This window comes from Candidatus Paceibacterota bacterium (genome assembly GCA_041661265.1).
Classification (GTDB): domain Bacteria; phylum Patescibacteriota; class Minisyncoccia; order JAHIHE01; family JAGLIN01; genus JBAZUT01.
Genome location: JBAZUT010000012.1, coordinates 1 through 49,703, shown reverse-complemented (window position 1 = coordinate 49,703; position 49,703 = coordinate 1). Strand labels below are relative to the sequence as shown.

The following is a 49,703-nucleotide window of genomic DNA, read 5'->3' as shown; positions in this document are numbered from 1 at the left end:
AATCTGACCTGGTCCAGACCATCATCTCCTGGAAGACAGATGAACCATCCACCTCCCAGGTATTCTGGGAAGAGGGGATAACCGACAAGAAAGACCTCCCCAATTCCACCAATCAGGACAAGAACTACACCACCAACCACATCGTGGTCATAACCAGCTTCAAACCTTCCACCGTCTACAGGTTCAGGGTTCAGAGCCTGGACAGAGCAGAGAACATCGCCACCAGCAACGACTTCACCATCCTCATCCCCGAGAAGAAGAAATCCGTCGTCCAGATCATCATCCAGAACTTTGAGAGCACCTTCGGATGGGTGAAGAACATAGGGATGTAGGGTTGATAGTCGAAAGTCTCTAAAGTCAAAGGTCTGTAAAGTGGAAATGCGAGATGCTGTTGAAAAAGAGGAGGCGGAAATTAAACATTGGAAAATCTATCAGGAACATTCAGGAGGGTCTGGCTTTATTCAGATAAGGCCAGGCCTTCGGTTGTTTTTATTAGAAAATAAAATTTATTAATTAAAGCGATGAAGTTTTTCACGAGGAAAAAGCAGACTATCTTTGTATTATTATTTATATTTGGAACCGTCATTGAAGGCATTCCGGAGAATACTCATGGTGAAAATGCCAATAATATATTGATAAGCGAGATCCGGATATCGGGAGAGAACGCCAGCGATGAATTTATAGAATTATATAATCCCACCGGCGCCGGCATAGACCTGAAGGGATGGGACTTGAAAAAGACCGCGAAAACCGGAAGCATTGAGAATATTGTGACAAATATGGAAGGCATAATACCCGCATCAGGGTATTTTTTAATTGTTCCGAGAGCCAATTGCGGAGAAACGAAAACAGAAGCCTGTTATAAAGGGGCAGTTGAAAAAGATGCGGAATACACGACGAACAACTATCTTGCGAAGGATAATGCTTTGTCGCTCTATGACCAAAACGGGAATCTTGTGGACAAAGCCGGATGGGGAGCGTCTGTGGAATTTGAGGGAGAGGTTTTTCAGGACAATCCGCAAGACGGTCAGGGCCTGGAGAGGAGGATCGCGGGAGGTGTTATGCAGGATACCGGCAACAATAAGAACGATTTTATCTTAAAGAACGAGCCGATTCCGAAGAATACGAAGTCATTGCCGCAAGATCCTGTTAATGAGGAAACCGTCGGACAGGAAAGCCAAACCGGCGGCCAAAACCAGGAGAGTATGAATCAGGGAAGCGGCACTGGAGGCAGTATTTCGGGAAGCGGAACGACGTCATCATCATCTTCCGGTTCTTCTGCTCAAAGCTACATCACTAAGATTGTCATCACCGAATTTCTCCCGAACCCGGAAGATAGCGACAATGATAGTGAATTCATAGAAATATATAATGCCGGTTCCGGGGACGAAAACATAGGCGGATGGACAGTGGAGGATAAGATGGGGAAGACCGGATCCTATTCAATTCCCGAAAACGCTATTTTGAAGCCGGGAGAATACAGGGCGTTTTATAGCAGCGAGACCAGGATCGTTCTGAACAATCCCGGCGATGGGATCATTTTAAGAAATGAAAAAGGAGAGATTCGGGACGGAACTCCCATCAGCGATGCAGCAGGAGAGGATGTTGCTTATGCGCTTGATGGCGATGGACATTGGGTATGGACGCAAAAGCCGACTCCGGGAGCAAAAAATATAATAGAAGCGGAACAGGAAAAAACGTCGGCGGCAAAAAAGATTAGTGCGGGCAGTGTCAAAGAGGTAGACGCTTCGGAAGAAATAACCGGCTATGACTATTCGGACGGCATCATCATAACTGAGATGCTTCCGAATCCCGAAGGATCGGACAACAAATTGAACTATGAATGGATTGAGATATATAACGACTCGGACAAAGAAGTGGATCTTGCTGGCTGGATGGTTGATGATATCCGCGGAAAGGGAAGCATGCCTTATATTATCAAAGAGAGCAGAAGGATCAAATCGCATGAATACATGGTATTTTCAAAAGAGGAAACAAATGTGATCCTGAACAATACTGAAGATGAGGTCAGTATTATTTGGCCGGATGGAACCGTTGTGGACAGCATAAGTTACAAAAAACCCAAGGAAGGTTTTTCTTATGTCCTCTTTGACAGCGGGCAGTGGGATTGGAGTTCGAAACCGTCACCGGGGAAAGAAAATATTTTGGATGGAGAAATCCGTCCAGTCGGAAAAAGGGCGGAGGAAGCGTCCGAGGAGGATTATGCCGCAAAAGAAGATGATGTCCCGGCTCCGATAGATGAAACTGAATATCCTCCGGAAGCCGGAGCAGTGGAGTTCATCGAAATTGACATTGAAAGCGCCAGAAAGCTTCCGAGATTCAGCAATGTGAAGATCTCGGGAACAGTTTCTGTTCCTCCCGGAACATTTCAGGATAACCTGTTCTATATTTCCGGAAGTGGAATACAGATTTTCAGCTATAGCAAAATATTCGGAGGTATAAAGCTGGGAGACAAGGTTGAGCTTTTCGGAAGAATGTCCGAAGTGGGCGGGGAGAAGAGGCTGCTTGTGGAAAGCCCGGACTATATAAAGATCATAAGCCATGATAATCTGCTCGATCCGAAAATGATATCAACTGGAGAGGTCGGGGAAAAATATGAGGGATATCTGATTTTGATCGAAGGATCTGTCGGCACGGTCGATGGAAATATTTTTTATGTCGATGACGGCAGCGGCGACGCGAAAGTTTATCTTAAATCTGAAACAAATATAATGAAACCGGATCCGAAAGCGGGGGACATGGTGAATGTTACGGGGATCGTGAGCAGGACATCTTTGGGATATCGCGTTTTGCCGAGGTTCCAGAATGATGTGAAGATCGGAAAAACTTCGGGCGTTTCATCGTCAGAGAACGCAGTTAGGGATGTTGTTTCTCTGCAAAACAAGGGAAGGAAAAAAGATGGAATGCCTTTCTATTATTATGGATTTATGCTGGCGGCATTAGTTGTCTTGATAGACTGGGGAAGAATGAAAACAAAAAAATAGGCCCAGGCTGTCCGAGAACTCCACAAAATTGTATTTTGTCATTCCGGATCCGCCAGTCGGCGGAGATAGAATCCCGTTTTTAGCTAATATTGCGGGATGCCATCGGTCGCTCTCCCGATGCAGTATCGGGATCGCTTCCTTCAGCATGACAGTTTTTAGACGTTCTGAGTAATAAAAAAAATGGACATTGTTATGTCCGTTTTATAATGTCTTGTCTGTAGGAATTCAACTTCATAGCTATCAGCATGAAGACGATACTTAAGATGGCTCCTATGATTATCGCACCGAAAGTGATCATCGTCAGCTGATGAGCTATAGCCGTACCTATGACTATGGCTAAGGCTGTAATGGCCGGCATTTTATACAGATATTCCGGCCCCGTCAGTCCTGTGAAAACAAATGTCAGCACGAAGCTTTCGGCCAGAAATGCATAGCCATCCATTTTGTCTGAAGAAGTGGCCGCAAGGGCGACAATTATAAAAAATGTCAGGGAGAATAACATAAATTCCGCACGCTTCGCCAACTTTTTTATTTTTAATGTCAGGGAGAATAACATAAATTCCGCACGCTGCGCCGACTTGTTTATTTTTTTGGTTTTATCATCCAAGATTTCATCTCCTTTAGACAATATTATACACTTTAAAAGATCTGTCAACGAAAAAAAGTCTTTTTGCTTGGATCATGGATATTTTTCAAAAAATTGGCAAGGAGCAAATTTATTATTATATCACACTTCAAACAAATGTAAATATACTTTCAAACCGGGACCATTGACGGATCTTTTTTTAAAAAATATGATTAATATTGGTTTAAAAAATTACCATTTTGTATAGAGTTATAAAAAACCATTTAATTAACTTTAAAAAAGCAATCTTCGCGGTATCGGTGTATTCTGGATAGCTGATCTATGTGAATCTGCATTGAGGAGCATGATAGATTGATGCTTCAGGATACAGGATGTATTGGATCATTGCATCAGAAAGAAAAAATATGAAATTGCATGCGGAATCTCTGTTTATTACCCAGTCGATCATTCTGATCGGACTGCCTTATGCCATCTGGCGCATGAATAAGATAAAAAAGTATATGCCCCTGGTGGTAATCCAAATTCTGTTCGGTATTTTGCTCGGACCTTCGGTCTTGGGAAAACTATTCCCGTCGATGTTCGAGACCCTGTTTCCTGCAAGTTCTCTGGATATCATCAACGGGCTTGCCTGGATCGCGATCATTTTTTTCGTATTCATGACCGGAATGCATTTGGATCTGAACGAGATCAGGGGAAAGGGAAAGTCGTTTGCCGTGGTGAGCCTTTCCAGCATATTCGTGCCTTTTGTTGCGGCAACGCTGGTCGGACTTTTGATCGCAAGGAACTATCCTGTTTTCATCGGTACGCATGGAACGCCGACGACTTTTGCGTTGGCCTTGGGCATTGCTGCCGGCATTACAGCTCTTCCGGTCCTTGGCGCGATACTAATCGATATGAAATTAGTGCAGGATCCGATCGGAAAAACCGCTTTGGGATATGCAACTGTAAATGATGGCGCTCTTTGGATCCTTGTTTCCATTCTTCTGACTTTAGTGCAAGGAAATATGGATATTGCGAGTGTGGCCCGGACCATTCTTCTGGCCGGTGTTTATATCGCAGCACTTGCGCTGGTTGTGAGGCCCTTTTTATGTGGACTTTTGAAGCGCGGAATGCTGACCAATGAACCGGATAACGGGCAAATGGTGCTTCTTTCGTGTTTCCTGCTCCTGTCTTCTCTTATAACCGATCTTATCGGAATTCATTATGTTATGGGGGCGTTTGCCTTTGGCGCGATCATCCCGAAAGAGATGGCAGATTCCATACATCACAAAATTGATACTGTGATCTCTGTGGTCCTTCTTCCGTTCTTTTTCATTATTACGGGACTTAAGACCCAATTCGATGCGGGTGCGGCGGAGGTATGGATCCTATTTGCGATCATGACCGTCATATCCTCGAGCGGGAAAATATTTGGAACGGCTCTTCCTGCGAGAAGATACGGTTGCAGCTGGAAGGATGCTCTGACTCTCGGAGGGTTCATGCAGTGCAATGGCCTTATGGAGATCGTGGTGCTTTCTATGATGCTTCAGGCCGGCGTCATCAGTCCGATCGCATTTTCCGGAATGGTGTTTATGGCCATAGCGACGACTGCGCTGACAAAACCATCGGTTCTTTTGGTGGATAAAATGTCCGCTCGCCGCCGCATACGAAATAATATAAAACCTTGCGCTTCTGCAAACTTTTCCTGATCGCATGCATCCGGCAAGTATAGATGTCCGAAGGAGAAGATCTATGGGCATGGATCTTTTCCTCGGGGCATTTATACAAAATGCCTTGTTTAGCGATTAGCTAGAAAAAAAGAGGAAAGATAGAAAGAGAAAAGAGGAGAGAAATATGAACAAAAACAAAGAGGAATGTAAATTGAAAAATAGATCGGGAATTACAGGAAGTGTAAAATGAGTGTAGCATTTGAATTCGATTCTGCCGCAAGAATGCTTTTGCAAATAGCCATTCTTGTGAGCATCCCATGCTTAGTGTGGAAAATGAAATGGGTGAACAGGATCTTGCCCCTTGTGGTCGTGGAAATATTGGTAGGCGTCGCCCTTGGCCCTTCGATCCTGGGAAAGATCAACCCTGTCGTGTTCAATGGTCTTTTCCCGAAAGAGTCTCTTCCGGGAATGGAACTGGTGAGCCTGATGGCTGTTGTTTTCCTGGGACTCATGGTCGGGATGGAACTTGATGCCAAGCATTTCAAGGGAAAAGGAAAAGCATTCATCGCCGTGAGTCTATCAAGCATTTTGGTTCCTTTCGTGCTCGCCTTTGCGGTGAGCCTGTGGATCTTTGGGAAATATCCCGTTTTCGCAGGACCTAATGCGAATGTCTGGACATTTGCCCTGGCCATGGGAATCGCTTGCGGTGTGACAGCGCTTCCAGTGCTGTTCAAGACCCTGTTTGATCTGAAACTTCTTCATTCGCCTGTTGGAAAAGATTCTTTGGGTTTTGCGTCTGTGAACGATTTCGTTCTTTGGATCCTGGTCGCCATATTGGTGACAGTATCGAAGCCGAATGCCAGCTTTTCAAGCGTGGCCGCAATCCTTGTTCTGACAATAGCCTTTGCTGCCTTTCTTTTCAAAATAGTGAAGCCCCTGCTTAACCGTATGGTTGAAGGAGGGAAACTGCTTAAAATTGATGAGAAGAGCGGGAAAGCAACGGTGCCGAACGAGCAGATGATATGGATCATTTGTCCATTATTCGTTTCAGCGCTTATTACTCAGGTCATAGGAGTCCATTATCTTTTGGGAGCATTGCTCTATGGACTTGTGATCCCGAAGAAGATCACAACAGCTATTCATGAAAGAATAGACGCGGTCGTCTCGGAGGTTCTGCTTCCATTTTTCTTCATGCTGACAGGTCTCAAGACCCAGTTCGACATAGGATCAACGGAAGTTTGGATGCTATTCGGCGTTATGACCATAGTTTCAACAGTGGGAAAGATCGCGGGAACGACTCTTCCTGCAAGAGCGGTTGCGAACAACACCTGGAAAGATTCCATGATGCTCGGCGGTCTGATGAATTGCAAAGGACTTATGGAAGTTATTGTACTCAACATAGTACTTGCGGGAGGAATAATATCCTCCGTCGCCTTCTCGGCAATGATCATGATGGCCCTTGCGACTACTGCAATGACAAAGCCTCTTGTTCTCATGGTACAAAGTGCTTTCGATCGCTTCATGGAAACGCCGGCGAATATTCCTGAGCCAATTCCGGAAGAATAAAACAAAAATAATCTAAAAAAATATAGACCCGTTCGAACACGAGCCGGTCTTTTCTATGGAAAAAATGTTATTGCGAGGAGCTTTTAGTGGCGGCGCGGCAGTTCCAAGCCCAAGCAAATTATGCTATTTATTACATTGGTTGCCGTATTAATCCCGCGATTGCTTCGCTCCTTGCAGTCGCTCGCAATGACGGAATAATTGAGGAAATAAAAAAAATAGGGCATTGTTTTCCCTAAGTTTTGATCGGCTGCGTCCAGATCTCTATCTGGCCTTGCGCGTTTCTAAAAATATACTTTCCCGGTTCAACGCCCTGTGCGATCTCGCTTTTTTGTATTGGCATGATAATGGCAGGTTTTGCGATCTCTCCCGTTATCGTATCTGTTTTGAATACGATCAGATTTATTGTTTGCGGGTTGGCCGGATCTTGCGCTGTGGCATTGAGGTAATAGATCTGGTTTTTATCCAGGCCATAATTGATATCAATATCATCGCTGGTTCCCGTAATTAAGAGCAGGGCAACTCCCGCAAATACGATTGACAGGATCGCCATGCCGACAACAAGACCGTTCCTTGATTTCTCATCCTTAAATATTTCAGCCAGAAAGATTATTATGCCCAATATCGCCGTGGCTGCAACGAGCCAGAACAAAGTTTCTAATATCATATTTTCCTCCTCCGTCGGTTCTATTCATAGTTTGTAACTATCTCCGACAGAACCGGATATACTAGCATAAGCTCGCGTATTTGTCAATGTTCAGCCTGATCATGCCGCAACAGTTTGACAAAAAAGTTTGACAAAAAAGCATTCAGGAATTAAGATTATTCAGGAACCAGAGAAAGACTTTTTAAAATTAATTTACCGATAATTTCCGTCGAAAGATTTTTGGCGGGTCGGTTAGGGAAGTCCGGTGATCCCGGTTTGTTTCGGGAAATTCCGGCACTGTGCCGCAACTGTAATCTTTGTTTTCAGGACAAAGCGAGTCAGAATGCTAACTAATTATCTTAACGATCAATGAGGATCTCTCTTCGAGCTAAAGAGGGGCTTTGTTTTTATTCTATAGAGGATAAAGCTGCCGCTTTTTATACAGAAGGCCGTTCTTATTGAAAAAGGAAAAAAAGCATGAAAATCAAAAAATGGCTGGCAGCCATGACAATTGTTTCCACAATTCTGCCGTTTGCGGGGGTAAGGGCGGACTATAACAAGAATAGCGCACAGGCCTATCTGGAATCGCACAATGATAGTCCATGGAGCGTGATGGCTCTGGTGGCTTTGGAGGAGACGCCTTCATCAACGGAATTTTTGGCGTCTGTGAATGGCGATAGCGCCATCGATTATGAAGCGCCAATTCTGGCTATAACTTCTTTCGGACAAGATCCCCGGACATTCGGTTCGACCGACTATGTCGCCGCTCTGAAAAGTTATCATAACAACGGTCAGATCGGAGACGCTTCCACCATAAACGATGATATATTTGGCATATTGGCGCTCGTATCTGCTGGCGAGCCATTGAGCGGAACGATCATATCTGATGCCAAAAGTTTCATTCTCGGGCATCAAAACAGTGATGGAGGGTGGGGTTTTACTGTTGCGTCAGGATCCGATACGAATATGACGTCCTCGGCGATCCTTGCGCTTCTGGCTTCCGGAATAGAAAGCGGAGATTCTCATGTCCAAGCCGGTCTGGTATATTTACAAAATTCCCAGAATAGTGACGGCGGTTTTCCCTATGTTCCCGGCACTGCTTCGGATTCATCGTCCACCGCATGGGTGATCTGGACGATCAACGCGCTGGGCATAGATCCCTCGGGCTGGAGCAAGTCCGGCAATACACCCGTCGCATATCTCGAGTCGAACGAGAGCGATCAAGGCTATTTCAAATTCCAATCCAATTCAAGTGAAGACGGTTTTTCGGCAACTACGACCGCCTATGCTGTCATTGCTTTGCAAGGCGAATATCTTCCTGTCCGCATCGTTGCCGGATCCGATAAAAAATATTCTTTTCGGATCGAAGGAGGAGCGGCCGGCATCTGCTCGGGAGAAATAGGGGCCATAACGGCGCTCGACGTTGTCAAAAATGCCAAAGATCTTTGCGGATATTCATATCACATAACGGACACAAGTTTCGGGCCGTATCTGGACCGGATCAATAACGAAATTGCTTCCGGAAATACCGGATGGATGTATCTGGTGAACAACATCGCGCCGAGCGTCGGAGCCTCTGACTACAAATTAGAGACAAATGATTCGGTGCTTTGGTATTTCGGCGATTTTGGATTGATTCCCGAGAGAATGAGCCTGTCTTCGGGGAAGGTCGGCAGCGGGCAGTCCGCTACGGTGATCGTTGAGTCATTCGATGGCAGTTCATGGACGCGCCTCTCGGGAGCGATCGTTCATTATGGTGTGAACACGGCGAATACTGACATTAACGGCGAAACGACGATAGCCCCCACTGACGGATTCTATAAAGTACTGGCAGAAAAACCGGGCTATATCAGAAGCGAAACACAATCGCTGCAGGTCGGAGAACCGTCAGATTCCGTTGTGGGTCTGAACGTAAATATCGAAAAGTCGGGTCAAAAACCTCCTGAAAGTTCCGTTTCTTTTGTAGTTTCCACAAACTCTTTGGATTTCGGGACGCTTGCGCCCGGAGCGTCCGCCCTGAAAAACTTCAAGATCATCAATAATGGCACCTCTGACATATATGTTGAATCCGTTGTCAGCGGAGATCCGGTATTCACTCAAAATCTGAAACTGGACAATGAACCATGGGATGATTTCGGATCGGAAATAGCAAGAAATAGCGAGCAAAGCGTTGATGCCGGTATTTCTATTCCTGCGGATTATGACGAGGAGGGAGCAAGGTCCGGGCAAATGATCATTTGGGCTATGGCAAAATAATTTCAGTTAAATAAATTTATGCGCTCTGTATATAAAATCGTCATACTTTTCTTACTTTTATCGGTAGCGTCGTTTGCCGGCGCGTCCGGGATAAAGGTCGATCCGTCCAAGCTGGAAATAACGGCAAAGACGAATGAGCCGATATCCAGAGAAATAACCGTCACGAACCCCACAAGCGATGTGCAGCTTTTCAAGATATATGCGGATGATTTTTCGGATATTATCAAGGCGAATCCTGCGAGCTTTACGCTTGAGGCCGGAGAGGAAAAAAAAGTGGTTATTACAATCAGAGCTGCCGGCGATCAAAAGACTTCGGGGATACTGAAGACAAATCTTTCGGTTGTGGCGCGGTCATTGGCTGAAACGAAGTTTGAGACGAATGCCGGGGTCAAGGTTCCCGTATCTATTTCCATCTTGGAAAGTGACCCTGTAAAATCGATCCCTAAATGGGAATATTATGCATATGTATCGGTTGTTGCGCTTGCAGCCGGAGGAGTCACGCATTTTTTGCGTCGGAAAAGGAAGGCGCGTAAGTAAATCGGTGTCTTGGAACAAAGTAAAGAATTACGATATGCCTCCGGATCTTCCGGCAGGCATATTTAGTTGGGCTTTCACATATGGGTTTGTTAATCTTTATGGTTGTGATAAAATTCACTTGATAATTTAATGTTTGAATTATGGCAAAACCGGGAAAACTCGTGATCGCGCTGAATATGAACAAGCTTAACAAGAATAGTTTTATCGCGATCATTTGCGCGCTGGAAAAGGAAAAAGAAACCGAAGACATACCTCTATATTTTCTGGATTCGGATCAAGTGGAGTGTAATTCCGAACTTTCAAAACTGGCAGAAAAATATGAAAAGGTCATTTTCATGTGGTCATTCGCTTCATTTTCCTCCGATAAAATTCTCGAAAGTGTAAAGAGTATGAAGAAAGAAGTACCGGAAAATATTATCCTGGTCGCGGGCGGTCCGCATCCGAGCGGTGATCCGGTCGCAACGCTTCGGGCCGGATTCGATCACGTGATCATCGGAGAAGGAGAAAAGACGGTTTGTGATCTTGTAAAATGCATTATGGACGATGGCGATGTTTCAAAAGTAAAAGGTATCGGATTCCTTAAAGAAAGAAAATTCATTTATACCGGAAAACAAGTTCCTGTCGATCTGAGCGATTATTCGTCATTTTCAAAAAAACACAGAATGATCGGACCATTGGAAATTACGCGAGGCTGTCCATGGGGCTGCAGATATTGCCAGACATCATATCTTTTTGGAAAAGTGCCGCGCCATAGGAATATTGCGGAGGTGAAAAAATATGCAGAAAAAATAAAGTCCAATGGAATGAAGGACATAAGGTTCGTGACTCCGAACGCTTTCTCTTATGGCTCTCCGGACGGTAAGGCTGTAAATTTGAAAGCCATTGAAGGTCTTTTGAAAACCGTGAAGAATGTCCTGGGGGAGGATTCCAGGATATTTTTCGGTTCCTTTCCGTCCGAGGTCCGTCCGGAGCAGGTTACAAAAGAAGCACTGGTGCTGTTGAGAAAATACTGCAATAACAGCAATCTGATAATCGGCGCGCAGTCCGGAAGCCAGAAGATCCTGGATCATATAAGAAGAGGGCACACAGTTGAAGATATAAGAAATGCCGCGAAACTCGCAATCGAAAACGGATTCAACGTGAACGTCGATCTTATATTCGGCCTTCCGGGGGAAAATGGGAAAGACACGGATAAAACTTTCCGCCTGATGGATGGTCTGATAGCTATGGGTGCAACGATCCATGGACATGCGTTCATGCCCCTTTCGGGCACGCCATTTTCAAAAGAAAAACCTGCTGAGCTTGCAAGCCGGGACAGAAAGAAGCTGAAGGAATTTGAGGCCGGGAAAAAACTATATGGAAGTTGGGAGAGTCAACACCCTAAAGCTTAGTTTTAGGAAAATCCTAAAACTAAGCTTTAGGGTGAGCTTCGATAAATGCATGTTTGTGATTGAAATTTTCTCTTGCTAATTGGTCTAGAATATGCTATAATTAAAGCATAAATGGCTTAAAATAAACATATGTCGAATCATCTTTACACATCAAATGGTGCCAGTGGGCACATCAAACCGGATCTTGTAAATGACACTCTGAGACATGCCAAATTGAGAGGCAATCTTAGCGGAGTTGACTCATCAACAAGAAGAAGGTTTGTGGAAGAATTTGAAGAGACGAAGCACAAAGTTCAAGGCATAGGATCACAATATAGTGCTCACGACGTTGAGAAAATTATAAATCGCATGAAACTTAATAAAAAAGACAAGATAACCGACGATCAGATAGAAAAGATAAGAGAGGTAATGATAGATCAGGATACTAACACTTAGCAGGTTATTTGGAGTTTTTCGGGAAAATCGCTGTTTCCCGAGAGCGATTCTGTGATTTTCAGCATATGTCATTTGAAATAGCTAAGAAAAAAATATGAACAAATTATATGATTCCAACGGCCGTATTAAAGTGGATAACATAAAAAAAGCGCTGGAAAATGCGAAGTATGAAGGAAAATTGCATAATGTTCCATCATTTAAGATACCATATTTTATAGAAGCGCTTGAGGAGAAAATAGAGCAATTCAAAAACAGAGTCGGAACGCAGATAACCGAAAAAGAGGTGGAGTATTTATTCAAAGAGCTCTTTCGGGATAAATCCGACAAACTTTTAGATAGCGAGTTAAGGGAAATTGAAAATGTTTTGACAGACAAAGATTTCGATATCGATTAATATTTTAGCGAAAAAAAATGACTAACAATGTATTCAGCGGAAGCTCCATCAGACCGGACCAAGTCGAAAAGGGGTTGCGGGCCGCAAAGGAAGAAGGTAATATCCACATTGATTATTCCAAGATCAAGTTCTTTTCACAAGCATTTGAAAAGGCGGCGGCTGGGAAAAAACAGATCGCAAAATATGAGCTGGATGACGTGCTGGACGAATCCAGAAAAACATGTAATATATCAAGCATAGATTTCGAGGAGATCAAAGAAGTTCTCATGGGCGGATCCAATGGCGGATGATTCCGGCAAGATCCGCTATTATAATAGGAATACCCGCTGATCTTAGCGGGTATTTTTCTGCTCTGTGTGACATATGGCAAAAAAAGACATAAAATGAAAGCATAAGCATAAGATATCATTATGGATCTCGTCTCGCATGGATTCTGGACGGCAATGATCGCCATGCAATTCAAAAGAAAAAGAAAGATCCCGCTGAGGATCTCAAGAACTGTTTTCTGGGGAATGTTCCCCGACCTGTTTGCGTTCGTTATTCCGGTATTCATATTGATCTTTGGGGCAATGGCCGGAAAGACATCATTTTCAGACCTGCTAACGCCCGGGAAAATGGGATCGGAATCGGCGTTTGCCGCTGACGTTTTTCAGCTCATTTCACTTTTATATAGCATTGCGCATAGCCTGGTTGTTTTTTTGTCGGTAGCGGTTATTCTATGGATCTTTATATCAGTGAACAAGCATTTCAATCTATCCTCAAGATATCGGGAATTCCCCCTGGAGATCGGCGGATGGGCTTTGCATATCCTCATTGATATCCCGACACATGCCATCGGATTCTTTGCAACCCCGTTTCTTTTCCCTCTTTCAGACTGGAAATTCAACGGGCTTTCCTGGAGGACGCCATGGCTCCTTGCGGCAGATTATATCCTGATGATATGCCTATATTATTTCTATTTCAGAAAAAAAGCATGGAGCCCGAAAAAAAGTGAACACGACTTTTCCGCCCTCCCGTCCCGGAGACAGTAAGGCGTAATTAGATTCAGTATATCCTGTGGAAAATTAATTTGCTTAATTTCCAGATAGAGTTAAATTTAAAGCAGGTTAATAACTAACCTTAAATATATGAAAAGCAAAAAACTGGCATCATATTTTCTGCTGGCTGTTTTTTTTGTATTTTCTCTGGCGGCACTCGCCATTGCTGCGGACGAGAGGGGATATCTTGCAAAAGACAGGGTGATCGATGATGATTTTATTGCGGCGTCGGAATCCGTTGACGTCGGGGGAACGGTCAATGGCGATGTGATCTTGGCCGGAGGCGTGGTGGATTTTTCGGGAAGGTCTTCCGGCGATATCCTTGCTGCCGGAGGCAATCTGAGAGTGAGCGGACAAAATGACGGAAACATAAGAGCTGCGGGAGGAAATGTTTTTATCGAAGGGAACGTCGGTAAGAATGTGACAGCGGCCGGAGGAAATCTGTCGCTGGGGGAGAATAGCAATGTTTCGGGTAATGTTTATTTGGCCGGAGGCATGGTGGAGATAAGGGGAAATATCGGGAAGAATTTGAAGGTTGCAGGGGGATCCGTGATCCTGAAAGGAGTTGTGAAGGGAAACGCCGAGATCATGGCTGAAGACATTACTGCCAGACCCGGTGCGAAAATAGAAGGGAATCTGACATACTACAGCGATGGCAGCAAAAATTTAAATATAGATAATAACCTTGTTGCCGGAGAGATCATCAGAAAAAACATTCCGGTAAAAAACTATAGAAACGGTTCTTCCGGCGCCTTCCTGGCCTCGGGAATCATCGGATTTTTCGGATTCCTGCTTCTGGCATATGTTTTTTATAAGTTGTTCCCAAGGGGGGCGAGAGAAATTTTCGGATCGCTTGTCGAAAAGGGGTCTTGGAAAATGATCGCAGCCGGAATTCTGGCGTTGATATTGATCCCGGTATCGATAGTAGTTCTGATGATAACTATCATAGGCATGCCTCTTGCCATGGTGCTGGTTTTTGTGTTCATTTCAGCGATACTTCTTGCAAAAGCCACAGCAGCTATTGTTTTGGGGTTTGCGATAAACAAGAGGCTCAGACCGCGTGAATTCTCGGACAGTTTTCCTCTCATGGATTTTATCCTGGGCTATCTGATCCTGGAAGTGCTTATGCTTATTCCGTTTTTGGGTCCGCTATTCGCTTTTCTCATATTCCTCTGGGCGTTCGGGGGGCTGGTGAAATATGCATATGACGGATTTCAAAAGAAGCAGGCTAAGCTTTGATCTGCATGTCTTCGTTTTGACAAATCTGCGGATATGACATATCTTTCAGTAAAAGGAGGGATCTCGTGTTTGATCAAAAAATTAGTCCGGAGCTATTCGTAGCGGTTGTTCTTTCAGCTGTAATATTGGTATTTATGGGTGCATTATCCTATGCGAGCAAAGACAACACGTTCTTATATATAGGACTTCTTACGGTGGCTTTCAATACGCCGATCGTGCTTGCCAGAAATAAGCTATGAAAAAAACGCTGAATATCATTTCAGCGTATTTTATTTGGATATCTAAAAAAAAGAAGGAGACTTTCGCTCCATCAATCATTTTTTTTGTTGCGTCTTTGATTTATTTTTTTCCTCAGATGCGATAGTCCCATGATTCCGCCCACGATCAGGATCATGGCGATCATGGCCATAAGCACATATCTCCCTTGTCTCTCATTTTCTGCGCTTTCCCTCATCTTATTCTGCGTTTTAAGCTCCCTAAGATATATTTTTTGGACATTAGACTGTTCGTTCTCCATTTCTTTCAGCATATTTCTTATCGCCATGAGCTCCATTATATGGATGCCTTTGCCGCGATCTTCGATCTCCTGTATTTCCAGAGCTTGTTTGAGCTTCATCTCCGTTTTGGACAGATTTCCATCCAGGTTTATTCCTCTTATCATTTCGAGAACCTTTAATCTGGAGTCCTCGCTGTATGCGGGCGTCCAATTGCTATAGATCTTTTCGGTTTGCTGTGTCGTAATTGAACGGTATTTGCCATCAGTTTCGAAGATCAGGAAATTCTTTATTTCCGCTTCTGACATCGATTCGATCACAGGGATCGGCATTTTCATTTCGATGACAGCTTCAAGTTTCATGCGGACATTCGCGATCTGATCCCGCTTCCCGTATATTTCAGTTTCAAATATCCCATCCGGATCGTGAGTGCGATAGGCCTTCTGTTCAAAATCTCCGATCGTGGGAAATATTTCATGGTTGTCCTGCGCACGGACGTTTGCAAGCGGCAAGAAAATTGCAATTATCATGATCGATCCGATCAATACTCTTGAAATTCTCATTTTATAATTCACCTCTTTATTATAACAAATCTATGTTATTTGGCGTAAAAAGTCAAGACGGGCGATCTCTTTGAAAGAGATGCCGAGTAAGGCATGCATTGAACAAAAAAAACGATGAAAATCATCATCGTTGCCGTCAGAAGGCGTTGTCGGGATCGAAATAGACGATCATAACCTGTTCTTTTTTGGTTTCTCCTCCGTTCTCGATGAGGCGGTCATATGTTCCGATGATCTCACCTCCGATTGCCGTCACAAGGTCATGCTGAGTCCAGCCGATCTCGTATTCCAGGATCCGGGCGCCTCTTGGGATATTTCCTCCGGTCCATGCAAGGAGGAATCGGCGTTTGCTTTTAGATCGCATCTGCTGGATCAAGCCGTTCACCCTGTCATTTAACATATTATCTTGCAAGTCGACATTCGGTGCGAGGTTCGCGATAAATTTTTTAAGCATCGTTTCGTCCGTTATCTCTTCGACTTTTACATCCGGGTATTTTTCATGAAAATACATGGCTATCTCTCCTTTTTTAGCATCCAATCCGTTGAATTGGAACTTGTCATAATAGCATGTTCGTTTGTCATGTCAATCTTTGACATTCCTGAGAAAATAGTTTAGCTTATAGAAAGTACGCGCCCATAAGGGCTGGCGGATATAAAGGAGATGAAAACTTGAAAAAATATATAAGAATGGGAATTGTTTTGCTGCTGATAGCCATAGCGGCGATCGCGGGATGCCTTGGAAACAAGAGCGAGCCTCAGACTGAAGTTCAAAAAGAAACAGCAGTTGCGTCACCGGTTCCAACAATGTCGGAAACGCCGGTTGTTGTTTCCACGAAGACACAGGTTGAAACCATAAAATGCGAGTTGTGCCACACGAATGCGGCGACATTGGATCCGCATGTGAATGGAGGAAAGCTTTGTATAACTTGCCACGGCAGCCAGGTGCATAATATCCATATAGGATCGGGTACGGTCGGTTTGCAGTGCGATTCATGCCATGGTTTCCCGCCAACGGTGCCAAAAGTTCAAAAAGGAGAAGGTGCGGGTTCGTATAGCATTTGCGAACAATGCCATGCTCCGCCTCCGGATTCCTTGAAGCCCAGCAATGGCGATCTTATAGCGATACATCTGTCCAGGGCAAAATATTGCACGAATTGCCACGGCACTGACATTGGAAAAACCCACGAAGCTGTTCTCGAAAAAGCAAAAAAATAAATCAAACGAAAGGGAATCGACCTTTCTTTTTTTATGGCCATCGGACATTTGTCTTTTATCTAATGTATTAATGCCATACAGTTTACAATTGACAAATTACTACAATCACGATAATATAGGATGTTTCTTGGATCGCTAAGGTTCTTTCCTTGATAACAGAACACAAAATAAGCCGGAGGGATTAAATTGGATAAAGATGAAAAAGGACCATTGGTCTTTGTCAAAAAACCGGAAGGAGTATCAAAATTTCTTCTTTTGCTGACTGCTATCGTAATTATCGAAGGAGCGCATGTCTACTTATTGAAATATTTAGGCGAAGATAATACTTTAATTTTTGCCGGTATTGTTCTTGTAAGCTTGCCGCTCTCGCTGGTGAATATAAGGATAGCAAGGATAAAAAAGGAAATAATATACGCAAATTTAGGGGGATTTATAATACCCCTGCTGGTCGCCTGCTATTTTTTGACGATCGTCCTGCCGAAGCTGAGCTTTCTTGTTGCAGCCGGGTCTGTGATCATCGGATCCGCCGTTCAGATAAACAGGACAAAAGTGTCCGATCTGGGAGGAGGAGGGATAGCTCTATTCATAGTAATAGCGGCAGTCGGATTGTCTTTGATAGTTCCGTTCAACTTAGAGGCGACAGACAGTTTGCTTTATTATAGGCTATATTTTGTCTATATGATCGCAGTTCTCTCAACCATAAACTCAGACCTTTTCTTTATTTATAAATATAGGAACGATCAGAGGATGAAGATGTTGCTTATAGGAGGCTGGGGGATCTTTGACGGGATTTGGCTCGGAGGATATCTTGCAGTATTGGCAGTCTTGGACCTGCACAGATACTTTCCAATGTAGAGAGGTTTCAAATAAATGAATAACCTCTCTCTTTTTATGCTTATTAATAAAAAAACCGCTGGATTTTATCCGGCGGATTTTGTTATTTTATCTATCTGATGATCCCGCTTCTTGTCTTGTATTCTTTCTGGAGTTTCTTGTAGATGCCTTCCGCGTCTATTTTTCCAAGGCTGTTCACTTTCATGAACAGGCGATGTTTTTCTTTCTTCTGTTTTCCTTGGATTATGGAAACCCTCTCTTTGTCGTTAAGCTGGAAATCTATCCTTCTTTTTATCTGATCATTGCTCAAGCCTCTTCCTGTGAGTCTTTCTTCCTGCGCCTTCCGGTTTGCTTTGATATGGATGATGTTCTCATTCACAAGATCCGTCAGGCCTTGCTCAACAAGATTGGCTCCCTCGATAAGGAAGATCCCTTTTCCGAGCTCTTCAAGCTTTTTCCTGAGCAGGTATAGGATCGCTTCCATCATCATTTCGGTCAGTTTCTGGAGCTTTTCCGGTGAAGAGAAAACGATCTTTCCGAGCTCGTGCGTATCTATGCTCGTATCCTTGCGCATCAGCTTTCTTCCGAATTTCTTGGCGATCTGCTTTCTGATCTGGAGGAAACGCGGCGTCTTGTCGGCGCTGTGTATGACCTTTCCGAGATCATCCAGGTTTATGTGATAGATCCTGGTCCTGTTCTTGTTCCCGTTCTCTTTTGAGATATCTTCGATCTTTTTCGCGAAAGTGGATTTTCCCGCGCCTATTCCGCCCGTAACTCCGACAAGGAGCTGTCCGCGAAGACGGAGTTCAAGAGCTTCTCTTGTGAGAGCGGGAGCGAAGTCCGTGGCTTTCAGTCCCCATTTCACGAAGTTCTTGAAATTGCTTGAAGAAACGTTTGTCAGAACGGGATTGGTCTGGGGGATAAGCATCGTTTTCGGGCTTCCGCTGAAAAGAGAGTTTACGGTCGCTATCCAGGACTCATATTCAAAGTCTTTCCTGTCCCTGACGCCTTTCACGAACATCTGTATATTCTGTTCATAAAGATAATTCGCTATTATCTTTGAATAGGGCACGATCTTGATCCTCTTCAGATATTTTTTCGGTATCGTCTGCCGGATCAGGAATATTTTTTCCTCTGTGGTGAACGTCTGTCCGTTCAGTTTCTCGTCGTTAACTCCGATGACGATATATAGGAAAGCCTTTGGGTTCAGTTTCAGGAACGAGATCACTGTTGAAAAGTGTCCGTTCTGGAACGGGTCAAAGCTTCCCGGAAATACCGCTTCGAATTTTTCCTGCATTCTGTTCATTGTATATACCTCCTTCACTCAAGTTCATTTGCGATCCTTATTGGCGAATTCGCTTTTTCTATCCTGTCTCTTATTGCTGTTTCCAGCGCTTTTGGGATGTGATTAATGTACAATCTTTTCTGCACCTCTTCCGGCTGCGCCAGAAGTTCTTCGATATGCGTGTGCGACCTGGTTCCTATGCTGTAGGATCCGGTCTCATGGATTATAGGGTGTTTTCCGTTTTTGGCAAGGAACCCGATCAGTTCCGGGTCAAAGCTTGTGTCTCCCGAATAGGCGAGGATCGGCTCTCCTTTGCGCAAAACCTTGAATGCGATCGAGAGGAATGGCGCATGTATGGTGCTTCTGTGGAACGTTTCGATCCCGATCCCGAGCTTTTCTATTATGGCGGTTTTCCCGAGTGGCAGTTCCACAAGTTCGACATAATCCTCAAATTTCATTTTCGATCTCATGTCGATCCTTGATGTCTCGAATGCCGTTCGGATCCTTTGCCACAGCTGGCCGGCTATTTCCTTGTGCGTGGCCAGGAGAAGTTTCGAATGTTCTCCGAAGACTTTGTGCCAGATGAGGGAATCTAGCCCTGCCACATGATCTGCATCAACGTGTGTCACGATGAGCGCATCGGTTTTTGTGATGGCGCTCATTGATCCCATGTCTTTTATATTTGGCAGTGTTGCCGTGATGTGCGCCGGCGCTTCGATCGCGAGCGTCATGCCGTTTGTTTCAATGACGGTCAGATTTTCCAATCCGCCCGCGCCTACCGAGAACATGTCGTGATATCCGATCGTTCTCACCCTGGTTTTGTCTTTCGTCATTTCTTCCTCCTTTTTTGTATTTGGACCGATATTAAGTTGTTAATGTCCAATATCTGCAGTATAGCGAAACTGCAAATATCCGCCTTGGTAAAAGCCAAAAAACAATAGGGGAGCCGAGATGTGGGCTTAAATAAGGCAATATATAGCTAACCACTGTCGAAAAAATTCGACAACAATGAGAAATTGGTGTATTATGTGACTGTAGAGATGAGCCGTGGCTTGTTCTCTCAAGCATTCATCCGAATAATAAATATTTCAAACATATGATAAAGAAAATTGAAGACATTCTGAAAGATCTTGGATTCAAAGATAGCGAAACAAGGGTCTACATATTTCTCACCCAGCTTGGGGAAGCGACAGCTGCGCAGGTGGCGAAAAAAGCGGACATTCCCCGGACGACGGCCATAAGCATCCTGGAAAAACTGAAGAGTGAGAATTATCTCACCACGAACAGATATAAGGGAGTCACCTATTATTGGGTGGAATCTCCCAAGACGATCGTCGATTCATTTGAAAACAAGGTCGAGGCGGCCAAAAATTTGAACGGTCTTTTGACGGATCTGTATCGCTCGGAATCGAATTTTCCCTATGCCCAGGTCTATGATACGAAGAAAGCGATAAAGCAATTCATTGAAAAAACGCTGATATCCACAAGGAAAAAGAGCATTATATATACGATCGATGCGCCGAATAGGGGAAATTACACGAAGATCTATTCCGAAAATATTGAGAACACGATGGCCAACCAAAAGATAAAAAAGGGGATCGTGACCTACACGCTTATTCCATTCGGATCATATTCCGGTATTGCCGGCCATAAGACCGAAAATCAGGTCATAAAGATAAGAGAAATGCCCGCGGGCATAAACTTTACCGCTTCGTTCTGGTTCATTGATGATCTGATGGTCCATTTTTCAGGAAATCCTCCTTTTGTTGCCGCCATAAAGCACGATCGGATCGTGCAGAGTATGAAAAGCGTTTATGATTTCTTGTGGAATATATCCGAGGCGAAAAATTGAGAGGGCTATCTTCATGGCAATAACGCGGATGATTCATAATTTGTAGAAATGTGGTATAATATAAATGTTAACCGGAGTTAATAATTATTAAAAAAATTATGGACATAAAAAAAGGCGTTATCGCGGTTCTGATCATTTCAATTATTAGCATTAGTGGAAATTTGTCCTGGAGAATTTTTTCCGGGCCGACTACCTTGCGGCTTTCCTCTTCTTCTCCGCTGTTGTTAATAATTGATGACAGTCTCGAACAAAATGCAAGAGACGATCAGCGGGTCAGGGATATACTTTTATTAAGTGAAAAAATATTTGCCAGCAATACTAAGCTTGGCGGGTATGCTTTTGTTGCCAGCGAATGGCAGAATATCAGTGTCGAAGAAAACCCCCTTGTTTTGGAATTGGAAAATAACGGGTATATAGAGATGGCATTGAAAGATCCTCAGCCGGATAAATATTATAGTTATCGATCCGACGGGTATACGTATGAGCTCCGCGCCGTTTTGGAGAACAAAAATAGCGGCAAATGCGAGGTCTTAGAAGACCAATGCTTCTATACTGTTAAAAAAGAAATGATATCTCCTCCCGTTGAAGATAATTCATTGGACAGTACCGAATATGATGGCGGTTTATTTTAAGTAAAAATTAAAAAAATAAAATTTAGTCTTATGCTCAAAACAAATTTTTTAAAAACACTGTTGGTGATAATTGTTGCCGGGTTCATTTTCAATTCCACGGTATTGAAGGCGCAAGCCGTCATACATCCATTTTTGATAGTCAAAGAAGGTGATTATTCTGCGCTTCAGGCCAAGGCTGCACAAGCGCCCTGGGGCGGGTGGAAAGCGAATGCTATTTCCAAGAGTGCCTTAGTCTATGATCCCTCGCCGACCGTTCTTGTCGGCAATAATCTTGTCAGAACCAAGAGTGAAAATATGAGGAATATCGTCAGTGGAGGAGCGCTCGCATATATTCTTGACCCGGCAAATAGGACTACGTATAAAAATAGGATTGTTACTGCATTGAAGAAATGGGATGACCTTCTTAATACGGCTGAAATATCCGACCCTTCTAATATAGAACATCTTGCCGTGGGAACAGCATTTCTGAATTCTGTTTTGGCGCTCGATATTATTCATGATGATGTCTCCGGCATTGACCTTGCAGAAATTGAAACAAAGCTTGCAAGGATATTAACTATACAGACAAAATGCCCTAACTGCGTGGTAAAAAATTGGCTTGATATGAGTCCCCACAGGCAAAACACCTATGCCATAAAGGGGATCTGGGCAATTTATACGGGTGCAGACGCAGCAACTATTACGACTTATGCCAACCGTTACAAAGCCGACCTATATTATTCTATGAGCTCATCCGGAGTATATCTCGCAGGAAGTTCATATGGTGTCACAAGAATGGACAGTTATATTAAAGAATCAAAAGGATTTTTTCTCGATGTGCTGCAATTCACTGGAAAAGATACTACTTTTTATTCAAGCAACCAATTGTCTAATTTTTATGAATGGCTTTATGGGTACTCTGTTACTCCGAACAGAAAACAGGCATATATTTTTGGAGATACTTATCCGGCGCTTACTCTTGGCAGTTATAACGGTGCGGCACGGTTCAGGGCGTATCGCTTTTATAATTCCGGAGAACCGGTTAAGGCCGCTCAATATGCGGTATGGTCTGCCGGAAGCACGATCAGCAATGGATTGTTGCTGCCCTATGTCCTCAGCGGAGGCAATAGTCTGCCCGCTCTCGCAAAACCAACAAGCAGGGTCTTTTCGGATGGCGGCGCATGGTTTGCAGAGGGAAATCAAACTGATCTGTCTCTTGCCGGCGCTATGTGGAATATAAAGAGAAATTCGGAGTTTCATAGCCACTATGAAATGAACGCGCTTTCGCTCTCTTCGTATGGTCAAATTGTTTTGAGAAATGTAGGGTATCTTCAAACCAAAGATCCGTACTATCGTTTTGCAGAATGGGGCAATACGGTCCTGATAAATGGTGAAAATCATGTGTCAAAAGCCGGAGCTGGAATTACCGAAGCCCTTACTGGAGGAAAATTGGATTATGCAAGCGGGGATTCCGGTACTGCTTTGGCGGCGAATCTTACGGGAACTCCAAATACCACTGCTAACCCAAATCCCGCTGTTTCAAATCCGGATAACGCAGGAAAGCATATAAGAAATTTTGTTTTTGTCCACCCCCAGGACGGCAAAAACGGATATTGGATCACATTTGATGAAGTTTCGTTTAATACGGCAGGTAAGGATGTGAATACTGTGTGGCATCCTAATTCCGACTTGAGTCCTACGGTGGTTTCTGCTAATACTGAATATAAATGGAGTGTAAATAAGGATATCGTCAGCGTAGGAGATCAGAAAGTTTCTGTAAATATCTTTTTAGGCACTCCGCCGAGTTCTGTCATTGTTAAGTCCAGCCCTATGAGGAGCAGTGTGAGCGGCTCTGCTGGTATATTTCAGAATAAATACATTTATCCTACCTATAATACTTCAGGAAACAAGAAAAATATTGTCACGGTCATTTATCCTTCCGATACAACCCATGCCACAGCTTCGATGTCTCGTGTCACCGGTACGGGTTATTCGGGAGCGAGTGTAGATATGGGTGGTTCCGTGATTGATACAGCTCTTGAATCTTCTGGTGCTGGTGTATTAAATCAGAATGGCGTATCGTTCCAGGGGACAGCGATCTGGTATAGGCATAACTCAGGTCTGAACGGCGGATATTTCATTCGGCAGGGAAAAAGTTTCCGCGACGGATCATATGGTTTTGAATCAAGCGTGCCGGTCGCTATCTATATGAAAGACAAAGCGGGAATGATCGCTTCTGCCACCTCCGGAAGCGTAAAAATATATTATCCCGGGATCAATTCCGTAAAGATCGATGGCGCCAGTGCTGCGGTTATCAGCAGCGGCACCGGCTGGATGAATGTCAGCGTTCCTTCCGGCAACCACAGTATTGCCTTGAATGGAGCTGTTGTTCCGATCGATACTGTTGCTTCTCCAACTTTCAACCCCACCGCCGGAAATTATACCTCCGCTAAATCCATTACTATCTCAACTGCGACCGCGGGCGCCACTATTCATTACACTAAAGACAATTCCACTCCGACTGAAGCTTCCCCGATCTACACTGCCCCCATCGCTGTTTCCACTGCCACCACTCTCAAGGCCGGGGCCTGGAAAACCGGCATGACACCGAGCGGAATAGCTTCTGCCAACTACACCTTTAATGTGGCTGACACCACCCCTCCTGTCATTTCGGCTATCTCTTCTTCAGGCGTCACTTCTTCCGGTGCCGCCGTCTCCTGGACGACCAATGAGACCAGCGATTCTCAGGTGGAATATGGTACTACTACGAGCTATGGTTCTTCCACAACATTGAATACCAGTCTGGTAACTTCTCATTCTCAGTCTCTTGCAAATCTGACCCCATCCACTCTTTATCACTATAGAGTAAAGAGCAAGGATGCAGCGGGGAACTTGGCAACTTCAGCTGATATGAATTTTACAACTTTAGCGTCTTCGATCGCCGTCAATCTTGTTACCAATCCCGGTTTCGAATCCGGAACTTCCCCCTGGACTTTCTATACCAACGGAACCGGTTCTTACACTGTTGGAACTCCGGCTTATGCCGGAACGAAAGGGGCCAAGGCCACGCTAACAACTATTGGTACCAATATGCAGCTGTATGAATCCGGCATATCTTTGGAGCCGAATACCAGATATCGTTTGACTTTTGCCGCCTATTCCTCTACCGGGCATGATATGAAGATAAATCTTATCAAGCACATTTCACCTTACACCAATTATGGCCTGACATACGTTCCAAATCTCACTACTTCCTGGCAGACATTTTCTACCGAATTTACAACTTCAGGTTTCAGTGCGAACGTGGCTGACGGAAGGCTCCAGTTCTATTTCCCGGGTCTCGCTTCAGCTGGTGATGCTTATTATCTGGATGAGATAAAACTTGAGAAGATCGTCACGCTTGGCTCTATTGATATTTCCGACATTCCCGATGTTTTCCCAAGATCTGATATCGGCCGGTTCGGAGTGCTCGAAACACCCGCTTTGGGCTCGAACTCAACTTTCATAGACGCGATAAAGAGCATCATAAATTACATTAATAGCGCGATCAGCAGATAGAACCGGATATTCCATAAAAAAGCAAAAAAGTACCGCCAAACGTTGTGTTGGCGGTACTTTGTATTATGATGTCAGAGTATGTTTATACAGAGCCCGGAATCGTGTTGACAAATATACAATAATATGATATTATAGTATGTTCTTTTAAAGAACAGGTGATTTAGATGTTTGAAAAGCAAAGTACGATTAGTTTCATAATAGAAGGCAGGTATGTAACGGAAAAAACCGGCAACGAGTATATAAACGTAAGATTCCGAGAAGTGCATAGGGTCGATGCAAGACTGTTTGCAGAAGGAAGGAGGATCGTGAAAGGTCAGCGGATCGATGCGGGTACATTGGTAACAATAGATGAAATTATCATTCTCTCGATTGAACAGAATGAAAAGAGAGAATATGACGCTATTGTTATAGAGTATAAAAAATTCGACACGCTCGAAAACGCTCTGGAAATGGCAATTAACTCTGTCGGCTGTTGGGTAAACTGTACCAGAAAGATGCAAGAATATCTCGGAGATAATTTGAAAAAAATAGGATTGCATAATCAGGAGGTTCAGAAACTAGAAGGTAAAAAGTAAAAGAAAAAACCGCCAAACGTTGTGTTGGCGGTATTATTTTTTGTTTCCTTTTGCCTCCTTTTCTGATTCTTCCGCTAATTTTATCAGATGAGCGGTGTTAGTCGTTTCTCCTGCTGCAGCTTTTGCTACAAGCATTGTTTTTTGTTTCATTTCGAAATACACTTCTTCACCTTTTATCGCATAAGGAGTTACGCTCGGAACATTAGAACCGGTAGGTACATAAACTTGCTCTGCCCAGTGTTCAGCTTCTTCGATCGTGTCAGCTGTTCCGTCAAATTCCCGGTGATGTTTTATTTCCGCGAATTCTCCATCATATCCTCCTTCTGTTGTCGTTACGATCTTTATCAGATAGTATTTCGTTTTTATTCCATTTTCTTCCATCATTGCATCTCCTTTTGCATCCAGACCGATCCTCCTTCATCTTCGGAGGTTATCCTGAATCCTTTTCTCTCATAGTAGGGGATGACGTTGCATTCCCTGGTCGTCAGGATCCCGATCCTTCCGCACTGTTCGCTCCTCGCGATCTTCGAGACGATGTCGATGACCTTTTCTCCAAGCCCCAGTTTTTTTCTTGTGAATTCCTCAAGGGAATAGAAGACGAAATATATCGTGTCGTCTCTTGTCCTGATATACAAAAATCCCACTTTCGCTTCTCCTTTCTGGATCACGTACAGGTTTTTCGCGTCATAGATATCTATATCCGCGTTTTTGCCTTTTGTGTTCTTTTTGTAATGTTCTTCCCACTCCAGGAATTCCTTCTCTTTCTTTTCATCTTCATTTATCTTTCTTGCCGAGATCCCGCCGGAGAACAGATCCTCGATCTTTTTTATGCAGTCATCGAAATCGTTTCCCAAGATGATCAGGCCGTGTTTGTATTGCTGCAGTATGTCTGCATCGGGATTCTTCCTTGCAAGGCTCATGATCTCATCGAGCTCTTCTTTCGCTCCGCAGGGATAGTTGTATCCGGTCATGGGAAGATCTGCAAAGATCCTGTCCGTGTGGATATGTACTGTCGCCTTGAATTCCGTTCCTTCGAGCAGGGCATGGTTTATCGCCGTATCGATCGAAGGTTTGACCTTTCCCGAATAGAAGATCCTCGCGAAAACTTTCGGCAGATGGTCCAATTCGATCTCTTCCGTCAATTCGATCTTTTCAACGCTGTTGATCCTTACGATATGATCCCTTGGAAGATCTCCTTTGTCGGACCCTCTTCCGGTGATGTACATGCTGCCGCCGAACATCATTGAGAAATTGCCATAGGTTCCTCCGTCGACGACCGGCAGAAGCCCTTTTTCAAAAAGCGTCTTTCCGAGCCGATGGAATTTTTCATACACCTCATCCGGAACCGAAATATGGTTCTCCTCTTCTATGCTTTGCGCGTGCCTGACATTTTCCCGTTTGATCATATTCGCCGCAAGGCTCCTGATCCATTCGTTTTCATCCGCAAATACGTCATATGTTTTTTCCGGATAGATCATAAGGAAATCCGTTATTGCTCCCGATACATTCTTTACAGCCAGCATGTTATATCTCAGCGTTCTCAGTGTTCTAAATCCTTCTTCAAACCCCTCCTCCAGACGCGGCTTGTCCGTTTCGGAATAGCCGACCGTGAAGATATGCTTGCACGGTTTGATCTTTCTGATCTCGCGGATGCGGTCCGGAGATGCCAGGGTCACAAAGAAATCTATGTCGTTATGCTTGATCGTGTCCATTGATCTTTCCCAGGCGCTGTCTTTTGTCTCCAGCTCGAATACGTTTTCTATCCCGAGCGCGGATCCTTTTCTGATCTCCTTTGCGATCTTTCCGGCGATCCTGTCCGATGAAACATCCGACAATACAGCTATGTTTATTTTTCTCATTTCCGCCTCCTCTGAAATTTTGGGGAAGGACCGTTCAGGCCCTTCCCTTGCTTACTCTTTCAACTATCGTTCTTATGTCGGCCATCTTTCCCATGCCTTCATCTCCGCATTGGAGCTTTCCGGCGGCGGGCTCGATGACCGAATATCTCATTTTTTCCTTTCGGAGCTTTTCCATATTCTCCCGGAAAAAGGGATTATTCCACATTTCGACATTCATCGCAGGCGCAATGAAGATCTTTTTGTTCTCCGGCATCGCAAGCGCGATGGTCGTGAGATAGTTATCCGCGATGGCGTGCGTGATCTTGCTTATCGTGTTGGCTGAAGCCGGAGCGATAAGCATCAGGTCCGCCCACTTCACCAGATTAATGTGCCGCACCTTCCCTTTTTCTTTCGAGAAAACCCCCGTGATCTCTCCAAGTCCTGTTTCAAGAAGAGCCAGGAGCTTGAAGATCTTTTGGGGCTTCCGGATCAGCACGGAAAAAATGAAGAGCCACGCGGATCCAGTTGCGACCAGCTTCACTTTGAAGCCGTCCTTTTCAAGTTCGTCTATGAGCCTGAAAAGCATCACCGCGGCGACGCTTCCCGTGACTCCCAGTATTATGTTTTTCTTCATCTTATTCCTCCTGGTTGAAAACGCCGGCCGATTCACTCTCCTCTTTTGCCTTTATTGCGTTTCTTTTGCCGCAATGTATGCAATAGTTATCCTTTTTGGGATAATTTTTTTGCATCCTGTGCAAATAAAGAAATCATCTCCGTCCAATTGATCACCTTTTGAGGTTCTTCCCGATCTCCGACATCAGTTTTTCATACATTTCCTCTCTCGTATCGATCTTCACGAAGCTCCCGTCCTTTTCGACGAGATAGGCCGCGGCGGTCGTGGTTGAAGTTCCCGCCTTGTTGTTTGCGACGGCGAGGTTCGCTCTGTTCTTGATGATGCCGGCCACAGCCTTGGCGATAAGATCCTCTTCGGAGAGTCCCACTTCCAGTTTGAACTGGACGAGATAGACGTTCGGATCCCAGTCTTTGATGTGGCTTATGATCTTCGGGGTGGGCGTTGTTCTGATGGAAAGCTCGTTGAGGCCGGAGCTTATTTTTCCGTCCTGTTTCGTCGGCGCATAGTCGGCGACCGCGGAAGAATGGATCACCGCATGGAATTGCCTGGTGGATACATATTTTTCCATCAGGTCCATAAGCTCCTGGAAATAGTCATAGTGGACGATCTCCAGTCTTCCTCCGGCTGCCGCTATTTTCTCGCGCTCGAGGATATATCTCTGCATTTTTGCGAGAACAGTTTCAACAGGTTCATCGATGAAGACGGTCGTGTCCTCGATCCTGTGTGGTCCGAGGAGCAGTGTCACATCCGCTCCCATCTTTGCTGCCTGGATCGCAATCCTGTATCCCGTTGTTCCTCCAAAGACATTCGTTATCACCCTGACATTGTCGATCGGGACCCATGTGGACCCTCCCGTTACCAGTATTTTCTTTCCTTTCAGTGTTTCGTTCATATTTTTTCCTCCTTTGTTCATCATATTTCATTTGAATCTGCTAAGTAGTGTGGAAAATAGTAAATCAATTAATATTGTCATCCTGAACTTGGTTCAGGATCTGTTGTGTCGATCTCGAAAAAAACATTAAAGATGCTGAAACAAGCCTGCCTGTCCGGTAGGCAGGTTCAGCATGACAACTAGTTTTATTAATGATTTATAAAAAACCCACCCGGATACTCCGATGCTTGCAGCGGAGTTGGGTTCATATTATTCCCAGCACTGTCAGCATGTTTTTCGACAGCATCCGCTCAACTTCTTCGTCATCAAGATCGAGCATCTTTTGCAGTCTTGAAACAAGCGCCAGCGATTTTTCGTGCGACGATATGGGCCAGTCCGATCCGAATATGATCTTCTCTGTTCCCATAAGGTCGGTCAGAACATCCGCCACGGTTCTTGCGATATATTCCTCGTTTAGCTTCTGCCACCTCTCGGCCCTTTCCTGATTTTTTGTCGTGTTGCTCACGAGTCCCGAAAAATCCAGATAGACATTCGGATTCTTGTGCGCAACGGCGGCCGCTTCTCTGATGCTCGGATCTCCCAGGTGGCTTATCACGATCCTCATGCTCTGGAAAGATCCGGCAACGTCATCGATGTATATCGGCCTGGAGAATCGGATCCCGCCCGGGCTTCTGTATGCAAGCCCCGAATGGAACATCACCGGAACGTTGAATTTCGATGCGAGCTCATAGACAGCATCCAGCTTCTTCTCATTCGGATAGAAATATTGATATCCGGGATAAAGCTTTATCCCGAAGATCTTTTTTCTTTCAAGAAGCGATTCAAGTTCCGAGACGCCGCCAGCAAGGTCATGCTCGGCGTCCAGGCTTCCGAAGACCAGGATATTCTCATGATCTTCGGTTATGGAAAGCGCGGTCTCGTTCGATATGCTTCCGGTCTTTCTCGGAAAATATGCCGCAAGCGCGATCGCAAGGTCGATCCCGTTCTTTCGCATGCTGTCTTCCAGATATCCGATCTTGGCCCTGCTTTCCGGATGGATGCTGAGGTGCACGTGATCATCGATGATCCTCGCTTTCTTCAGTCTTTCTTTCATTTCTTTTTCCATTTTCTCACCTCTATTTAGTTGTCAAAGATCACAGGAATTTCAGTTCCTGTCCTCCGGGCGTGTTTTTTCGCAAAGAGGACAAGAGCAGAATTTAAAAAGCGGCTCTCGGCCGCTTGCTCTTTTTCCTCTTGCGCTCATCGCGTCAAGTCAAACTGAAATAGCGGCCTAAAATAGGGGATTCATTGATTCTGATTGAGTTGTTTAGTTTATTCTGGAACATGGGGTTGTATTTAATTGAATTGAAACTTGTCTATGCTGTCACCCTGAACCTGTTCGCCTCGCTGTCACCCTGAGCTTGTCGAAGGGGGACATGTGCTTTCAGGTTTGTTCATAGTTCGACAAGCTCACTATGACAATTTTATATTTTATTTCGGTGTTTTATAGTGTTTGATTATAGGTTAAACAAACAAAAAACGGCTTCTTCAGTCGTTGTTTTCGGCGAGGGATTCGATCGATTATCATTGCACGGCAAAAAACAACGGCTTGGGCGTCTTTCTTGAATTAATGCACGATAGCGTCGATTGTTGTTTTCTGAACTGCATGATTATTTCTATATTGATTACGGTATCATACTTGCATAATACCACGTCGAAAAATGTTGTCAATAAATCATGTGGATAATTGAGTAAATTTCCATTTTGCGGAAAAAATCTGCTATAATTAAGCAGGGATTGATATAACCAGGATTCACACATTTGTCTGTCATTTCGACTGGAGCTAAGCGAGGAACGAGCAAGCAGAATAAAGAAATAGCCCTAACATGAGAATGGCTTTGATAATCATTTTGTAGTTTTAAAGAGAGATCTCTCGACTTTGTCTTGCCGCTTTTGCTTCAAGACTTCGCGCGAGATGACAAACTGAATTGCGCAAGTCCTAATAACACATAACATATGAAAAAAAAGAAAGTAAAACCGTCATTGATATTTCTTGCTTTATTCAGCGTCTTTGCTGTTTCATATTTTTTTTGGGAACCCGAAAAAAAAGACAGACTGCCTTCCGTCTGCATAGAGAATAATTGTTTTTCAGCCGAGATCGCCGACACGTCGCAGGAAAGAGAGCGTGGACTCATGAACAGAGTTGCGTTGAAAGAAAATGGAGGGATGCTGTTCGTTTTTGAAAAAGAGGATGTCTATAAATTCTGGATGAAGAACACCCTGATCCCACTCGACATGATCTGGATCGGAAATGATAATAAAATAATTTTCATAAAAGAAAATGCCCAGCCGTGCAAGACTGAGGCGTGCGAGTCTTTCGGGCCGGACGGGAAAGCGAGATATGTTTTTGAAATAAATGGCGGGCTGGCAAAACTTAGAGGAATAAATGTCGGAGATACTGTAGAAATTAAGGATTGATGCTATCAGAGGCTGCTACGATGTCGGTTCTTATCTTACAGCAAGGATCTGATTTTCATGAGCAAGAAGAGATTTTTAAAAAGAGTGATTCTTACGAATAACTCATTGTGTATGTTTTTTGATCAATTCCGGCGGAAGATGCAACCTTTGTGTTTTTCCTTTTTCCAGGGGAATCTCCACCAAAACTGATATAATGTTTTCGGAAAAATCTGTTTCCTTGCCTACGATCCTTCCTTTTCCTGTTATTTCCACTTCATCTCGAAGTGTCAATTCGTCGTCTTTCATTTTTTGCCTCCAATTTATTACACTACCAGTTTATACGTAAATATATTTTTGTCAACGATTCCGAGCGTAAATCGCCGTGATTGCTGGGCCTGGGACGTTTGACCATAATTCATTAATGACAACAACATGGAAAAAGACATATATTACATGATCGGTATCCCGGGAAGCGGGAAATCTCATGCTGCCCAGATGAAGGCGGCGGAACTCGGGATTCCCGTGCTCAGTTCCGACAACATGAGAAAAGAATTATCCGGGGATGCGGGAGATGTTGAAACTCACAGCCACAAAGAAATATTCGAAAGGCTCCGGAGCGAGGCTGACTGGAGAATAGAGGAAGAAAAGGGTTTTGTCTGGGACGCGACGGGTATCGATGCCAAATTTAGGAGAGAAGATATCGGGAGATTCAGGAAAAAAGGAGCCAGGGTCATAGGATTGCTGATGGTCACTCCCAAGGAAATTTGCATGGAGAGGAACAGAAGCAGGCAAAGGACAGTTCCGGAAGATGTCATAGAAAGCATGGATGAACAGTCGAGATCGGCCGAGCACGCCATAAACACGGAATTGGATCTTTTCGACGAAGTGAGTTTGATCGATGAAGACGGCGATGAGGTCAAGGTCTATGAGCGGGAGGCCGGAAGAGGCGAGGGGACGATCAGCCGTGAAGCAAAAATAATTCCGGGGTTCAAAATGAAATAATGATCAGGCTATTGCCGAGCGCAATTGAATATTATAATAAATCCAACCAAAAATGTCTGTGAGTTGTCATTCCCAACCTGATCGGCCTGTCCCTGCCTACCGGCAGGCGCCTCTGGCGGAGAATCCATGGTCTATACTAAATACCATATACGACATACTATTTTATAATATTCCGGCATCACAATAAAAAAAGCAGAAGATCAGGTTTGTCTTTTGCTTGTGATCACTATCCTTTTGATCTCTGTCATTGTTTTGGGCGTGATCTCATTTTTATTGCAGATCCACTCTGCTGCATAATAGAGAATATACCCGATGGCAGATCCGGATCTCGAATCCCTTGCCTTTGCGGCGCTTTTCAGAAGCTTTGCGGCGGTTCTTTCTTTGATCTTTTCCTGAACAGTTTCGGGAAAAGCTTTTTTGATCTCAGGCCATAATTCATTGAATTCATCAACAAGTTTTTCGTTTGGCGGTTTCAACCGGATTCCTCCTAAAGACTTATATCACAGACCATTGATGATGTCGAGGGTCTTTTGCCGTTTCTCATCGTCCGATATGGCATGTCTTTTGGTTTGATTTTATGCTCATATGCATATATAATTTTGATAATGCTTCCCAAGCTCTGTTCCGGCCAAGCGGAGGGGAGCAAGAGCATGTGAACATCAAAAACACAGGAGGTAAAAATGCCATTCAAAGCGCACATGAAAATAGACGAGCTCGTCGGAGAGACCGTCCGAAGGCAGGGATTCTGCGTAGCGGAGGATGAATATGGAATAGCCACCGGATGCGGCATTGCTCCGTGCGAAGGAATACTGAAAAAAATAAATTATATGGGCAAAAGCGGCCAGATCGATTCGATCGTGATGGAGGTCGGGTCCAAGCCGATGGATCTTTCGTTCAATCCGGATCCTCACGGCAAAGCGTCCGAAAAAGAAATATATCTTTATCACAAAGGAAAGCTGGTATATGAATCCTGGAGCGAGGATTCCGTAAGGGCGCGCGAGCCGGATGTTAAAAAGACCTTAGCGGAGCCATAAAGGTAAAATGAGGGGACATTGTCCTCTTTTTTTAGCCATGATCATTTTCCGCGGTGCGTTGAGATTTTCTGTTTGATTATCAGTTTAAACTGCGGTAAAATTAATCCAGAACGGTAATCGTAAAAATTAATCCGATGTGCAGGGGGATATGACTACCAGATTTTTTAATTGGGACCCAAACGTCATTCTTAACTTGCGGCGCTATATCCATAGAAGATAAATATTGTTCCCGCATTAAAATTAAATTAAATAAGATACAAACATGAAAGAAAGAATACAATTCGACGAGACGAATGAAAAAGAGCTGAAAATAGAAACCATCAGTTCTCCGGAAGGCCACGAGATATCATTCTGTCCGGAAAAAGGGGGGATCATCACTTCGATCAAGATCAGGGGCGTGGAGATCCTGCGCGCAGATCCGAAGGATTTCAAGGAAGCAAAAACGAGAGGCGGGATCCCGGTCATGTTCCCGAATGCCGGAGCGCTTGATGGTCCGCTTGTCGATCCGTCTGAACCTGAAAAAAAACTGGAAACGCTGAAGCCCCATGGTTTTGCGCGGGATTCGAAGTGGGAGATTGAAAAGGTCAGCCAGGATGAATTGATCGAAACACTGAGCGAGGAGAAGCCCGACAGCTATCCCTATGAATATTTACTTAAGATGATTGCCAGGATCGAAAAAGATGGATCGATCACACTTGCTCAGGAAGTCCGGAACGATTCAGGAAAAGAAATGCCGGTCTCAATGGGACTGCACCCGTATTTCAAAGTCCCGAAGGGCAGAAAGAAAGATGTCCTGATCGACCTTGGAGACGAAAAAATGAACGGCAAGATCAGGGATAATTTTGAAAAATGGTCAAAGGGCGAGGCAATGATCGTTGACAGGTCTGAGCTTGAGGATCCGGATTCGGTCCTGAGGATCGAGATACCGGAAATTGGAACTATAGCGATGGATGTCTTTGAAAAATATCAGAACATCTGGATCTGGTCGGAAGAAAGCAAGGAAGATGACGAAGATGATTTCATCTGCATCGAGCCGGTGATGCGAAAACCGAAAGGGCTGGCCCAGAGTCCCGAGATGGTCAAGCCCGGCGAAACATTCAAAACAGGGGTCAGGATCGGTCTGGAAGGTTAATCAATTTTTAGCTTCAAAACATGGAAACGGAAAATAGGTATCTTTCGCAGAAAATAAAGATCAAGGACGGGCTCATAAGCCTGAGAGGATTTTTTGATGGTTTCAACCGGTGCATGGGAGAGGTCGACGGCAGAAAAGTATATTTCTTCTGCTTATGGTTCGACAAGGACCTCAGCATAAAAAAGATAGAGATCTCCAATATGGACGTGAAGCCGGAAGAGGAGATCCACGTTGCTTTCATTGAGATAGCTGACGTCAGGCTGGAAGGAGGTTCGATCAAACTTCTGAAGCCCGCAAAGCTGCTGCCGATTTCCTCGGATGAATATATGAATTACACCAGGCAGTCGAGGAAGGATCTTTATGTTCTCGGCAAGTTCGAATTCGGATTCAATCCTTTCCAGGCGACCAGATATCCGGACATGAGCCTCGGATCCCAAAGATTGGTCACCCGGAATTCCGTTTTGATGCCGGACCTCCTGATAGATCCGGCCGCCTGGAAGATCTGCCGGCTCAGGCGTTTTTTTCTGTTCATCAAAAAAGACCATCCGATAAGCAGAGTCGTGGAGTTCAACCGGAGAGAATTCCGTTTCACCTTCGGGGAATAATTCAATTACTATACACAAAAAAAGAAGGATCAGATGTTTGATCCTTCTTTTTAAATATGGGAAACAACGAGTTCATTTGTTCTTCGCCAAACCTTCCTTTCTTTTTGCCATCCCCTCCAAGCTGATCGAGCATCATTTTCATTCCGATGAAGGTCAGAGCAAAGACTCCCAGTCCCGCCCCTATTCCCTGTGAGGCATCGACCATGTTTTCAACTCCATGGCCGAACGGTGTATTCATCGGTTCTTGTCCTGCGCCCCAGCTTCCGGCCGCAGACTCAACTATTTCTGGTCCTTCGAGGATCAAACCTTCTCCTATCAAAGTGGCAGCGACTGCCTTTTCTGGATTCATAAAAGTTGAGTTAAGATATTAAACATATATTGATAGTACTACAAAACATCAGGATGGCAAAAGAAATTCGCGGTTCATAGCCAAAGAAAAAAAGGGATCATGTCCCTTGTTCTGATTTTCCCTTTTCAAATGTCTCCTTGACCGTCTTATGCACTTTTTCGAAATCTTCCCTTGAACTGAACAGTTCTGTCGCCAATGGCAATATGAACAGATATGGGTCCAGCAGTAGATAAGAAAGTATCAGCGTCGAAAAGACTCCGGCGGCCGGCCCTGACAAAAAAACTGTGAGAGCTTTAGCTCGCGTGACGTGTCCCTTGAGGCCTGACGATTCAACTGCCCGTGGGACCGGTATCCGGTATAGTTTAGTCCAAACGAAACGGATATTGGCCTCTGGAAAATAATATCTCATTGCCGCATAGTGGCCCGCTTCATGCGAGAAGAAATTGGCGATTATGATCATCATCACATAAACTAATTGTTTTATTACGTGATAGATCTCGCTGATTTCCATGGTGTAATATGCCGCCACCACGAGAGCTGTATAAAGGAGAATTTCTATTATTTTAAGGATCTTTTTTGTTCTTTCGGAGAATTGAAGATTGACCATTTCGATCACTCCTTGAATATTGTCCATAATTAAATTACGAACGAATAATTATAATACAAAAAAGCTATCTTGTCAACAAGCAGTCAGGTTAAAACCTCTCCTTTATATCAGGTGTCCCATTCAGGCAGAGGATCCGGGTTCGTTTCATGTTGCGTTTGTAGGGACAGAATATATTCTGTCCTTTTTGAATTGCAGAGCTGAAGATTTTCATCTCCTACGGCTGTCATTCTGGACCCGCCCACTGGCGGGGATAGAATCCCTGAATTAATATCATCTGTCAAAGTAGCCTAAGAATTTTCAGCCCCTACAAATAAATTCCCCTCTGGAGAGCCTGTCCCTGCCTACCGGCAGGCGCCTTGGGAGGAGGGGCAGGGGTGTGTGAATTGTATTTGTATTTAGTAGGGACATGTATAGTTGCTTTGCCTCGCCGAAGTCTCTGACGTAGGCGGGTCCCCGTGTGAGCGACGAAGCAGTCTCTATTATGTCATCCTGATGGTTCGACAGGCTCACCATGACATTGCTTGTTGTGGAGTCTTTTTCTTTGATTTATAGGCTAAATTGAGGTAAAATGAAGCAAAGAACTGATCAATTCGGTATGTGCAAAATTTGCACATTGCAAATGGCAACATGTTCCAAAATGGAACAAGCTGAACATAAGGAGAAAAGACGATTCAGTTATTGCATTTTTTGCAACAGTTCAAAAAGAAGGAAAAAGAGATAACTTAATAATACAAATATGTCGAACAAAAAAACAACCAATAAGCAGATCACAATTTTTGAAGGTCAGAAGATCCGCCGGCTTTGGAATGAACGGGAGGAAAGGTGGTATTTTTCTGTAATTGATATTGTTGCAGTCCTGACCAGCAGTGTCAATCCGCGCGACTATTGGTTCAAGATGAAGATCAGGGTGAAAGAAGAAGATGGATTTGAACCGTCGACAGTTTGTCGACAGTTGAAATTGATGGCAGAAGACGGAAAAATGCGTGAAACTGATGTCGCGAATACGGAAGGAATATTAAGAATAATCCAGTCTATCCCGTCTCCAAAAGCTGAACCATTCAAGCTTTGGCTGGCACGCGTGGGTTATGAAAGGATTGAAGAGATAAGCAATCCCGAAAAGGCGCTCAACCGCAGCCGTGATTATTGGCAAAGAATGGGACGAGACCGAAAATGGATCCAGCAAAGGATGATGGGGCAGGAGATCAGGAACAAACTTACGGATTATTGGAAAAACAACGACGTCAGGAAACAGGACGAATACGCGATTTTGACCAATATTATCCACGAAGAATGGAGCGATCTGTCTGTAAAGGAGCATAAAGATTTAAAGAAGTTAAAAACCGAAAACTTGCGTGATCATATGTCAGACGCAGAATTGGTCTTCACGGCCCTTGCGGAACTTTCCACGCGCCAGATCGCTGAAACGATGGAGACAAAAGGCTTAGAGGAGAACAAGATTCCGGCGAAGAAAGGCGGACGTATCGCCAAAAATGCGCGATTGGAGCTGGAACAGAAAACTGGCAAAAAAGTTGTGAGCGGGGATAATTTCTTGCAAACCCACAAAAACGACAGAAAATTGCTGAAAAAATAATCACTAAAATCCATGAGAGAAATTGAGATAAAGCTTAAAGTAGAAAATTTAGGCGAACTTGCAAAAAAACTTTCTGAAAGAGGATATGAGCTTTCAGATCCCATTCAACAGCACGATATTGTCTATTCACTGAAAGACAAGCCGCAAAGGATCGAATATGCCAAAGAAGGAGACATTAGCATCCGTATTCGGCGATCCGGTGGAAAAGCGGAGTTGAATCTCAAACAGCAACAGAGCAATGAAATGGACAATCTTGAATATGAGACCGAAGTGAAGGACCCTGAAGCCATGCATCAAATACTTTTGAAGCTGGGTTATGTTCCCGAAGTGGAAGTGAAAAAGATTCGCAGAAAAGGTAAATTAGGTCCATATGAGATCTGCCTTGATGAGGTGGAGAGACTGGGAACATTCGTAGAGCTTGAAAAACTTGCACCCGATAACACCGATCCCGAAGAAATCCGGGAAGAACTGTTTCGCGAATTGGAGAAATTGGGACTATCTCGAAAGGATGAAGAGACCAGGGGATATGACAATCAAATCCTCCAACTCGATATTTGATCTCTCCGTGCCGTCATTCCCGACCTGATCGGCCTGTCCGCCGAGGGCGGTTTAATACTCAATACTCAATACTCAATACCAAATACTATGCCAGGTGTTTTCCGTTTGACATCGCTTTTCTATTCTGTTATTTTTACATCAAAATCGCACATTCAACAATATGTTGCGAGGAGGACAGAATATGATCAATGATGTCGTAAAAAGGCTTATATCGCCATTTGCATCAACAGACTATGAAGACGTCAAGAAGATATTAAGCGAAATTACCGTTGAAGAATTTCCGCTACTGATTGAAAAGTTGACGGATGAGAAAAGGCGAGCAGAAGAAAAATTGTGTCGGGATGTTGAGTATTGGACGGATACGGCGCAAAACAATTCACACTCAATGGAGGGATATTGTGATAATGAAGCGCGTGCCTGTAGTCGTGGCGAAGAAGCGAAACAAACAGGAATCGATCAAGTGATCGATCAGGTAAGATCGATTCAAAAAGAAAGGGAATCAAATCTGGGAAAAATTCAACAAGTAATTGAATATGTCAGATCAAATATAGCAACATGAAAATGCTGCTTTTTTTATGGTTATATCGATTGTCATCCTGATCTCGGTCTGATCTCAGTTTACCCTGAGTTTATCGAAGGGTCGAAGGGTCCCTCGGATTAATCCCCCCCCCCCTTAGTTAAGGGGGAGTACGAGGGGGTTTGTTGCATCGCCTCGCCATAGCTTCAGCGCAGGCGGGCTTGCCTCGGTGTCATTCCCGACTTGCTTGCCCGCCTTTGGAGGGATCGGGAATCCAGTATCATCATTGCTAATATAATTCCCCTCTAGCCGCGCCCCGCGTATGTGGGGAGAGGGGCAGGGGTGTGTGAATTGTATTTGTATTTTGTAGGGACATGTATAGTTGCTTGCCTCGCCGAATCCGCCAGTGGGCAGAGAAGGCGGGTCCCTGACTGAGTGACGAAGCAATCTCAGCTTTTGCCGAAACAATGTAGCAATATAACAATAGGACAATATAACAATAGAAATTTATACTTAATACTCGATACTGTATACCATATAAGAAATACTATTCCGAGAGCTTCGCTCTCGTTCTATCTCTTTACTTTTTACCCTTTACGATTTACCATTATCACAAAGGTACGCCTATTGTCATCCTGAGCGAAGTCGAAGGATCTCCGGCGTTGTTTTTGTATGAATTCCCCTCTAGCCGCGCCCCGCGTATGTGGGGAGAGGGGCGGAGGGGTGTGTGAATTTAAGGGGATTGGGGGGGGTACATTAGAGATATTAGGGATGTGCAATTTTTCCTTTTCTGTTTGATTTAAAGCAAAATTTGTGTTACGTTGAAATTAATCGTTAGTTTTACAATAAATACGCTATCTATCCTGTCGGGAGGGCAGGTGTAATTTTTTGTGGATCTAAGAAATAAGCGAAAAATATGTCAGATATAAAGGATTTGACCGATAAAATCATTAAATTTCGGGATGATAGAAACTGGAAACAATTTCATAAACCAAAGGATTTGGCTATTTCTTTGGCTCTAGAGGCGGCAGAAGTCCTAGAGCATTTTCAATGGAAAAGTGAAAAGGAAATTGAGGATTATGTTAAAACTCATAAAGATGAAATCGGGGAGGAAATCGCCGATGTTTTTATTTATCTAATGTACTTATCATACGGTTTGAGTATTGATGTTAAAGAAGCCATAGAAAAGAAAATAATTAAAAACGGTAAGAAATATCCAGTGGAAAAAGCGAAAGGAACGGCTAAAAAGTATATAGAATTAAAAAAACTATGATCGTATATTCATCAACAAAGAAAAATTTTGTCATAGATGTTATGACAAACCAAATCGAAAAAACTATTTTAACGTCTTTTGTTCGAGAATTAGGACATTCGACTGGTAAGTCAGAAGTCGCATCTTGGCGAAATTCTATGATGTATATGAATAATATCGTTTCCGATCCTGAAATACCCGAGGATACTGGAGTGGCTATTGAATATAAAATACCTCAGACATCAAAAAGGATTGATTTCATTTTGACTGGCGCAAATAGTGAAAACAGAAAGACAGCAATTTTAGTCGAGCTTAAACAGTGGAGCGAGGCTGATATTACAGACATGGATGGAGTGGTTGAGACTTTTGTAGGGGGTAATAAACGAGAAGTTAGTCATCCTTCGTATCAAGTTTGGTCATATGCGACTCTTTTAGAAGATTATAACGCTAACGTGCAGGATGAAAATATTTCCTTGGTGCCATGTGCATATTTGCATAATTATGAGCCAGATAATGTTATTACCAATGACTTTTACAAAGATTATATTGACAAAGCCCCTATTTTTTTAAGGCCGGATGTTTTAAAACTGCAGGCATTTATTAAGAAATTTGTAAAATATGGAGATTGTGGAGATGTGCTTTATGCAATCGAGAAAGGGAAAATTCGACCATCAAAAGCTCTTGCTGATAGTCTTGCGTCAATGCTTCAGGGGAATAAAGAATTTACATTGATCGACGACCAGAAACTTGTCTATGAAACAGCACTAAAACTTGCAAAAGAATCTACGAAAAAAAACAAAAATATTTTGATAGTTGAGGGTGGGCCAGGTACTGGAAAATCAGTGGTAGCGATAAATTTGCTTACGGAGCTCACTAATCGAAGAAATGTTACTCAATATGTTACAAAAAATTCTGCGCCACGAGAAGTCTATCAAGTAAAACTTTCTGGAAAATTTACCAAAACCAGAATTTCAAATCTTTTCAGTTCTTCGGGATCGTTTTATAATATCGAGCCAAATACGTTTGATTCACTTATTGTAGATGAGGCCCATAGGCTTAATGCGAAGTCCGGATTATTTAGTCATTTAGGCGAAAATCAAATCAAAGAACTGATAAATGCTGCGAAGTTCACGGTATTTTTTATTGACGAAGATCAGAGAGTCACATTGAAAGATATTGGCGATAAAATGGAGATAGTTCGTTGGGCCAAAGAGCTTGGTGCAAAAGTGCACAATCTTGAGTTAGCTTCTCAATTTAGGTGTAGCGGATCGGATGGTTATCTTTCTTGGATTGATAATCTTCTCCAAATTAAGGAAACAGCAAATGAATCACTTGATGATATCGCCTACGATTTTCGAGTTATGGACAATCCGAGTTTGATTCATCAAGAAATAATTAAAAAAAATACTATTAATAATAAATCTCGCATACTAGCAGGATATTGCTGGAATTGGATAAGCAAAAATAAGTCTGAGTTGAAAGATATTGTAATTGACGATTACGCTGCTACCTGGAATTTAAGTCAACATGGTCAAGCGTGGATTATTCATCCAGATTCAGTTAATGAAGTGGGTTGTATCCATACTTGTCAGGGTCTCGAATTAGATTATGCGGGTGTGATTGTTGGACCAGATATGGTGGTGCGTGATGGAAAAATTATTACTGATGCATCTAAGCGAGCTGGAACCGATAAATCAGTTTTTGGCTATAAAAAATTATTGAAGGAAGATAAAGTTAGGGCAGAAAAAATGGCTGATATGATTATAAAAAATACCTATAGAACATTAATGACTCGTGGCATGAAGGGTTGCTATATATTTTGTACCGATCCAGAGACGCAAGAATATTTTAGGAATCATTTAATAGCAAACACCAAAAGAAGCAATACATACGGTGATATTTCAGATGGTATTTCTATAAATGCAGATAAGAGTTAGGCCATGGAAAAACAAGAAATTGAAAAACATATTGGCGAAGGGCATAGAAAAAGATTAAGGGAAAGATTTTTACAATCTGGACTTGATGGGTTTCTTGATTATGAGATTATTGAATTACTTTTAACTCTTGGTACACCGAGGAAGGATTGTAAGAAGCCAGCAAAAGAAGCGGTTGCAAAATTTAAGGGATTAACTGGAGTTTTAGATGCGACGCTTGAGGAATTGCAGCAAATTGAGGGAGTTGGGCCATCAAATGCCATAGCCATAAAGCTATTTCAGGCAATATCCGAGCGCTATGCCAAAGAGAAAGTTTCTCCGAAGATTTTGCTAAACTCGCCCCAATTAATATTCGAGTATCTGAAAGAAAGGATTGGAAAGGAAAAAAAAGAACATTTTACGATTATTTGTCTTGATACTCGTAATAATCTGATTGTAGAAGAAGTTTCCATTGGAACATTGAATGCAAGTCTTATTCATCCTCGCGAAGTGTTTAAAAAAGCGATTCTGAATAATTCATCTCATGTTGTCGTTGCCCATAATCATCCGTCTGGTGATCCGTCTCCTTCAGAAGATGATATCGTGACAACAAGACGTTTGGTAGAGGCTGGTAAAATTTTAGGGATTGCGGTTACTGATCATATAATCGTCACTAAAAAAGATTTTGTCAGTTTAAGAGAAAAGGGTTTCGTGAAATAGAAACTTAAAATTTGTTTAAAGGATATTATGAATAAAATTCAAGATGATATTTTAAGCTATCGTGAAATGTGTGATGCTGAAAATGTGCAGACTTTGCAGCGTGGAATGAATTTTAGAATGAACCCAAAATATTCCGTGATCCTAATGTCGCAAAGGTCAAACGTACCGTATAAGGATAAAATTTATTCTGATGGAATTACGATAGAATACGAAGGACATGATGAGGCAAAAAAATCTAATGAAATCAATCCAAAGGAGGTTGATCAACCAAGAACCACAAAGAATGGGAAACTTACTCAAAACGGACTTATTTCTGAAGCAGTAGAAAAACGACATCAAAATATTGAAAAGACAGAGCTTGTGAAAGTATACGAAAAAATATTGCCAGGCGTTTGGTCATTGAAAGGATTCTTTGATTTGGTGGATTATAAAATTGTTAATGACGGAGAGCGGAATGTATTTCGATTTATTTTGCGATTAGCTGAAAGAGGGGAAAATGACGAAAGAAAAAATACTGAAGCTGATTTAGAGCATACTCGGTTGATTCCTTCTGAAGTGAAAAAGGAGGTTTGGAAAAGAGACGGCGGAAAGTGCGTCTTGTGCGGTTCGCAAAAAAATCTTCATTTTGATCACGATTTACCGTTCTCGAAAGGCGGCACGAGTCTGACTGTGAAAAACATAAGACTACTTTGCATGAAACACAATTTATCAAAGTCGGATAAGATTGAGTAGTATATTTAGAATTCATATTAATGTGCAAACTAATTGATAGTTATGAGTAATGCGTTGCAAATTGAAGATCAAGAATTGGATAAATTTATCGGCTATCTGAAATATTCAGGAAAATCTGTTGAAGATGGGAGTTTAGATATTAGAAAATCCGCTGAGGCATTGCTCGGATTTGATGAAGCTCTACGATACTTTATATCAAAAGAAAGCTCAAGTTTAAAAGATATTAATTTTGAGATTCCTGTTAGAATTAGAAAGGGTTCGTGGGAGGCAGTCATACCTGTAATAATTGATAAAGTACTATCACCCGAAGGTGTCGCCATGACATACGCGGCAACAGTCGCAAAAAAAGCAGCAGAAGATGGATTTGTAAGTACGGGCGCAGCAAAAGACATAAATTCAATTTTGAAAGGTGCGCTCATATCCGTTCAATGGACTATAAGAATAGCTTGTCATGTGGGAACTTTTGCAAAAAAGAAGTTTGACAATGTGCGGATAAACAACAAAAACATCCAAGAAATTATTATTGGAATACCTGATTGTCAGCATAAATATCTTGAGGTTCCGAAAAAATATTTTGATTTATTTGTCGAATGCCCTAGAAAGATATTTAGTAAAAATGCTCGTTTGATTGAAAAAGAAAGAGTTTTAGAGATTGGTGTTTTTAAAGAAAATAGCACAGAGAGAGTGTCCGTTACTGAAGATAATAAAAGTGTTTTTTATTCAGAAGATGATGAAATACTATTCCCTGAGCTAAAACACGGACAATTTGTTGAACTTGAAGGCGGAATAACAAGGGGTAATGAAAAAACAAACACGATCGGATTTGAATATAGGGGGCATATTCTTACTTGTAGGCCGGCAAATGGGGATTTAGCAAATTTCAAAGGAAAAATTGTATCGCAGGAGGAAGACCATTTTTGTCCTAGAATCAAAATAATCGGCGTTGTTGATAGAACCGATAAATTTGGAAGTTTTAAAGAAAAGAAACCTTTAATTATCTTTTCCAATATTATTCAATTAGAAGTAAAAGATAAAAGACAATCACTTTTCAATAAAGATAATCTATGATCAAATTATTTGAATCAGATTTAAGAAAATAAAAGGAATTAGGTGATTTTTAATATAATTTATAATAAATATGTCTAATCAAGAAACTGTAAATACGAAATTATTAACCGCAAAACAACAGGATGTATTAGCGGACATCGAAATAGCTCGGGCAGGATTTCTTATGTTTAAGGATTTCGAAATTACAAAATCGTGGACAATCTTATTAACAAAAGCGGAAGAAGCTATTATTTGCAATCAAGAAAATGAAGTCTATTCAAAAAAAATAATAAAGGCAGTAAATCAGGAGTTTGATAAGAATTGGAAAGAATTTTTAAAATTAAACATTATTGATCTAATTGCGCGTTTTTTAGTTGTGGAAATCATAGTTGCATCGCTATATTATGCGTCTGCTGATGTTTTAAAATATGGCATTATTACTAGTATTATTTTCGGTTTGCTGGGCGGAATATTAAGTGTTGTACGAACATTAGGACAGGATTTAAAAGCTATGGGTCCAAATGATGTTAAGTTGTATGTCAGAGTTATATTTAGACCATTTGTGGGTTCAATGGCCGCGATAGTGGCATATGTTTCGTGGCATGCAGGAGTTATAAAAATATTACCAGATTTAAATCAAGCTGATGTTCTAATTTTATTAAGCATAGCCGCTGGACTTTCAGAAAGATTTATTACTTACACCTTAAGTGCTTGTTTGCCAAATGGTTTAAAAGTGAAAGAGGGGAAGTGAATGTGGACTGAGACGCTCGTATATCGTTTCTGCCACTGAGGTGATAGTTTAATAAAATAACTTAGCATTTGTATTTATATTATATATAAATAAAGATATGAATGATTATGATTTCTCTCAAATTAATGATAAAAGATTTGAGATGTTAGCATGTGATCTCCTGTCGGAATATTTGAAAAAACGAGTAGAAAGGTTTAAACCTGGCAAGGATGGCGGTATTGATGGTAGGTTTTTTGCGAATAATAAAGAACAAACAATAATTCAATGTAAACATTATCTTAAGACCGGATATAAAAGATTGTTAGCAGATTTGAAAAATAAGGAACTAGCAAAAATAAAAAAAATAAATCCAAAAAGATATATTATTGCAACATCTTTACCTCTTTCCGCGTCAAACAAAGAAGAAATCGCAAAGACATTATCGCCTTACATAATAAGAGAAGACGATATTTTTGGCAGAGAAGATCTTAATGATTTGCTTTCTAAAAATTGCAAAATAGAAGAAAAATATATCGAATTATGGATCAGTAGCTCAAATGTATTAATACGAATGCTAAATAATGCCATAGAAGGCAGAAGCGAAGATGAAATAAAAAGAATAATCAAAGAAGCTAAAAAGTATGTTAAAACAAAAAATCATCGAAGAGCCCTAGAATTATTAAGAAAGAATAGGATTATTATTATATCTGGAGAACCTGGAATCGGAAAGACTACTCTTGCTGAAAATTTATGTTTACATTTCATATCTAAGGACTATAAATTTTATGACATTGAAGAAGATTTAAGCGAAGCCGAACAAGTATTTTGCGTGGGAGAAAAACAAATATTTTATTTTGATGATTTTCTTGGCGCATACTATTTTGAAGCCATGGAAAATAAAAAAGACTCACATATCGTGAGTTTTATCCGTAGGGTGTCTCTAGATGATAGTAAAATTTTTATTTTGACGTCAAGAACAAATATTCTAAATAGTGGAATTGAATACAGTAGTCAATTTGAAAACAAAAATATTCGCAAAAATGAATTTACTCTAATAATAGAAGACATTACGGACATAGAAAAAGCAAAAATTCTATATAATCATATCTGGTTTAGCGAAATGAAAAAAGAATATGTTGATGAGATATATAAAGAGAGAAGATATATGCATATAATTAAACATAAAAACTTTAATCCAAGATTAATTGAATTTATAACTGATGCAGATCGATTGATTGATGTCAAAACTATAGATTATTACGATTATATTAAGGCTAAAATGGATAATCCATTGGAGGTTTGGGAAAAATGTTTTAAAACTCAAAGTAATGATTATATCAGAAATTTAGTTTGTCTGGTTGTATTTAACGGAGGTAAAATCTCAGCAAATGATCTAAGGGAGAGTTTTAATCACCTGAACAAGTTAGAAGAATTGAGAAACAATTCAAACACTGAAAAAGATTTTAACTCGATTTCTCGTTTGGCTATAAAATTCTTTTTAAATAGAGGGAATAACTCAGGCGAAATAATGTACTCACTCTTTAACCCTTCTATCGGTGACTATATAATTAATGAATATAAACAGAATCCGGATAAATTGACTCATGTTATTAGCGCTCTTGGATCAATAAAGTCGCTAGAGCAACTCTCGGCTATGGAATTTGAAAAAAGATTAACTCCGAAAGTGTTGGAAAAAGTAAAAGAAGATGTTTTTTACAATGCCTCGGAGGGAGATAGAAGTTATGATTATCTCATATATCTCTTTGATAGATTTAAAAATGACAAAGAGGTTTCTGTTGAGTTGTTGAGAAGAATTATTAAGGAACCAAAGCCAATTAAGGAAGTATCGCGTTTTCTTAGTTTATTAAAACAATATGAGGAAGATCTAAAATTTGGCGATCATAGTTTCCTATTGAAATGTATAAGCGATTATGAACTTTCCGAAGATGAGATAAAGGATTTTGCTGATTTTTTAGAGTACTATGAAATTAACGATGAGAACATTTTATCTCTGCTTCGATCAAATTTGAAATCATTTTTAACAGATGAATTATACAATGAAAAAGACAATATAGATCTTTCAAAAATAGTCGATATATCTTATCGGGAAGATGGTAATGAGGATGTAAATTATGATAAATCTACCATCGAAGAGGAGCTGACGGAAACGGCAAAGCAAATAGTCAAAGATTTTAAGTCGGATATAATTACCGATCTAAGTTATGATGTATATATGAAAGTAGTGGGAGAGATATATATAGATGGAATGGTTGATGACTATTTATTTTCTAGAGGTAAAGAATATCATGGGGACTATGAAGACCATACTCTGAGTAACAAGCAAGATAACCTAGATGACGCTATACATGATTTATTTGATAGGAGTTAATATGAATTGCCAGAAGAGAAAAGGATATAAGGTGGGTCAAGCCATAACATTTCACATTTCGAGAAAAGGAAATAAAAGGTGTCAGGTATCTTTTTCCAGTTTAACATCTGCGGCGTTCGTTTAGCCCTTTTCTGCCACTTCATCGTCAATCCTTTTCTTCAATTTCTCAATTCTCCATTTTTCGCTATCTTAAAATAATTGCCATGGCTAGAATTTTAAGACAGACACTTTCTCGCTTATCTCTAATTCGCGCGTCGTATCCGCCTTGGGCGGAAATAGGCGAATGGTTTAAAATTAATTCATAGACATATCAGATTCTTTTTCTTATAACAAATAATTTATTCATTTATATATGTCAGAACAATTTGAAAAATATAATTTTACGGAAAAGAATGAAAAGCTTAAATCGCGCGAAGTTTTTACAGATGATTTTGATGTTATTGGACCTGATGATGAAATAGATTGCCTAGAAGCATTGCCAGTTTCATGTGCAATAATGACGATTGCAAAGCCGGAACAAAATATAGCCGGAATGTCTCATTTTTCCTTGGGACTCAATAAAGAAGGGGTTGGGGATTTAGTAAATCAGTTTCAGAATAAATTGAGAAAGTTTGGGCTAAATATATCGGATTGCAAAATACGTTTTTTTAATACAGGCGATATTCTCTCAGCGGAAATTAAATCTAGCCTGCCCCTTCATAATATTGACTTGCCACCGTCTGAATGGATGGAAGCGGAGGGAATTAGAATAAATAAAAATACCGGTGAGGTTACCTTCTTTTCTTTAACTGAAGGTCAGTAATAATTTTGTCACCATTTGGTATTATTTGGGGGAAAGGCGTAATTTTTATTTTTAAAATCGGACTCCTGATCGGCCTTCCGGTCAAACATCTTCGCGTCGGAGAAATGCAATTTCACACACCCCTTCACCCCTCTCGAGAGGGGACTAATCCGAATTCCTCCGCTTAAAGAATCTTTTTCTTTCTGCTATCTTAAATTTATTGCTATGGCTAGAATTTTAAGACAGCAGTTTTCACACCTATCTCTAACTCGCGCGCCGTGTCCGCCTTGGGCGGAAATAGGCGAATGGTAAAAAGGGTTTATAGTTTTATATTTTTTGCGATAGTTATTCCATAAAGTTTTAACAGTAAGATACAATGGCAATAAGTGAATTAATCGGTTTTTATGTTACGCAGTTCATAATGTTGATAATGCTCCCGGCTATGGGAATAGTGTCTTTAACTATGTCAAATTATTTTTCATGGTTGTATATCGGTATAATCGGGGTATTGTTCGCAGTTCAAATTAAAATTCCAAAAGACATTCGCATCATAACAGTAACGGCTTTGTCGTTGGGAATTATAACGATGTGGCTTTCACTGTTTATTTCATACCAGCAAATATTGCCTGCCTATGATGATCTTATTCATCCTGTGGCGCGTGGAGGATTTCCGGTTAAGGCATTTGATTACCCTCCCAGTGTAATGGGTGGTGATGAGCCGCCGATTGAAACCTGGAGTTTATTTTATTTGAATCTAGATTTTTGGATTGTTATCGGATCAGGCGCTGCAATGATTTTTCGCAAAAATTTGAATAGTCAGATTTCATTCAAATTATTCAGCGCCAGTGTTTTTATATCATTATACGGAATCGGATATTTATTTTGGCAATTTGATTGAAACCGGAAGCTAAAAATTCTTCTTTCCACTTTATTTTCGCGACTGACTTTTCTAGCCTAGGCTAGAAAATTAGGATTTAATTTTAACACCTATCTCTGATTTCTGTCTGCCAGACGCCTTTGGCGGAAATGGCGAGGCAAGACAACGAGATACGAGATTGCTTCGTCGCTGCACTCCCTGCCTACCGGACAGGCAGGCTCGCAATACCCGTTAAAAGGAAACGTCAAGGATAATAGTTGGGAATAATGAGCTATACAGTTATAAATGATAATTTAGAAGCATCATAGCATTCATTGTTTTTATTCAGATTGAACATTATTACAA

The 49,703-nt window shown here is 42.2% G+C and carries 51 protein-coding genes; 36 read left to right on the top strand and 15 right to left on the bottom strand.

Annotated features, from left to right (window positions below; genetic code table 11):
• Window positions 1-332, top strand: a 332-nt coding sequence (locus WC788_07795; protein MFA6097502.1) for a hypothetical protein, incomplete at its 5' end; no start/stop codon positions are given.
• Between the two features lie 189 nt (window positions 333-521).
• Complete coding sequence (locus WC788_07790; protein MFA6097501.1) at window positions 522-3,005, top strand: lamin tail domain-containing protein; 2,484 nt, start codon at window positions 522-524, stop codon at window positions 3,003-3,005.
• Between the two features lie 190 nt (window positions 3,006-3,195).
• Here WC788_07790 and WC788_07785 read toward each other — a convergent pair whose 3' ends face one another.
• Window positions 3,196-3,612, bottom strand: coding sequence for a hypothetical protein (locus tag WC788_07785; protein MFA6097500.1), 417 nt, complete (start codon window positions 3,610-3,612; stop codon window positions 3,196-3,198).
• Between the two features lie 383 nt (window positions 3,613-3,995).
• Here WC788_07785 and WC788_07780 point away from each other — a divergent pair, with 383 nt between their 5' ends.
• Window positions 3,996-5,279, top strand: coding sequence for a cation:proton antiporter (locus WC788_07780; GenBank protein MFA6097499.1), 1,284 nt, complete (start codon window positions 3,996-3,998; stop codon window positions 5,277-5,279).
• Between the two features lie 207 nt (window positions 5,280-5,486).
• Window positions 5,487-6,806 (top strand): cation:proton antiporter, encoded by a 1,320-nt coding sequence (locus tag WC788_07775; GenBank protein MFA6097498.1) that lies wholly within the window; start codon window positions 5,487-5,489, stop codon window positions 6,804-6,806.
• Window positions 6,807-7,038: 232 nt separating this feature from the next.
• Here the strand turns inward: WC788_07775 and WC788_07770 are convergent, their stop codons facing one another.
• A complete protein-coding gene (locus WC788_07770) occupies window positions 7,039-7,470 on the bottom strand; it encodes a hypothetical protein (GenBank protein MFA6097497.1) in 432 nt (143 codons plus the stop codon).
• Between the two features lie 456 nt (window positions 7,471-7,926).
• Between WC788_07770 and WC788_07765 the strand changes: the two genes are divergently transcribed.
• The 9 genes from WC788_07765 to WC788_07725 all read left to right on the top strand — a co-directional run bounded on the left by WC788_07765 (window position 7,927) and on the right by WC788_07725 (window position 14,977).
• Complete coding sequence (locus WC788_07765) at window positions 7,927-9,705, top strand: DUF4430 domain-containing protein (protein ID MFA6097496.1); 1,779 nt, start codon at window positions 7,927-7,929, stop codon at window positions 9,703-9,705.
• Window positions 9,706-9,723: 18 nt separating this feature from the next.
• A complete protein-coding gene (locus tag WC788_07760) occupies window positions 9,724-10,242 on the top strand; it encodes a hypothetical protein (protein ID MFA6097495.1) in 519 nt (172 codons plus the stop codon).
• Between the two features lie 140 nt (window positions 10,243-10,382).
• Entirely contained in the window at window positions 10,383-11,633 is a 1,251-nt protein-coding gene (locus tag WC788_07755) for a TIGR04013 family B12-binding domain/radical SAM domain-containing protein (protein ID MFA6097494.1), read from the top strand.
• A gap of 129 nt (window positions 11,634-11,762) precedes the next feature.
• The gene (locus WC788_07750) at window positions 11,763-12,068 is read left to right on the top strand and encodes a hypothetical protein (protein ID MFA6097493.1); all 306 of its coding nucleotides are present in this window, start codon (window positions 11,763-11,765) and stop codon (window positions 12,066-12,068) included.
• Window positions 12,069-12,162: 94 nt separating this feature from the next.
• A complete protein-coding gene (locus tag WC788_07745; protein MFA6097492.1) occupies window positions 12,163-12,462 on the top strand; it encodes a hypothetical protein in 300 nt (99 codons plus the stop codon).
• Window positions 12,463-12,479: 17 nt separating this feature from the next.
• Window positions 12,480-12,752: a hypothetical protein gene (locus tag WC788_07740; GenBank protein MFA6097491.1), complete on the top strand. Its 273-nt coding sequence runs from the start codon at window positions 12,480-12,482 to the stop codon at window positions 12,750-12,752.
• A 120-nt stretch (window positions 12,753-12,872) separates the two neighbouring features.
• A complete protein-coding gene (locus WC788_07735) occupies window positions 12,873-13,493 on the top strand; it encodes a hypothetical protein (protein ID MFA6097490.1) in 621 nt (206 codons plus the stop codon).
• 96 nt (window positions 13,494-13,589) lie between these two features.
• Window positions 13,590-14,738, top strand: coding sequence for a hypothetical protein (locus WC788_07730; GenBank protein ID MFA6097489.1), 1,149 nt, complete (start codon window positions 13,590-13,592; stop codon window positions 14,736-14,738).
• Window positions 14,739-14,803: 65 nt separating this feature from the next.
• Complete coding sequence (locus tag WC788_07725) at window positions 14,804-14,977, top strand: hypothetical protein (GenBank protein MFA6097488.1); 174 nt, start codon at window positions 14,804-14,806, stop codon at window positions 14,975-14,977.
• A gap of 71 nt (window positions 14,978-15,048) precedes the next feature.
• Here WC788_07725 and WC788_07720 read toward each other — a convergent pair whose 3' ends face one another.
• Window positions 15,049-15,795, bottom strand: a complete 747-nt coding sequence (locus tag WC788_07720; GenBank protein ID MFA6097487.1) for a hypothetical protein — start codon at window positions 15,793-15,795, stop codon at window positions 15,049-15,051.
• Window positions 15,796-15,931: 136 nt separating this feature from the next.
• Window positions 15,932-16,303 (bottom strand): hypothetical protein, encoded by a 372-nt coding sequence (locus WC788_07715; protein ID MFA6097486.1) that lies wholly within the window; start codon window positions 16,301-16,303, stop codon window positions 15,932-15,934.
• 158 nt (window positions 16,304-16,461) lie between these two features.
• Between WC788_07715 and WC788_07710 the strand changes: the two genes are divergently transcribed.
• Together WC788_07710 and WC788_07705 are read left to right on the top strand one after the other, a co-directional pair.
• On the top strand, window positions 16,462-17,007 hold the full coding sequence (locus WC788_07710) for a hypothetical protein (protein ID MFA6097485.1): 546 nt from the start codon (window positions 16,462-16,464) through the stop codon (window positions 17,005-17,007).
• A gap of 186 nt (window positions 17,008-17,193) precedes the next feature.
• On the top strand, window positions 17,194-17,862 hold the full coding sequence (locus tag WC788_07705; GenBank protein ID MFA6097484.1) for a DUF1614 domain-containing protein: 669 nt from the start codon (window positions 17,194-17,196) through the stop codon (window positions 17,860-17,862).
• A 91-nt stretch (window positions 17,863-17,953) separates the two neighbouring features.
• Here the strand turns inward: WC788_07705 and coaE are convergent, their stop codons facing one another.
• Together coaE and WC788_07695 are read right to left on the bottom strand one after the other, a co-directional pair.
• Window positions 17,954-19,147: a dephospho-CoA kinase gene (coaE, locus tag WC788_07700; GenBank protein MFA6097483.1), complete on the bottom strand. Its 1,194-nt coding sequence runs from the start codon at window positions 19,145-19,147 to the stop codon at window positions 17,954-17,956.
• Window positions 19,148-19,161: 14 nt separating this feature from the next.
• Window positions 19,162-19,959 carry an MBL fold metallo-hydrolase gene (locus WC788_07695; GenBank protein MFA6097482.1) on the bottom strand — a complete coding sequence of 266 codons (798 nt, stop codon included), beginning with the start codon at window positions 19,957-19,959 and terminating at the stop codon, window positions 19,162-19,164.
• Window positions 19,960-20,222: 263 nt separating this feature from the next.
• Here WC788_07695 and WC788_07690 point away from each other — a divergent pair, with 263 nt between their 5' ends.
• The 4 genes from WC788_07690 to WC788_07675 all read left to right on the top strand — a co-directional run bounded on the left by WC788_07690 (window position 20,223) and on the right by WC788_07675 (window position 25,722).
• A complete protein-coding gene (locus tag WC788_07690; GenBank protein ID MFA6097481.1) occupies window positions 20,223-20,978 on the top strand; it encodes a helix-turn-helix domain-containing protein in 756 nt (251 codons plus the stop codon).
• A 98-nt stretch (window positions 20,979-21,076) separates the two neighbouring features.
• Window positions 21,077-21,610, top strand: coding sequence for a hypothetical protein (locus WC788_07685; protein MFA6097480.1), 534 nt, complete (start codon window positions 21,077-21,079; stop codon window positions 21,608-21,610).
• A 30-nt stretch (window positions 21,611-21,640) separates the two neighbouring features.
• Window positions 21,641-25,147, top strand: coding sequence for a chitobiase/beta-hexosaminidase C-terminal domain-containing protein (locus WC788_07680; protein ID MFA6097479.1), 3,507 nt, complete (start codon window positions 21,641-21,643; stop codon window positions 25,145-25,147).
• A 164-nt stretch (window positions 25,148-25,311) separates the two neighbouring features.
• Complete coding sequence (locus tag WC788_07675; protein MFA6097478.1) at window positions 25,312-25,722, top strand: hypothetical protein; 411 nt, start codon at window positions 25,312-25,314, stop codon at window positions 25,720-25,722.
• 33 nt (window positions 25,723-25,755) lie between these two features.
• On the opposite strand, the gene WC788_07670 is transcribed toward WC788_07675, so the two are convergent.
• From WC788_07670 to WC788_07650, 5 genes are all read right to left on the bottom strand, one after another.
• The gene (locus tag WC788_07670; GenBank protein MFA6097477.1) at window positions 25,756-26,106 is read right to left on the bottom strand and encodes a hypothetical protein; all 351 of its coding nucleotides are present in this window, start codon (window positions 26,104-26,106) and stop codon (window positions 25,756-25,758) included.
• Window positions 26,103-27,581 carry a GNAT family N-acetyltransferase gene (locus tag WC788_07665; GenBank protein ID MFA6097476.1) on the bottom strand — a complete coding sequence of 493 codons (1,479 nt, stop codon included), beginning with the start codon at window positions 27,579-27,581 and terminating at the stop codon, window positions 26,103-26,105. The genes WC788_07670 and WC788_07665 overlap by 4 nt, the downstream gene beginning before the upstream one ends.
• Before the next feature lie 34 nt (window positions 27,582-27,615).
• Complete coding sequence (locus WC788_07660) at window positions 27,616-28,194, bottom strand: flavoprotein (protein MFA6097475.1); 579 nt, start codon at window positions 28,192-28,194, stop codon at window positions 27,616-27,618.
• 151 nt (window positions 28,195-28,345) lie between these two features.
• Window positions 28,346-29,086 (bottom strand): phosphopantothenoylcysteine decarboxylase, encoded by a 741-nt coding sequence (locus tag WC788_07655; GenBank protein MFA6097474.1) that lies wholly within the window; start codon window positions 29,084-29,086, stop codon window positions 28,346-28,348.
• A 244-nt stretch (window positions 29,087-29,330) separates the two neighbouring features.
• Window positions 29,331-30,191 carry an amidohydrolase family protein gene (locus WC788_07650; GenBank protein MFA6097473.1) on the bottom strand — a complete coding sequence of 287 codons (861 nt, stop codon included), beginning with the start codon at window positions 30,189-30,191 and terminating at the stop codon, window positions 29,331-29,333.
• A gap of 890 nt (window positions 30,192-31,081) precedes the next feature.
• Between WC788_07650 and WC788_07645 the strand changes: the two genes are divergently transcribed.
• Window positions 31,082-31,543 (top strand): DUF192 domain-containing protein, encoded by a 462-nt coding sequence (locus WC788_07645; GenBank protein MFA6097472.1) that lies wholly within the window; start codon window positions 31,082-31,084, stop codon window positions 31,541-31,543.
• 102 nt (window positions 31,544-31,645) lie between these two features.
• Here WC788_07645 and WC788_07640 read toward each other — a convergent pair whose 3' ends face one another.
• On the bottom strand, window positions 31,646-31,828 hold the full coding sequence (locus WC788_07640; GenBank protein MFA6097471.1) for a hypothetical protein: 183 nt from the start codon (window positions 31,826-31,828) through the stop codon (window positions 31,646-31,648).
• 126 nt (window positions 31,829-31,954) lie between these two features.
• Between WC788_07640 and WC788_07635 the strand changes: the two genes are divergently transcribed.
• Window positions 31,955-32,524 carry an ATP-binding protein gene (locus WC788_07635; protein ID MFA6097470.1) on the top strand — a complete coding sequence of 190 codons (570 nt, stop codon included), beginning with the start codon at window positions 31,955-31,957 and terminating at the stop codon, window positions 32,522-32,524.
• 200 nt (window positions 32,525-32,724) lie between these two features.
• Here the strand turns inward: WC788_07635 and WC788_07630 are convergent, their stop codons facing one another.
• Window positions 32,725-33,000 carry a hypothetical protein gene (locus tag WC788_07630; protein ID MFA6097469.1) on the bottom strand — a complete coding sequence of 92 codons (276 nt, stop codon included), beginning with the start codon at window positions 32,998-33,000 and terminating at the stop codon, window positions 32,725-32,727.
• 204 nt (window positions 33,001-33,204) lie between these two features.
• Here WC788_07630 and WC788_07625 point away from each other — a divergent pair, with 204 nt between their 5' ends.
• The 3 genes from WC788_07625 (at window position 33,205) to WC788_07615 (ending at window position 35,295) form a co-directional block, all read left to right on the top strand.
• Window positions 33,205-33,558 carry a hypothetical protein gene (locus tag WC788_07625; protein MFA6097468.1) on the top strand — a complete coding sequence of 118 codons (354 nt, stop codon included), beginning with the start codon at window positions 33,205-33,207 and terminating at the stop codon, window positions 33,556-33,558.
• Window positions 33,559-33,820: 262 nt separating this feature from the next.
• Window positions 33,821-34,690 (top strand): hypothetical protein, encoded by an 870-nt coding sequence (locus WC788_07620; protein MFA6097467.1) that lies wholly within the window; start codon window positions 33,821-33,823, stop codon window positions 34,688-34,690.
• 20 nt (window positions 34,691-34,710) lie between these two features.
• Window positions 34,711-35,295 carry a hypothetical protein gene (locus WC788_07615; GenBank protein ID MFA6097466.1) on the top strand — a complete coding sequence of 195 codons (585 nt, stop codon included), beginning with the start codon at window positions 34,711-34,713 and terminating at the stop codon, window positions 35,293-35,295.
• A gap of 1 nt (window position 35,296) precedes the next feature.
• Here the strand turns inward: WC788_07615 and WC788_07610 are convergent, their stop codons facing one another.
• Window positions 35,297-35,644, bottom strand: coding sequence for a hypothetical protein (locus WC788_07610; GenBank protein ID MFA6097465.1), 348 nt, complete (start codon window positions 35,642-35,644; stop codon window positions 35,297-35,299).
• A 97-nt stretch (window positions 35,645-35,741) separates the two neighbouring features.
• The gene (locus WC788_07605) at window positions 35,742-36,278 is read right to left on the bottom strand and encodes a hypothetical protein (GenBank protein MFA6097464.1); all 537 of its coding nucleotides are present in this window, start codon (window positions 36,276-36,278) and stop codon (window positions 35,742-35,744) included.
• Between the two features lie 709 nt (window positions 36,279-36,987).
• On the opposite strand from WC788_07605, the gene WC788_07600 reads away from it, so the two are divergent.
• From WC788_07600 to WC788_07545, 12 genes are all read left to right on the top strand, one after another.
• Window positions 36,988-37,842, top strand: coding sequence for a Bro-N domain-containing protein (locus WC788_07600; protein ID MFA6097463.1), 855 nt, complete (start codon window positions 36,988-36,990; stop codon window positions 37,840-37,842).
• A 12-nt stretch (window positions 37,843-37,854) separates the two neighbouring features.
• A complete protein-coding gene (cyaB, locus tag WC788_07595; GenBank protein ID MFA6097462.1) occupies window positions 37,855-38,400 on the top strand; it encodes a class IV adenylate cyclase in 546 nt (181 codons plus the stop codon).
• Window positions 38,401-38,581: 181 nt separating this feature from the next.
• Complete coding sequence (locus WC788_07590) at window positions 38,582-38,959, top strand: hypothetical protein (GenBank protein MFA6097461.1); 378 nt, start codon at window positions 38,582-38,584, stop codon at window positions 38,957-38,959.
• Between the two features lie 883 nt (window positions 38,960-39,842).
• Window positions 39,843-40,190 (top strand): nucleotide pyrophosphohydrolase, encoded by a 348-nt coding sequence (locus tag WC788_07585; protein ID MFA6097460.1) that lies wholly within the window; start codon window positions 39,843-39,845, stop codon window positions 40,188-40,190.
• Window positions 40,187-42,106 carry a DUF2075 domain-containing protein gene (locus WC788_07580; protein ID MFA6097459.1) on the top strand — a complete coding sequence of 640 codons (1,920 nt, stop codon included), beginning with the start codon at window positions 40,187-40,189 and terminating at the stop codon, window positions 42,104-42,106. Before WC788_07585 ends, WC788_07580 begins: the two co-directional genes overlap by 4 nt.
• Window positions 42,107-42,109: 3 nt before the next feature.
• Window positions 42,110-42,802, top strand: coding sequence for a DNA repair protein RadC (radC, locus tag WC788_07575; protein ID MFA6097458.1), 693 nt, complete (start codon window positions 42,110-42,112; stop codon window positions 42,800-42,802).
• A gap of 27 nt (window positions 42,803-42,829) precedes the next feature.
• Entirely contained in the window at window positions 42,830-43,534 is a 705-nt protein-coding gene (locus WC788_07570; GenBank protein ID MFA6097457.1) for an HNH endonuclease, read from the top strand.
• Between the two features lie 42 nt (window positions 43,535-43,576).
• Window positions 43,577-44,602: a hypothetical protein gene (locus WC788_07565; protein ID MFA6097456.1), complete on the top strand. Its 1,026-nt coding sequence runs from the start codon at window positions 43,577-43,579 to the stop codon at window positions 44,600-44,602.
• 70 nt (window positions 44,603-44,672) lie between these two features.
• On the top strand, window positions 44,673-45,332 hold the full coding sequence (locus WC788_07560; GenBank protein ID MFA6097455.1) for a hypothetical protein: 660 nt from the start codon (window positions 44,673-44,675) through the stop codon (window positions 45,330-45,332).
• A gap of 97 nt (window positions 45,333-45,429) precedes the next feature.
• Window positions 45,430-47,700 carry a restriction endonuclease gene (locus tag WC788_07555; GenBank protein ID MFA6097454.1) on the top strand — a complete coding sequence of 757 codons (2,271 nt, stop codon included), beginning with the start codon at window positions 45,430-45,432 and terminating at the stop codon, window positions 47,698-47,700.
• A gap of 352 nt (window positions 47,701-48,052) precedes the next feature.
• Entirely contained in the window at window positions 48,053-48,502 is a 450-nt protein-coding gene (locus WC788_07550; protein ID MFA6097453.1) for a hypothetical protein, read from the top strand.
• Between the two features lie 355 nt (window positions 48,503-48,857).
• Window positions 48,858-49,379, top strand: a complete 522-nt coding sequence (locus tag WC788_07545; GenBank protein MFA6097452.1) for a hypothetical protein — start codon at window positions 48,858-48,860, stop codon at window positions 49,377-49,379.
• The last annotated feature ends 324 nt before the right edge of the window (window positions 49,380-49,703 follow it).

What these genes read in the sequence shown, in the direction of transcription:
- WC788_07790 (MFA6097501.1), top strand. Translation starts at nt 522, where the DNA reads ATGAAGTTTTTCACGAGGAAAAAGCAGACTATCTTTGTATTATTATTT.
- WC788_07780 (MFA6097499.1), top strand. Translation starts at nt 3,996, where the DNA reads ATGAAATTGCATGCGGAATCTCTGTTTATTACCCAGTCGATCATTCTG.
- WC788_07775 (MFA6097498.1), top strand. Translation starts at nt 5,487, where the DNA reads ATGAGTGTAGCATTTGAATTCGATTCTGCCGCAAGAATGCTTTTGCAA.
- WC788_07770 (MFA6097497.1), bottom strand. Translation starts at nt 7,470, where the DNA reads ATGATATTAGAAACTTTGTTCTGGCTCGTTGCAGCCACGGCGATATTG.
- WC788_07765 (MFA6097496.1), top strand. Translation starts at nt 7,927, where the DNA reads ATGAAAATCAAAAAATGGCTGGCAGCCATGACAATTGTTTCCACAATT.
- WC788_07760 (MFA6097495.1), top strand. Translation starts at nt 9,724, where the DNA reads ATGCGCTCTGTATATAAAATCGTCATACTTTTCTTACTTTTATCGGTA.
- WC788_07755 (MFA6097494.1), top strand. Translation starts at nt 10,383, where the DNA reads ATGGCAAAACCGGGAAAACTCGTGATCGCGCTGAATATGAACAAGCTT.
- WC788_07750 (MFA6097493.1), top strand. Translation starts at nt 11,763, where the DNA reads ATGTCGAATCATCTTTACACATCAAATGGTGCCAGTGGGCACATCAAA.
- WC788_07745 (MFA6097492.1), top strand. Translation starts at nt 12,163, where the DNA reads ATGAACAAATTATATGATTCCAACGGCCGTATTAAAGTGGATAACATA.
- WC788_07740 (MFA6097491.1), top strand. Translation starts at nt 12,480, where the DNA reads ATGACTAACAATGTATTCAGCGGAAGCTCCATCAGACCGGACCAAGTC.
- WC788_07735 (MFA6097490.1), top strand. Translation starts at nt 12,873, where the DNA reads ATGGATCTCGTCTCGCATGGATTCTGGACGGCAATGATCGCCATGCAA.
- WC788_07730 (MFA6097489.1), top strand. Translation starts at nt 13,590, where the DNA reads ATGAAAAGCAAAAAACTGGCATCATATTTTCTGCTGGCTGTTTTTTTT.
- WC788_07720 (MFA6097487.1), bottom strand. Translation starts at nt 15,795, where the DNA reads ATGAGAATTTCAAGAGTATTGATCGGATCGATCATGATAATTGCAATT.
- WC788_07715 (MFA6097486.1), bottom strand. Translation starts at nt 16,303, where the DNA reads ATGTATTTTCATGAAAAATACCCGGATGTAAAAGTCGAAGAGATAACG.
- coaE (MFA6097483.1), bottom strand. Translation starts at nt 19,147, where the DNA reads ATGAACAGAATGCAGGAAAAATTCGAAGCGGTATTTCCGGGAAGCTTT.
- WC788_07695 (MFA6097482.1), bottom strand. Translation starts at nt 19,959, where the DNA reads ATGACGAAAGACAAAACCAGGGTGAGAACGATCGGATATCACGACATG.
- WC788_07690 (MFA6097481.1), top strand. Translation starts at nt 20,223, where the DNA reads ATGATAAAGAAAATTGAAGACATTCTGAAAGATCTTGGATTCAAAGAT.
- WC788_07685 (MFA6097480.1), top strand. Translation starts at nt 21,077, where the DNA reads ATGGACATAAAAAAAGGCGTTATCGCGGTTCTGATCATTTCAATTATT.
- WC788_07680 (MFA6097479.1), top strand. Translation starts at nt 21,641, where the DNA reads ATGCTCAAAACAAATTTTTTAAAAACACTGTTGGTGATAATTGTTGCC.
- WC788_07675 (MFA6097478.1), top strand. Translation starts at nt 25,312, where the DNA reads ATGTTTGAAAAGCAAAGTACGATTAGTTTCATAATAGAAGGCAGGTAT.
- WC788_07670 (MFA6097477.1), bottom strand. Translation starts at nt 26,106, where the DNA reads ATGATGGAAGAAAATGGAATAAAAACGAAATACTATCTGATAAAGATC.
- WC788_07665 (MFA6097476.1), bottom strand. Translation starts at nt 27,581, where the DNA reads ATGAGAAAAATAAACATAGCTGTATTGTCGGATGTTTCATCGGACAGG.
- WC788_07660 (MFA6097475.1), bottom strand. Translation starts at nt 28,194, where the DNA reads ATGAAGAAAAACATAATACTGGGAGTCACGGGAAGCGTCGCCGCGGTG.
- WC788_07655 (MFA6097474.1), bottom strand. Translation starts at nt 29,086, where the DNA reads ATGAACGAAACACTGAAAGGAAAGAAAATACTGGTAACGGGAGGGTCC.
- WC788_07650 (MFA6097473.1), bottom strand. Translation starts at nt 30,191, where the DNA reads ATGGAAAAAGAAATGAAAGAAAGACTGAAGAAAGCGAGGATCATCGAT.
- WC788_07645 (MFA6097472.1), top strand. Translation starts at nt 31,082, where the DNA reads ATGAAAAAAAAGAAAGTAAAACCGTCATTGATATTTCTTGCTTTATTC.
- WC788_07640 (MFA6097471.1), bottom strand. Translation starts at nt 31,828, where the DNA reads ATGAAAGACGACGAATTGACACTTCGAGATGAAGTGGAAATAACAGGA.
- WC788_07635 (MFA6097470.1), top strand. Translation starts at nt 31,955, where the DNA reads ATGGAAAAAGACATATATTACATGATCGGTATCCCGGGAAGCGGGAAA.
- WC788_07625 (MFA6097468.1), top strand. Translation starts at nt 33,205, where the DNA reads ATGCCATTCAAAGCGCACATGAAAATAGACGAGCTCGTCGGAGAGACC.
- WC788_07620 (MFA6097467.1), top strand. Translation starts at nt 33,821, where the DNA reads ATGAAAGAAAGAATACAATTCGACGAGACGAATGAAAAAGAGCTGAAA.
- WC788_07615 (MFA6097466.1), top strand. Translation starts at nt 34,711, where the DNA reads ATGGAAACGGAAAATAGGTATCTTTCGCAGAAAATAAAGATCAAGGAC.
- WC788_07610 (MFA6097465.1), bottom strand. Translation starts at nt 35,644, where the DNA reads ATGAATCCAGAAAAGGCAGTCGCTGCCACTTTGATAGGAGAAGGTTTG.
- WC788_07605 (MFA6097464.1), bottom strand. Translation starts at nt 36,278, where the DNA reads ATGGACAATATTCAAGGAGTGATCGAAATGGTCAATCTTCAATTCTCC.
- WC788_07600 (MFA6097463.1), top strand. Translation starts at nt 36,988, where the DNA reads ATGTCGAACAAAAAAACAACCAATAAGCAGATCACAATTTTTGAAGGT.
- cyaB (MFA6097462.1), top strand. Translation starts at nt 37,855, where the DNA reads ATGAGAGAAATTGAGATAAAGCTTAAAGTAGAAAATTTAGGCGAACTT.
- WC788_07590 (MFA6097461.1), top strand. Translation starts at nt 38,582, where the DNA reads ATGATCAATGATGTCGTAAAAAGGCTTATATCGCCATTTGCATCAACA.
- WC788_07580 (MFA6097459.1), top strand. Translation starts at nt 40,187, where the DNA reads ATGATCGTATATTCATCAACAAAGAAAAATTTTGTCATAGATGTTATG.
- radC (MFA6097458.1), top strand. Translation starts at nt 42,110, where the DNA reads ATGGAAAAACAAGAAATTGAAAAACATATTGGCGAAGGGCATAGAAAA.
- WC788_07570 (MFA6097457.1), top strand. Translation starts at nt 42,830, where the DNA reads ATGAATAAAATTCAAGATGATATTTTAAGCTATCGTGAAATGTGTGAT.
- WC788_07565 (MFA6097456.1), top strand. Translation starts at nt 43,577, where the DNA reads ATGAGTAATGCGTTGCAAATTGAAGATCAAGAATTGGATAAATTTATC.
- WC788_07560 (MFA6097455.1), top strand. Translation starts at nt 44,673, where the DNA reads ATGTCTAATCAAGAAACTGTAAATACGAAATTATTAACCGCAAAACAA.
- WC788_07555 (MFA6097454.1), top strand. Translation starts at nt 45,430, where the DNA reads ATGAATGATTATGATTTCTCTCAAATTAATGATAAAAGATTTGAGATG.
- WC788_07550 (MFA6097453.1), top strand. Translation starts at nt 48,053, where the DNA reads ATGTCAGAACAATTTGAAAAATATAATTTTACGGAAAAGAATGAAAAG.
- WC788_07545 (MFA6097452.1), top strand. Translation starts at nt 48,858, where the DNA reads ATGGCAATAAGTGAATTAATCGGTTTTTATGTTACGCAGTTCATAATG.